The organism is Nonomuraea sp. NPDC048882 (assembly GCF_040649755.1).
GTDB lineage: Bacteria > Actinomycetota > Actinomycetes > Streptosporangiales > Streptosporangiaceae > Nonomuraea > Nonomuraea maheshkhaliensis.
The window spans coordinates 385200-439883 of the sequence record NZ_JBEZGB010000005.1 but is presented as its reverse complement, the minus strand read 5'-3'; the positions used below and the strand labels follow the sequence as shown (position 1 = coordinate 439883).

Sequence of the window (54684 nt, the reverse complement as noted above, 5' to 3'; positions counted from 1 at the left end):
CAGAACTTCGGGGCCGCCGAACGCGTCGAGCCGGACCGCCCTGCTCCTGCCCGCCGGCTGTTGCGTGCTCTGTTCCTGCATGTACGTCTGTCTCCTTGGAGGGAACGCCCGCCAAAACGGACTATGCTCCGTTTCTATAGATGACCTTAACATAACCGGAGCGTGATCCGTTTTGGCCGACGAGGAGATGCGTGCCCCACGGGCGGACGCAGCCCGCAACCGCGACCAGTTGCTCGCGGTGGCGACCCGCGCGTTCATGTCGGCCGACGCCGAGCCGTCGATGCGCGCGATCGCCCGCGAGGCCGGGGTCGGCATCGCCACGCTCTACCGGCACTTCCCGACCCGCGAGTCGCTGGTCGACGCGGTCTACCGGGACCAGGTCGTACGGCTGACGACCGGCGCCCGCGAGCTGCTCGACCGGCTGCCCCCGGCCGCGGCGATGCGGCGCTGGATGGACCTGTTCGGGGACTGGATCGCCACCAAGAACGGCATGCTCGACACGCTGCTCGCGATGATCGAGGCGGGCGAGATCGCCCACGCGCAGACTCGGGACGAGCTGCTGGCGGCCATCACCACGATCCTCGACGCCGGTCGCGCGGCGGGCGACCTCCGCTCCGACGTCACCGCCGAAGACATCGCCGCCTCGCTCATCGGCATCTTCACGGTGGCGCCTCGGCGCGAGCACGAAGCCAAGGCCGGTCGCCTGCTGGACCTCCTGATGGACGGCCTCCGCCCCACCGCCCGGCCGGCGTGAGCCCGAGATCGGGGCGGCCAGTGCGGTGACCACTGATGATCGGTTGACGTTTGTAGCCTGACCTGTGATGTGCGCTCCCGCAGCCTGAACCCGATTCGCCGCGCGAGATGAAGGGCGCTCAACCAGCGGTGCCGACGCGTATGAAGGAAGATCTAGAAGTGGACCGGGCGCGACGAGCGTTGTCTCGTTGTAGGGACGAGGCGCACTCGGTGGATGAGGAGTCGCGGTGACCGAGCGGACCGAGCGGACCGATTGGGCTGGTCTCCGTGATCGACGACTGTCCGAGCCCGGAACGGCTGAGGCGTACGATGCGGCTCGTCTCGCCTTTGAACTCGATCGGGCAGTGCGGCAGATGCGGCTCAACGAGCTGGAGGAGGCGGCGGCCGATCTGCGCGATCCGGCGCTGGTGCTCGCCCGCTCGGTCACGGATACGGGGGAGCGGGTCTCGTTCGACGAGGTGCTTGCCGCTTTCGGGCAGACGCGAGAGTCGCTGTCAGCAATCCCGGACGATGAGTGAACCGTGTCCGACGTCGCCTTCACGGCCCTGCGGTCGAATAGGGAAGTACAGTTAATAGAACTGTACTTCTCTATCGGAGGCAGTCGATGGACAAGCCAGTCGAGATCTTCGACCGTGAGTACGAGTGGTCAGCGCTGAGCAGGTTCATCACCGACCCGCAGCCCGGCGCCACCTTGGGCGTGGTCTCCGGACGCCGACGTCAGGGGAAGACCTTCCTGCTCGATGCCGCGTGCCGGGCAGCCGGAGGGTTCTACTTCGGCGCGACCGAGGCCGCTGATGCCGAGTCGCTTCGTCGCATCAGTGCCGCGCTCACCGAATATTCACGCCCCGCGACCCCTCATCACTTCGCCCATTGGTCCGAAGCCATCGACGCACTCCTCGCGCTCGGCTCCGAGCGGCCGCTGCCCGTGGTGATCGACGAATTTCCGTACCTGGCCAAAGCCAACCCCGAGCTACCGTCACTGCTTCAGGAGGCTTTCAGGCCATTGCGCGATCAGCGAACCGCCTCCAGGACGAGACTTCTGCTCTGCGGTTCCGCCCTGTCCTTCATGGGCAAGCTGCTGGCGGGCAATGCGCCGCTGCGCGGTCGGTCCGGTCTGGAACTGGTCGTTCGCCCGCTCGATCATCGCCTGGCCGCCGAGTTCTGGGAGATCGCCGATCCGCGTCTGGCTTTCATGGTCAATTCGATCGTCGGTGGTACGCCCGCTTACAGGCGTGAGTTCGCCCGCGGCGACTCCCCGGCGGACCTGGCGGATTTCGATGACTGGGTCGTCCGTACGGTCCTCAATCCAGAGACGCCTCTCTTTCGCGAGGCGCGTTATCTCCTTGCTGAGGAACCGGACCTCCGCGACACCACTCTGTACCTGTCCGTCCTGGGAGCGGTGGCCGATGGGAACACCACTCGCGGTGGCATGGCCGGTTATCTCGAACGCAAGGCGACGGATATCGCACACCCGATCAATGTCCTCGAAGACGCTGGGCTGCTCCACAGAGACGCCGATGTCTTCCGGGAGAACCGCCCGACTTACCGCATCGCGGAACCGCTGATCGCCTTCTACCACGCGATCATGCGGCCCGTCTGGGACCAGTTGGAACGGCCCGGCAGCGCGAATCGAGTCTGGCAAGCCAGCCGCCGCCGTTTCGTCAGCAATGTCCTCGGCCCTCACTTCGAACAGGTCTGCCGCGACTGGGCCTTGCATCACGCCGAACCCGATCTCCTTGGCGGACTGCCCGCCCGCGTGGGGCACGGCGGCGGCATCGTCATCCGAGCTCCGCCTCGTCGACCTGCCCGCCCTTTACGGTCAGAACTGAAGCGGCCACCCGGCCGGCCGTGTTCTCAGTCGGTGCGGCAGCAGGGGTCGCTCTGGTTGTGCTCGGGGGTGGCCGTCGGGGGAGTGCAGCAGGTGTCTCCGTGCCAGGCTGCGCGGCCTTCCTTGACGGCTACGGCGGCGATGGCCAGGGCCGCGACGGGGTCGGCCCAGGACCAGCCGAAGAGGCTGTTGAGGGCGAGGCCGGCGAGCAGGACGCCCGACAGGTACGTGCACAGGAGGGTTTGCTCGGAGTCGGCGACTGTGGAGGCGGAGCCGAGTTCGCGGCCCGCGCGCCGTTGGGCGTACGAGAGGCGCAGGACAGCGGTTTTGGGTTGGGCGTCTTCGTACCTGTTGATGCTGCTTGCGCATCTGGTGAGTCTCGCCCTGGACACTGCGCTTCGGTCCTCTGCGGTCAGCGTAAGGGCGGCGGTACGCGACCCGGCCGTGACCGAAGCTGCAAGCGATTGCGCTTGCGTTTATTTCGTTTGTTGCGGATACTGCGAAGAGGGGGTGACGTCATGACGGACGTGCAGGCCAAGCGAGTTCAGCCCGGGAGCATCGACGCCGAGGTCGCCGGTCGCGCAGTGCGCCGGATCAAGGACTACCTGATGCGGTACCCCGAGCAGTCGACCGTTCGAGTCGCCGGTGAGCACGGGGGTGAGGATCCGCTGATCCTGCCTCGCGAAGCCGTGAGTCTGCTTGCTTTCATCCTCGCCCAAGCAGCAGAAGGACGAGGAGTCACGGTCATTCCGTCGCACGCTGAGCTGACGACGCAGCAAGCGGCGGACATGCTGAACGTCTCACGCCCCTACGTGATCAAGCTTCTGGAGACGGGCGAGATCCCCTTCCGGTTGATCGGCAAGCATCGACGAATCAAGTACGAGGATCTCCAGGAATACAAGCGCCGCGATGACGCCAAACGCCGGAGCTCAGCCGATCAGCTCGCTGCGCTGGGGCAAGAGCTGGGCATCTGAGCAATGACATTCGTAGCGGTCTACGACGCGAACGTGCTCTATGGCAACGCCCTGCGCGACCTGCTCATCCGCCTCGCCATGACCGGGCGGGTGCAAGCCAAGTGGACCAACCGGATCCTGGACGAGATGCAGCGCAACCTTGCCGCCAACCGGCCCGACATTCCTGTGGAGAAGCTCGGCAAGCTCCGCTGCCTGATGAACTCCGCGGTCCGAGACTGCCTCGTCGAAGGGTACGAGCCGCTGATAGAAGGGTTGAAGCTTTTCGACCCGGATGACCGCCATGTGCTGGCTGCGGCGATCAAGGTGGGTGCGGAGACCATCGTCACCTCGAATCTCAAGGACTTTCCTGCTGACTACTTGGCTCCATGGGATATCAACGCAAAGTCGCCGGACGATTTCGTACTGGATCAGATCGACCTGGACGGACGAGTTGTCTGGGCTTGTGTGCAGCAGATCGCGGACTCACGGAGCAGTCCGCCGGAGACCGTTGATGATGTGCTCGACGCTTTGGAGGCGGCCGGCCTCGTTGAGGCGGTCGCTGCTCTTAGAGCCGGCTGAAACCCTGCCGAACTGATTCCGAGTCGACCTGCCCCTCTTCTACCGTCAGAACTGAAGCGACCCATCCAGCAGGCCGTGTTCTCAGTCGGTGCGGCAGCAGGGGTCGCTCTGGTTGTGCTCGGGGGTGGCCGTCGGGGGAGTGCAGCAGGTGTCTCCGTGCCAGGCTGCGCGGCCTTCCTTGACGGCTACGGCGGCGATGGCCAGGGCCGCGACGGGGTCGGCCCAGGACCAGCCGAAGAGGCTGTTGAGGGCGAGGCCGGCGAGCAGGACGCCCGACAGGTACGTGCACAGGAGGGTCTGCTTGGAGTCGGCGACCGCCGAGGCGGAGCCGAGTTCGCGGCCTGCGCGCCGTTGGGCGTACGAGAGGAACGGCATGATGCCGAGGCTGAGTGCGGCCAGGAGCAGGCCGGGGGTGGAGTGCTCGGCTGTCCCGGTGCCCAGCAGGGCGCGTAGGGCGTCGAAGGTGACATAGGCCGCCAGGGCGAAGAAGGACAGGGCGATGACCCGTAGCGCTGCCCTCTCGCGGCGCTCGTGGTCAGTGGCGGAGAACTGCCAGGCCACGGCGGCGGCGGAGGCGACTTCGACGATGGAGTCCAGTCCGAAGCCGATGAGAGCGGCTGAGGAGGCGACGGTTCCTGCGGTGATGGCGACGGCGGCCTCGATCACGTTGTAGGCGATGGTCGCGGCGACGAGGAGGCGGATTCGGCGGCGCAGGATGGTGCGGCGGGCAGGGGCCGGGCCCAGGGGGAGGGCGGTCATCAGGGTCTCTCGCCGGCCGTGATCGGGCGCAAGATGATGGTATGTCCGGTGGCCGACAGCAGGTGCTCGGCGGAGGCGAGGAGGTCCATCAGCTCTGGGCGGGTCAGGGAGTAGAACGACTGACGTCCTTCGGCCCGGTAGTCGACCAGCCCGCAGTCGCGCAGGCAGGCCAGGTGCTTGGAGACGGTTGACTGGGCCAGGCCGAGTTCGGCGGTGAGGTCTACGACGCGTGCCTCTCCGTGGGTCAGGCGTTGGACGATGCGTAGCCGGGTCTCGTCGGACAGGGAGTGGAACAGGGCTGCGGCTGGGGAGATGCCGGCGGCTATGTTGGCGGACACGCAGCGGCCGGCGTCCTTATTGATCGTCATATGGCGATGTTAGTCCAATTTGGGGATTTATCGCCAGTGGGTGATGGATGCTGTTGTGTTCAAGCGTTTGGGTCGAGTCCTAGCGCTCGGGTCGAGTGGTGGCGGCTGCGTAGGGGGTGGAGTCCGGTGGGTTCGGGTGGAGCATGATCTGATCACCAACGTTGCCGGGCCGGCCGACGTAGCTTTCCGTCGGTGGTCAGGAGTGCCATCTCGCCGTCCGGCGTGTAGGCGGCCGAGGTGGTGCCCGGGTGTCTGGCGAGTGTACGGCCGTGCAGGCTGCCGTTCTCCGTTGGCACGCTCCACGAGTTCTCGGGCTTGGGGCGGGACCAGATCTCGGCGATCATGGGGTCGACGTCACGGAGCCGGCCGATTTCTGCCACTCGCAGCAGGCGGCAGTCATCGTCGCCGCCCCACCCGTTGGCGAACAGGAGAAACTGTCGGTAACTCGGCGGCAGCTGCACGCCCAGCCGTTCTTCCAGCTCACGGACCTCCGCTTCGGCAGCCGGAGGAAACGGCTCGCCGAGTGGAGAGACCGCCGGGTGATCGGGACCTCCGGTCGCCGGATATCGCGCCGGGAAGCGTTCCGGCCAAGCGTAGTGGGCGCACATTTGGAGAGAAGATACAGCCTTCAGCCGCTTGCTTCGACTGGGCGGGCAGGCGTGGCACAACTCATAGCCGACCTGAGCAACCAAGAAAGCCCGTCAAGCGAAGTCCCCCGCATGGATTCCCGTGCGTGTCTTACTCTCCTGCATCATCAGCACTTTCCCGGCCGTATGATCTGACAGTCAGAGATCAGCTCGCGTCACCATCGAGCCGCAGCGGGAACACTAAAGGATGACCGGCTAATCCGTTTCCGCAATGACACGCTCGATCAGCTCTCGTGACGCTTCTGGGGTCAGCGCCGTCTCTCGCAACGTCTCGAACGCCGAGTTGTAGTTGACGATCTCCGGATCGCGGCCCGTGACGGTGAGTGCGCCGCCACGTGAGTTCTCCAGATACAGGACGGGACCGAGTGCACCCTCGAATTCCAGTACGACGAAGTTACCGGTCATGCCGAAGTGTGCGCCGACCTCGAAAGGGATCACTTGGACCGTCAAGTAGGGGCGGGAGGACTGAAGCTCCAAAAGATGCTTCAGCTGATTGGGCATGATCTTGGGATCGATGCTCCGGCCCACGCGACGGCGGATGACGCCCTCGTCGAGAACGAACGCCTGCTCCGGTGAGGGGTCTCGTTCGAGCAGCTTCTCCTGGCGCAACATGCGTACGGTGACCAGCATGTCAGCCCGCTCTTCGCTCACATATTGGCGGGTCAGCGCCTTCGCGTAGTCCTCGGTCTGCAGCAGCGCCGGCATCACCGCGAGGCCGAAGTGCTTGGTCCTGGAGGCGCCGTACTCGTATCCGAGAAAGGCGAGATAGGCGGGGTCGCTGGAAAGCTCTCTGCTGTACGAACTCCACCAGCCGCGTTCTCGGGCGCCCCTGGCCAGCTCGATGAGGCGGGCCGTGAATGGATCTTCGTCCGCGATGCCGTACCGGAGCAGCAGGGCCTGCAGGTCTGTGGTGGAGATGCCGACGCTGTCCCCTCGATGCGGATCAGCTTGGACGGCGACCAACCCAGCGCACGGGCGACTGTTTCTTGTTTCAGGTTCTTCTCTTGGCGCAGGCGCACCAGCTCTGAAGCTAAGAGGGCTCGATGGACAACCGGCCCTTGATCAGCGCACATCTTTACTTAACTCTCCGCATACAGCGAGGTCTACAAGTGTGCTACCTGCAACCGATGGGAGTCTTCGGTCCCCGGTCGGAATCACGCTCCCCAAAATGCCCATCAGCCCGTCAGTGAAACGGCGCGTTCTAAGTCCATCCCTCCATCGTCGTCAATCAATCGGGGGCAGGCGACGACCGCTGCTCACATTCTCACCTCGGCATCCTGGCCGTTTACTCAGCTGCCTTTGCTGCCGTCGGTACGGATGTCGACTGACCCTGGGTTACGGGGTGGTGGGGGTGGTCGCGGCGGTGGGGCTGGCCGTCCTATCGCGTCTGGGCTGTCCTGGTTTCAGGGTGGGGTGTCGGTGGTGTGGCGGGGGTGCAGGGGATCTCCAGGACGGTGGCGTGGGTGCCGTCGGCGTCGATGAGGTGTTCCTCGACGGTGGGGCCGGTGATGGTGAGGTGGTGGCGGTGTAGCCAGGCGAAGAGGTCCTGGCCGGCGCGGATCACGCTCGTTGCGGGAGGGACGACGGCTCGTACGACCGTGCGGCGCGGCAGGGTGAGGTGTTCGGTGGCGTCGTCCGTGGTCAGGGCGGCGGTGAAGGTGCCGGTCGGGGGTCCTTGGAGCCAGGTCAGCAGGGTTGCCGGGGGTGGTGGGCAGAGGGCTGACAGGGCTGTGGGGTGGTCGAGGGTCATGCGGTGGACGCGTAGACGGCGCGGGGCTACCTGGCTCTGTTGGGGCAGGATCGACATCGGTGTGGTGAGGTGGTCTTCGGCGTGTGCCGCGGTCGCGGTGAGGGCTGCGATGTCGTGGTGGAGGGTCGCGAGGGTCTCCTTCAGGGCCTGGTTCAGGTCCTGATCGGGGGCGTCCAGGAGGTCGGCGATTCGGCGTAGGGGGAGGCCGAGGTGTTGGAGGCCGCGGATGCGTTCGAGGCGGGACAACTCGTTCACGCCGTACCAGCGGTAGCCGGTTGCTCGGTCGGTCGCGGCGGGGAGCAGGAGGCCGAGCTTGTCGTAGTGGCGCAGGGTTCGTTCGGATACGCCGACCATGCGGGCCAGTTGGCCGATCCGCCACATGATTGCCTCTCCTGGTGGGTTGACCTTGTCGTCGCGTCAGGGTTTTAGCGTCCGGTTCATGACCGAATCGAATCCTCGGCGCCGGCTCGCCGGTGTGCTGCTGTTGACCTCGCTGGTTGCCATGGTCGCCGGTGCCGCCCTCGTGGTGCCATCGGGGTTGACCCTGAATCCGTACGACTCAAGTGCCGTGTTGGTTGCGGTACGCGGGCATGTCGGGCTGCATTTGGGGGAATTGGCCTTTGATGTCGTGGGGTGGTTGGGGTTGGCTGCGGCTGGGCTGGTGTTGGCTGGAGTGGCCCAGGTTGAGTTGGTGTCCGGTGTTCGGGCTGCTCGCGCGTGGAGGTCGTGTCTGGGGTGGTTGGGCGGCGGGTTGCTGGCTGGGGCGGGGCTGGCGGGGGTGTTGCATGACGCGGGGAATCTGGCGGTCACGCAACTGGCTGGTCGGCCGGCGGCACCGGCTGTCGGGACCGTGGCCATGGCCGTGCTGCTCGTCGCGAAGTGGATGGTCAATCTGGCGGGGCTGCTGTGGGTGGCGGCCACCTTCGCCGGGGCCGCCGGGTTGCCGATGCCGGGGTGGCAGCGGGTCGCCGGGGTGGTTGCTGCGTTCTCCGGGCTGGCGGCCGTCGTTCTGCCGTGGACGACTGGGACGGAGGGTCCAACTGCGGGGCTGGAGCAGCTGGGGTATGCGCTCCATCTGCCGGTCATGGTTTGGTACGCCGTTCTGGGAGGGCGGTATGTCCGGTGAAGTCGCTGTGGGTGGGTGCTATGTCCGGTGAAGTCGCTCTGGGTGGGTCGTACCTCCGGTGGTGCTGTCCAGCGTGGCCGCTGGTGCCGGTCGGTGTCGTGGTCGGATAAGCGATGGGCCTGGCCCCGGTGGGCGGTTATTCTCCTCGCCATGATCTTGCGGCCTGAGCGGCTGGAGCGTGGGCATCCGTTCCGGCAGTGGAAGACGTGGCGGATGCCGGGCGCCTCCCTGACCCTCACCGGCTACTCGCGCGCCAACGACAAGACCTTCTTCCACGTGCCGGAGCTGAAGCTGGCCCTCGACGCGGGGCTGGCCGAAGGCCGGCAGGTCGATACGGTGCTGCTGACGCACGCGCATCTCGACCACTCCAAGGACCTCGACTTCCTGGCCACGCGGGCGACCGGGGTCGACATGTACGTGCCCGAGCAGGTGCTGCCGTACGTACGGGACTATCTGCGCGCCACGACCGAGCTCAACCAGGCCGCCGCCTTCGAGCCGGCCCGGGCGGCGGGGGCGCGGGTGCACGGTGTGCGGCCCGGTGCGGAGTTCCGCTTCGGCCGGAACGGGTCGCACACGGTACGGGTGCTGGAGACCGAGCACAAGGTGCCCAGCGTCGGGTACGGCGTCGCCGAGAACCGGCGGGCCCTCCTGCCGGAGATCGAGGCGTTGAAGGAGAGGCTGGATCCGGGCGCGTTCGGCCGGGAGGTCGCGGGCAGGAGGAAGCGGGGAGAGGCGGTCGATCGGGAGGTTCGGCGGCCGTTGTTCGCCTATCTCGGCGACACGCACGCGAGTGCGCTCGGACGTGGCGGGTGGCTGTCCGAATATCCGGCGATCATCACGGAGTGCACCTATCTGGACGACGCCGAGCTCGATCGGGCGCGGCGCGTGGGGCACACGGTGTGGAGCGAGCTCAAGCCGTACGTCATCGCGCATCCGGACAATCTCTTCGTGCTGACCCATTTCAGCTTGCGTCACTCGGACCGGGAGGTGCTCGACTTCTTCGAGCGGGAGGGTGTCGCGAATGTGATGGTCTGGGCGCACGGCGAAGGCTATCTGCCCGAGCAGCACCAGCGCTGACCCGCCCCCGTGCGGGCGAAGGTCCGTCTCCGTGGGCAAAGAGGCCACCTGCGCCCGCCGCTCGTGGTTCCATGATCACCCATGAAGACAGCCGCAACGACCGTACGCCGGCGAGGGGTCAAGCTGCTGCTCGCGCTCCTCCCGGTCGTCGTCCTCCTGTCCGCCACGGGTCTCTACCAGCTGATGAACGCCCGAAGTTTCCAGCTCGCGGGAGAGCTGACCGACCGCGTGGAGACGAACGAGAAGGTCGTCGCCCTGACCTTCGACGACGGGCCCGACGAGCACACGCGTGAGATCATCGACCTGCTCGCCGAGCAGCGGGTGCACGCGACGTTCTTCGTCGTCGGCTCTCAGGTCGAGGCCCATCCCCGGCTGACGAAGGCGCTGGTGGACGCGGGGCACCAGCTCGCCAACCACACCTACAGCCACCGGCGCATGGTCTTCGTCTCGAAGTCCACCGTGGCCGACGAGATCGAACGTACCGACCGGGTCATCCGCGCGGCCGGGCAGCAGGGCGAGATCGTGTTCCGCCCGCCGACCGGCAAGAAGCTGCTGAGCCTGCCGCTCTACCTGTCCGAGCACCAGCGGCACACGGTCATGTGGGACATCGAGCCGGACTCGGGCACCACCCCCACGGCGGCCGAGATCGTCACGACCGTGCGCGACGAGGTCAGGCCGGGATCGATCATCCTGCTGCATCCCTGGTACGCCGGCGGCGCCCCCACCCGTGAGTCCATCGTGGGGCTGGTCACCGAGCTGCGCGAGCAGGGATACAGGTTCGTCACCGTCTCCGAACTGCTCGCCCTGCGACAGCGCTGACCCGCCGTTCATGACACCCGTCAAGGCCGCCGCCGACGGGAAAATTCAGCGTGTTCCGGCGTTGAATCCGTTTTTCTTACGGGTGGCCAGGTGGACATGGCGATTCGTACAGCCGATATTGGAGAGAAAACGGAGGTGCTTGAATGCGCGCACGCCTGGACCACCTCGTCTGCTGGGTCTCCGATCAGCTCTTATCCCTGCAGTTCTACGAGCAGGTGGTCGGGCTCCCCGGAGTCAGGGCCGACCAGTTCCGCCATGGGACGGCGCCTTTTCCGAGCGTGCGGATCTCGCCCGACACCATTCTCGACCTGATGTCCTATGACGCCATGCGCGGCGTGGACGAGGGAACCGGTGTACGGGGCAGCGCCGGGCATCCGTTGAACCATTTCTGCCTGGCCGTGAACGAAGAGGACTTCGACGCGCTCCAGGTACGGCTGAAGCGGCACGACGTGGAGGTCACCGGAACCAGAACCAATTCCTTCGGCGCCCGCGGAATCGCACCGGAGACTATTTACTTTCCTGATCCCGATGGGAACGTGATCGAGGTCCGATACTACGAGTGAGCCGGGCACGGACGACCCGGCGGACCATCGGGCCCATGTCCTCAAGGGCCGTCACCAGCACCGCCAGCTCCTCAAGCGCGTCCAGGGCCTGGGCGGCGCCGTCGGTGTCGACGCCCTCGTACAGCTCCAGCCCGACGAACGCCGCCGCCGTCGCCTTGGCCAGGCCCGACACGTCCGCGAACTCGGCCAGTGGCGAGGTCGCCAGCACCCTGCCGAGCGCCTGCTCCACCTCGCCGATCCACAGGTTCAGCCCGCCGACCACCGCCGGGGCGAGCTTGCTGTCGGTCTGGCTGCCGGCCAGCAGCTGGGCCAGCGCCGCGACGCTGCCCTCGGCGCGCTCCTCCTCGTGGATCGCGCGGCCGAGGTCGAGCAGCTCGCGCAGGGTCGTCACGGCGGCGAAGCGGTCGCGGTAGAGGACCATGCGCTGCTCGCAGCCGCGTTCGACGGCGGCGGCGAGCAGCTGGTCGACGCTGCCGAAGTGGTAGAAGACGAGGGCCTGGTTGACGCCGGCCGCGGTGGCGATCGTACGGGCGGAGACGCCGGCCATCCCCTGCTTCTTGAGCGTTTCGAGCGCCGCGTCGAGCAGCTTGGTACGTGTGTCGGCCACCAGGTTCCCCGGGCTTGTCGGGACGGGTCAGCGACGGGCGTCCTCCCGTCTCGGCCTAACGCTAGCGGGCACGCCGTGCTCGGCGACGTCCACGTACGCGGCGGTGAAGGTGCCCCAGTAGCCGAAGATCCGGCCGAGCAGGGGGTTGGAGACGGTCACCGCGATCCTGAAGCGCTCGATCCGTTCGTCGTAGTGCTCGGTGACGACGGCGGTGCCGGTGGCGGCGGACGGGATGTGGACGGCGAGCGGGCCCTCCAGCAGGCGCTGGCGGCCGGAGCGGATGATCAGGCCGCCGCGGTCGTCCACGGTGAGCGAGAGCGGGGCCGCGATGTGCTGGTGACTGCCCAGGTAGTCGAGCACCTGCGCCCGGGTCTCGTCGTAGATCATCGTGGCGTCGAAGCGGCTGTGCGGGAAGGTGCGGACGAAGGTCACGGTCTCGCGTCCGTACGAGTCGGCGTACGGATAGTTCTCGATCCGGAACGGGAGATCGTGGCCGGTCTCCGCCACCAGGATGTTGCGGCGGCGGCCGAGGGCCAGGAACGGCTGGACGACGAGGCCGGCGTTCCAGACGCGGTGCATGACGCCGGTGCCGACGCAGGCCTCGCCGCTGTCCAGGCCTACCCGGAAGCGGCGCTGGAGCTGGGGGTGGAGGCGGGAGAAGTCGGGGCCGAGCGCGCGTTCGAAGATCGAGGGCATGGTGTGGTCGCTCCGTTTCCTTGCGGGGGGCGGCGTAGGCAGCGGCGGGCCGCCGGTGTGGTGGGGAGGGGCGGGATGGCGAGGGCGAGCGCGGCTGCCGCCAGGGCGGCGAGGGGCGGCAGTACGCAGGCGGCCAGTGCGACGGCGGCCGTGCGCAGGGTGGCCTCGGCGAGGGCTTGGCGCAGGAGGCGTTCGGGGGTTCTGCCGGTCTCCAGCCACAGGCGCAGCCGGTCGAACGACCAGGCCGTGGCCCACCACATCAGGCGGGCGGGCAGGACGTTCGGGCGGTAGCGGTAGCCGGTGAGGAAACGGACACCGCCGTCGGGGGCGGGGAGGTAGCGCCAGTAGCCGGAGCCCGAGCGGATGGGCGAGAGCGGGTGCGCCGAGCCGAACCGGAGCGCGGAGGTGCGGCCGCCGGCGCGGTTTTCGGTACGGGTCCCGGTGGTGATTCCAGCGCTGTTTCCGGTGGTGCCTTTTGTGTGGTGGCGGCTCTGGGTGGCGACGGCCGTGCCGGAGACGCCGAGTGTCGTGTAGCGCAGCCGGCCGCCCGGCAGGGCCTGGATCCGGCCGAAGCGCAGGTCCCAGCGCTGGTGCTGGGACAGGTCCTGGGTGGCCTGCCACACCTCCTCCAGGTCGGCCTTGATCAGGGTCTCGACGTACACGCGCATGCTGACACCGCCGGGAAGTTGAGCGGACGCTTAAGGCAGAGTACGGCGATTTGAGCAGTCGCTCAAGTGGCTTCGAAGTGTCGGTCGCTTCTGGTACACAGGCGGCATGGGTGTGAGCGTCGATGAGTTCCTGGAGTTGCTGAAAGAGCTGCCCGAGGTCAAGCAGGGCCACGGCGGCGAGTGGGTCGCGTTCAAGGTGCACGGCAAGGGGTTCGGCTACCTGTGGGAGGCCACCGAGACCGTCGGGCTCAAGGCGACGATCGAGGAGCAGATCGCGCTCGTCAGTGAGCGGCCCGAGGTGTTCGAGGTGCAGTTCACGGCGGGGCGGTTCGGCTGGGTGGTGGTGCATCTCGATCGGATCGACGCCGACGAGCTGTTCGAGCTCATGGCCGAGGCCTGGTGCCTGACCGCGCCCACGCCGCTCGTCGAGGAGTTCGAGGCGACCCACCCGATCGGGCAGAAGGTGCAAGCGCCGTAATCTCGGACAACGTGACTTCTGTGAACGTACGGCCGCGTCCCTGGTTCGACGGTGACGCGCCGGTCCGGCTACGACCCTGGTCCGAGGCGGACGCGCCCGTCGTGCTGCGTGCCTTCCGGGCCCCCGATCTGCGGCCGCAGGCGCCGCTGCCCGTGCTCACCCTCCAGGACGCCGCGGGCTGGATCGCCGCCTGGTCCGGTGTCGGCCACGCCTTCGCGGTGACGGTGGGGGAGCAGGTCGTCGGCAACGTCGCGGTGGACCGGATCGACGGCAACGACAACGGCTGGGTGTCCTACTGGGTGGTGCCCGAGGCCAGGGGGAAAGGGGTCGCGGCGGCGGCCACCGAGTTACTGGCCCGGTGGGCGTTCGAGGAGCGCGGGCTGTATCGGCTGGAGCTGGGCCACCGGACGAACAATCCGGCCTCCTGCCGGGTGGCCACCAAGGCGGGCTTCCTGCCCGAGGGGATCGAGCGGAGCAAGATCTGTTACGACGGCATCCGTTACGACGTCGAACGGCACGCCCGCCTCGTCACGGATTGATCGACAACCGGGACGTGCGGGGAGGGCGTGGCCTGGTCAGGGTGGGTGGGGCTGAACTACCCTTTGCGAAATGGACAGCGCGAGTCTGGCCGCGGCCGGGCTGCTGGCGGCACTGGGGCGGGCGTCGGAGATTCTCGCGGACTTACGCCACCCCTTCGCCAGGAGTGAGCGCTTCACCCTTTTCCTCCCGCCGGCCGGCGTCCGCGTCGGCACCGTCTTCACCCTGCCCGACGGCCGCGAGGTGCGCTTCGAGGTGTCCATCGTGACCGCCGGCGACGTCTTCCACGTGGACGGCGGCATCGACGCGGAGGGTGAGCCGCTGTTGGAGCTGCCGCGCAAGAGTGTGGAGACGATCCAGGACGGGCTGGCGGTGTTCGACGACTACGCGGGGGAGGTGACGGCTCCGGCGGCGCGGGTGATCGACGGACTGCTCGAAGAATTGTCGGACAACTAGACGAACGGTGTCTGGTTGTCTGACAATGGGTACATGAGGAATGGACCGCTCGCCGTCGTCGGCGCCTCCGTGCTCTGGGGCACGGCGGGCACGGCCGGCCTGCTCGTCAGCGCCGACTCCGTGGCCCTGGCCGCCGCGCGGCTGGTGATCGGCGGCGTGGCGCTCGCCCTGCTGGCCGGGGCCGGGCTGCGCCGCACGCTCAGCCCTGGGCTGCTGCTCGGCGCGGTGGCGGTGGCCGCCTACCAGCTCTGCTTCTTCGCCGCCGTGAGCCGTACCGGGGTCGCGATCGGGACCGTCGTCGCGATCGGCAGCGGGCCGGTGTTCACCGGGCTGCTGTCGTGGCTGCTGCACGGCCGCCGCCCGAGCGGGCGCTGGACCGCGGCCACCACCGCCGCCGTCTGCGGCTGCGCGGCACTGATCATCGGCGGCGACATCCAGGCGGGAACGCAGGTGGTGTCGGGGATTCTGTTCGCGTTGTTGGGTGGGCTGCTCTACGCGTTCTACGCGGTCACGGCGGCGCGGGCGATCGGCCAGGGCGGTGAGTCCAACGCGGTGATGGGGGTCATGTTCGGCGGAGCCGCGCTGATCATGCTGCCGGTGCTGGTGATCAGCGGCACCGGCTGGATCGCCTCGCCCGGCGCCCTGGCCGCCGTGCTCTACCTCGGGCTCGGGACCACCGCCCTGTCCTACTTCCTGTACGGCCGCGGCCTGCGCACCACCCCCGTGGCCACGGCCGCCACGCTGGCCCTGGCCGAGCCGGCCGTCGCCGCGCTGCTCGGCCTGGTGGTGCTGGGTGAGCGGCTGACTCTGGTGTCGATCGCCGGGCTTGTCCTGCTGGGTCTTAGTTTGGTGGCTGTGGCCGTACCGGAACGTACACCGGAAATGCAGCTAGAGTCGCAGCCGTGACCTTGCCCCTCAGACCCGTCTCCACCGTGGGAGCGCTCGCCGACGCCCTGCGCGGCAGGGTGTTGTCCGGCGAGATCGCGCCCGGCACCGCGCTGCCCGAGCAGGAGATCGCCGCGGCCTACCGCGTGGCCAGACCGACCGTCCGCGAGGCCCTGGCGGTCCTGGTCAATGAGGGGGTGCTGCGGCGCGAGCGCAACCGCAGCGCTCATGTCCCCGAGGTGACGCTTTCGGACCTCGAAGATCTCATGTACGTGCGCCGCCCCCTGGAGGACCTGATGGCGCAGGCCCTGGCCGGCCGGACGGTGGCGGGGGCGCAGGCCGCGCTCGACCGGATGGCCGCGCTGCCCGCCGACGCGCCCTGGTCGGAGATGGTGGGCGAGCACATGGCGCTGCACCAGGCGCTCATCGAGGCGGTCGGCAGCCCGCGGCTGGAGCGGCTCTACGGCGCGCTGGCCGTCGAGACCAGGCTCGGGCTGGTCCGGCTGCGTGCCGTCTACAAGGACAGGGACGTGCTCGTCCGCGAGCACCGCGAGTTGCTGGAGGCCATCGCGAACGGGCCCGAGGAGGCCGCGCGGGCGGCGGTGGCGGCCCATCTCAGCCACTCCTGGGGCGGCGAGGAGCGTCTCCCGGGCCCCGCGTGAGCGCCAATGAGCGCGAACCCTTGCGGTACTGCCCCGTAACTCGCAAGAATCGCGGCCATGCACGGCAATCCGATGCCGGACTCCTACGTGTATGTCACGGAAGAGGGCGTCACTCGTCACTACGCGGACGGTAGCGTCGAAGCCCTCGCCTGGGAGGACGTGGTGGAGGTCCGTGTCGTCACCGAAGCCGGGGAAGACGTCCTCTACATCCTGCTCGACCGCGACGGCGAGGGCTGCGTCGTGCCGCGCTCGGCCACGGACGCCACGTTCCTGGCCCGCCTGCGTTATCTGCCCGATTTCGACCTCGATCGGCTGACGGTGGCGAGCGACTCCGCGCACGACGGGGTCGTGGTCGTCTGGCGCAGCCCGGACCCGCCGTCGGCGCTTCCCGATCTGGAGTACGACTAGCCTCATCCGGAGGACGACGAGCCGTGATCCCGCGTACGCCTAGCCGTTTCGCATAACGGTAACCTCCCGAAATCTCCTGGCAAAACTCGCATTCCACCTGCGTACTGCTGCCACTGATGGATCGTTCCGTCAAGCCCTTCGCCCACCCATCAATCGTCCGATTGTGGACATTTGATGGTATTTCCCGGGTCGGAATCGATCTTTACTCTTTAGTGGGGGCCGCCGCCCTTGTTGTTCGTGGGAGCTGTCAACCCATGAGGCTCAAGGAACGTCCGGTTATCGCGGTGCACAGAGTTGTCAGGATGGTGTTATGAGGGTGGGGACTGGGGAGTCCGCCGTCGTGCTCCTCGAGGCCGTACCGCGCCGCGCGTCGAGCATCTGGACGCGTGCGTACCTACGGCTCCTGTTATCCGGGGACACGATGTGCGCGCTGTTCGCCTGCGTGTGCGTGCTGGGTGTGCGGCTGATCGCCGGCGCCTACATTCCCGCGGCCGAGTTCGTGCTGGGCTTCGGCCTCGTCGTCGCCTGGCCGCTCGCGCTCATGATGGGCGGCGCGTACCGCCAGCGCGCCAACGGCGAGGGAACGGAGGAGTTCAAGGCGGTGTTCAACGGCGGCGTCGGGCTGATGGCCGCCGTCGCGATCATGGCCTACGCCACGCAGACGGTGATCGCGCGAAGCTTCGTGATGGCCATGTTGCCGCTCGCGCTGCTGGCCACGCTCTACTACCGCTATCGCATGCGCAAACGGCTCCACCGAAGGAGAGCGGTGGGCGAATACATGCGCCAGGTGATCGCGGTCGGGCACCGGGAGTCGATCCTCGACCTGGTGATGCAGTTCAGGCGCCAGCCTTATCACGGAATGCGGGTGGTGGGAGCCTGCCTTCCTGAGAACGCGATGGACGTGGACCTGGACGGCATTCCGGTGCTGGGGTCGTTCGGCGACGTGGCGAGCGTGGTGGAGCGGGAACGGGCCGACGCGGTGGCCGTGCTGGCCTGCCCCGAGCTCGACGGGGCCGCGCTGCGCCGGCTGGCCTGGAGCCTGGAGACGGCGCGCACGGATCTGTTCGTGGCCCCGGCCCTGCTCGACGTGGCCGGGCCGCGCATCAGCATCAGGCCGGTCGCGGGGATGCCGCTGCTGCACGTGGAGCATCCCGAGTTCAACGGCATGCGGCAGTTCGTGAAGGCCGTGTTCGACCGGCTGGTCGCGGGGATCGCGCTGCTGGTCCTGGCGCTGCCGCTGCTGGTGCTGGCGCTGGTGATCCGGCTGACCAGCCCTGGGGGAGCCCTGTTCTACCAGGTACGGGTCGGCAAAGACGGCAAAGAGTTCCGTGTCGTGAAATTTCGTACGATGGTGGTGGATGCCGAAAGGCTCAAAGGCGGCCTCCTCGACGACAACGAGTTCGACGGCGTGCTGTTCAAAATTCGGAACGATCCAAGGATCACTCGGGTAGGCGCATTCCTGCGGAAATACTCCCTCGACGAGCTGCCCCAGCTGCTCAACGTCCTGCGCGGCGAGATGTCCCTCGTCGGCCCCCGCCCCCCGCTGCCCGAAGAGGTGGGCAAATACGGCGCCGACGTCCGCCGCCGCCTCGTCGTCAAGCCGGGCATGACCGGGTTGTGGCAGGTCAGCGGACGCTCCGACCTGACCTGGGAGGAGTCCGTCCGCCTCGATCTGCGTTACGTGGAGAACTGGTCGCTCATCCTCGACCTGCAGATCCTCTGGAAGACCTGGTCCGTCGTCACCCGTGGAGAAGGGGCGTACTAGCGGTGAAAGCACTCGTGCTCGCCGGGGGGTCGGGCACACGGCTACGACCCATCACGCACACCTCGGCCAAGCAACTGGTCCCGGTCGCCAACAAACCGGTCCTGTTCTACGGCCTTGAGGCCATCGCCGCGGCCGGGATCACGGAGCTGGGCCTGGTGGTGGGCGACACCCACGCCGAGATCGAGGCGGCGGTGGGCGACGGCTCGGCGTTCGGGCTGCAGGCCACCTACCTGCGCCAGCAGGCGCCGCTCGGGCTGGCCCACGCCGTGCTGATCGCCCGCGACTACCTGGGCGACGAGGACTTCGTCATGTACCTGGGCGACAACTTCATCGTGGGCGGCATCAACGACTTGGTGGAGCGGTTCGCCAGGGAACGGCCGGCGGCTCAGATCATGCTCACCAAGGTCGCCGACCCGCGGCAGTTCGGGGTCGCCGAGCTGGACGCGGAGGGGCGCGTGGCCGGTCTGGAGGAGAAGCCCGCCCGGCCCAAGAGCGATCTGGCGCTGGTCGGCGTCTACCTGTTCGGCCCGGCCGTCCACAAGGCGGTGGCCGAACTCAAGCCGTCGTGGCGGGGCGAGCTGGAGATCACCGACGCGATCCAGTGGCTGATCGAGGCCGGGCTGCGCGTCGAGTCCTCGATCATCTCCGGCTACTGGAAGGACACCGGCAACGTCGCCGACATGCTGGAGGTCAACCGGCTGGTGCTCGAATCGGTCGAGCCCCTGGTCCAGGGCCGGGTGGACGCGGTCAGCGAGCTCATCGGCCGGGTCGCGATCGAGCCGGGCGCCGTGGTCGAGCGCTCCCGCGTCGTGGGCCCGGCCATCGTCGGCGCCGGCGCCAGGATCCAGGACAGCTACGTCGGCCCGTACACCTCGATCGGGGCCTCCTGCGCCATCACCGGCAGCGAGATCGAGTACTCGATCGTGCTGCCCAGAGCCTCCATCGCCGGGGTCGGCCGGATCGAGTCGTCGCTGATCGGACACGACGTCGAGATCACGTCGGCTCCCAACACGCCCAAAGCCCACCGTCTCGTACTGGGCGATCACAGCCAGGTACAGATCAGTTCTTGACATCCGCCCCTCCTGAAGGAGGGGGATTCCCACGGTCGCCCATGGGCCTTCCTGCTTCACCGCCGGTCGCCCGCCCGAGAGGGGTCTCGTTGAGGTCTTACACCGGCTCCACAGGCGTTTCAGCTCTCCGCCAGCCCGGCGGCGAGCACGTTCCTGGCCGCGTTGACGTCCCGGTCGTGGACCGTGCCGCAGGCGCACTGCCACATCCGGACGTTCAGCGGCATCTTCTCTCGCACGGCGCCGCAGGCCGAGCACAGCCTGGAGGAGGGGAACCAGCGGTTCACCGTCACCAGCGTGCGCCCGTACCAGCGCGCTTTGTACTCCAGCATCGACCGCAACTGTCGCCAGGCCGCGTCCGAGATGGCGCGGGCCAGCGAGTGATTGCGAACCATGGTGCGGACGGTCAGGTCTTCCACGGCGATCGCTTGGTTCTCGCGAACAAGCCGTGTGGTGACCTTGTGCAGGTGGTCTGTCCTGCGGTCGGCGATGCGGGCGTACACCTTGGCCACCTTGAGCCGGGCCTTGGCCCGGTTGGCGCTGCCTTTCTCCTTGCGGGCCAGCGCCCGCTGGGCTTTGGCCAGCTTGCGCCGGTCGCGGCGCTCGTGCCGGGGGTTGACGATCTTCTCGCCGGTGGACAGGGTGGCCAGCACCGTGATGCCCGCGTCCACGCCCATCGCCCGCTCTGCCGGAGCGAGCGGGGCGATCGTCTCCTCCACCAGGATCGACACGAACCAGCGCCCCGCAGAGTCCTTCGACACCGTCACCGTGGACGGCTGTGCGCCTTCCGGCAGCGGACGCGACCACACGATCTCCAAAGGCGCGTCCATCTTCGCCAGCGTCAACTCACCGTCGCGCCAGCGGAACGCCGAGCGGGTGTACTCCGCCGACGCCCGCGACTTCTTGCGGGACTTGAACGTCGGGTACTTGGCGCGTTTGGCGAAGAAGTTCGCAAACCCCGCCTGCAGATGCCGCAACGCCTGCTGAAGAGGGACCGACGACACCTCGCACAGAAAGGCGAACTCGCCACTGCGCTTCCACTCGGTGAGCATCGCCGACGACTCGGCGTAGGAGACCCGCCTGCCTTCCTGAGTGTAGGCGCGGGTGCGCTCTTCGAGGGCTTTGTTGTAGACGAGGCGGACGCAGCCGAACGTCCGGGCCAGCTTCGAGGCTTGCTCGGGGGTCGGGTAGAAGCGGTATCTGTAAGCCCGCTTCACGATCTGCGCCACGTCGCCCATCGTATCGAACGATCAAGGGGAATTCGCGTGCTTGTTCGATATGGCGGTTCGGCTGGCGGCGAATCGCCTGTTCCTGCCCTGCTCCGCAGCGGTCCGGTTCCTCCTCCGCCTGAAGGCGGGGGTTTCCTCGGAGGTTTCTGATGACAAGAATTCTGGTGACGGGTGGTGCGGGATTCATCGGCTCCCACTTCGTCCGGAGCCTCCGCGACACGACCCCCGCCGACGCGAACGTGGACGTCACCGTTCTGGACAAGCTGACGTACGCGGGCAACCGGGCCAACCTCGACGGGGTCGAGCACACGTTCGTGCACGGTGACATCTGCGACGCCGAGCTGCTCGCCCGCGTCGTCCCCGGGCACGACCTGGTGGTCAACTTCGCCGCGGAGTCCCATGTGGACCGCTCGATCGAGGGCGCCGCGCCGTTCATGCGCACCAACGCGCTCGGCACCCAGACCCTGCTCCAAGCCTGTCTGGAGGCGGAGGTGCCGAAGGTGGTGCAGGTGTCGACGGACGAGGTGTACGGGTCGATCGACATCGGCTCGTGGGACGAGGCCGCGCCGGTGCGGCCGCGCTCGCCGTACGCGGCCTCGAAGGCGGGCGGCGACCTGATCGCGCGCGCCTACGCGGTCACGTACGGGATGAACGTCTCGATCACCCGCTGCGGCAACAACTACGGGCCCAGGCAGTACCCCGAGAAGGTCATCCCGCTGTTCATCACGAACCTGCTCCGGGGCAGGAAGGTGCCGCTGTACGGGGACGGCGGCAACGTACGGGACTGGATCCAGGTCCGCGACCACTGCGCGGGCATCCGCCTGGTCGCAGAGCGGGGCGAACCCGGCGAGGTCTACCACATCGCCGGCACGGCGGAGCTGACCAACAAGGAGCTCACGACGCGCCTGCTCGAAGCCTGCGGTCGGGACTGGGACATGGTCGAGTACGTCGCCGACCGCAAGGGCCACGACCGCCGCTACTCCCTGGACGACAGCAAGCTGCGCGCCCTCGGCTACCGGCCGCAGGTCCCGTTCGAGCAGGGGTTGAAGGACACCGTCCGCTGGTACGCGGAGCACCGCGACTGGTGGGCGCGATGATCGCTCTTTTATGCCTGGAGGCGGCATGAGGTGGCTCATCACGGGGGCGGGCGGCATGCTCGCGAGCGACGTCCTCGACCGGACCGCGCTGACCGGCGATCCGGTGCTCGCGCTCGGCCGGGACGAGCTGGACGTCCGCGACCGGCGGGCGGTGCGCGACTTCGTCTGCGCCTACCGGCCGAGGGTCGTGCTCAACTGCGCCGGCTGGACAGCGGTGGACGACGCCGAGGCGAACGAGGCCGACGCGCTGGCGGTCAACGGGACCGCCGTGCGCTGGCTGGCCGAGGCGTGCGACCTCGTGGGGGCGAGGCTCGTCCAGGTGTCCACCGACTACGTCTTCGACGGTGCCGCCGCGCTGCCGTACCGGGAGGACGCGCGGACCGGGCCGGTGAACGCGTACGGCAGGAGCAAGCTGGCGGGCGAGGAGGCGGCGCTGGAGCACGGGCACTACGTGGTGCGCACGGAGTGGCTGTACGGCGCGCGCGGTGTCAGCTTCGTCCGCACGATGATCCGCCTGGCCGGGGAGCGGCCGAGTGTGGACGTGGTGGACGACCAGCGCGGGCAGCCGACGTGGAGCGCCGACCTGGCCGACTATCTCGTCCGGCTGGCGCAGTCGGATCTGCCGCCCGGCGTCTACCACGGTACGAGCTCGGGGGAGACGACCTGGTGCGGGTTCGCCAAGGAGATCTTCGCGCTGCTCGGTGAGGATCCGGGACGGGTGCGCCCGGTGCCGTCGTCGGCGCTGTCGCGGGCGGCGGTGCGGCCGGCGAACAGCGTGCTGGCCCACACCCGGTGGCAGCCGATCAGGCACTGGCGCGAGGCCCTGCACGCGGCCTGGCCGGTGCTGGCGACGAGCCGTCAGCGGAGCGTGGCGTGAGACGCGACAAGAGCCACGAGCCCCGTGCGAATCACGAGCCCCGTGCGAACCGCGAGCCGTCAGCGCAGGGTCGCGTAGAACTCGGCGCAGGCGCGGTGGTCGGGCAGCAGCCCGCCGGCCAGCGCCTCCTCCAGGGTGGGCGCCTTGGCGTCCTTCTCCGACAGCACCGGCTCGACATCGGCCGGCCAGCCGATCGACAGGGCCGGATCGAGCGGATGGACCCCGTGCTCGCGAGCCGGCGCGTACGGCTCGGAGCACAGGTACGCGACCGTGGCGCTCGGGCTGAGCACCATGAACGCGTGTCCCAGGCCCTCGCCGATGAGGACCGCGGTGCGCGACTCGTCGTCGAGCGTCACGGCCTCCCACCGGCCGAACGTGGGCGAGCCCACACGCAGGTCCACGACGACGTCCATGACGCTGCCGGACAGGCACATCACGTATTTGGCCTGACCAGGGGGCACGTCGGCGAAGTGCACGCCGCGCAGCACGCCGTGGGCGGAGACCGAGCAGTTGACCTGGGCCAGGTCGAACCGCCGCGGCAGGTCGGCGGCGCGGAAGGCCTCGAAGAACGCGCCGCGGGGGTCGGTGTGGACGCGCGGCGTGTGGCGCCAGGCGCCATCGATGCCGAGGGGATCCATGGTCCGACAGTAACGAGAGCACCGGCCCCGGCGAAATATCAATCTCTTGGAGCGTGCGAATGATGACTTGCCGGTTATGCGGCTCGGCGGAGCTCGCCAGTGTGGTGGACCTCGGGGCGACACCTCCCTGCGAGCGCATCCTCACCGCCGAGCAGCTCGAAGAGCCAGAGCCGACCTATCCGCTGCACCTGCGCGTGTGCACGTCGTGCTGGCTAACGCAGATCCCGCCGCTGATCACCCCCGAGGACACCTTCACCGACTACGCCTACTTCTCCTCCTACTCCGCCTCCTGGGTCGAGCACGCCCGCGCCTTCGTGGCCGAGCTGGACCTGCGGCCGGACGCGTTCGTGGTCGAGGTGGCCAGCAACGACGGCTACCTGCTGCGGCACGTGGTGGACCGGGGCGTGCGCTGTCTCGGCATCGAGCCGTCGGTGAACGTGGGCCAGGCGGCCAGGGAGCGCGGCGTGCCGACGGTGACGGCGTTCCTGACCCCGGAGAGCGCCAGTGCCGTCGTACGGGAGCACGGCACCGCCGACCACGTGGTGGCCAACAACGTCTACGCGCACATCCCCGACGTGATCGGCTTCACGAAGGGCCTGCGCACGCTGGTCGCCGACGACGGCGTGGTCTCGATCGAGGTGCAGCACCTGCTCACGCTGATGCGGCTGAACCAGTACGACACGATCTACCACGAGCACTTCCAGTACTACACGGTCGCCTCCGCCCGGCGCGCACTGGCGAGTGGCGGGCTGACGCTGGTGGACGTGGAGCTGCTGACCACGCACGGCGGCTCGATCCGGCTGTGGGCCCGGCCCTCGGGCACGCCCTCGCAGCGGGTGGCCGACGTGCTGGCGATGGAGAAGGCGGCGGGGCTGCACGACCTCTCGGGCTACATCGACTTCACCGAGCGGGTGGCCAAGGTCCGGCGCGACCTGCTGACGTTCCTGGTCAACGCCGCCGAGGAGGGCAGCACGGTGGTCGGGTACGGGGCGCCGGGCAAGGGCAACACGCTGCTCAACCACTGCGGGGTCCGGCCCGATCTGCTGGCGTACACGGTGGATCGCAATCCGTACAAGCACGGCAAGTTCACCCCCGGGGCGCGCATCCCGATCTTCCCGCCCGAGCGCATCGCGGCCGATCGGCCCGACTACGTCCTCGTCCTGCCGTGGAACCTGCGGGACGAGCTGATCGAGCAGCTGTCCTACATCCGTGACTGGGGCGGCCGGCTGGTCTTCCCCATCCCCACACTGGAGGTCGTGTGAAGGTCGTCCTCTTCTGCGGCGGGTACGGCACGCGCATGCGTACGGGCGGCTCCGGCGACGTGCCGAAGCCCATGCAGCTCGTCGGCCCGAGGCCGCTGATCTGGCATGTCATGCGCTATTACGCGCACTTCGGTCACAAGGAGTTCGTGCTCTGCCTCGGCTACGGCGCCGAGCAGATCAAGAACTTCTTCCTGCGGTACGAGGAGACCGCCTCCAACGACTTCGTCCTGCGCCGCGGCGACGTCGAGCTGCTGGGCAACGACATCTCCGACTGGACGATCTCCTTCATCCACACGGGGATCGAGTCGTCGATCGGGGAGCGGCTGCGCCGGGTGCGCGAGCACCTGGAGGGCGAGGAGATGTTCCTGGCCAACTACGCCGACGTGCTCACGGACGCGCCGCTGCCGGAGATCATCGGCAGGTTCGCCGCGTCGGGGGCGGGCGGCACGCTCATGGCGGTGCCGCCGCCGGGCACCTTCCACTGCGTGGAGGTGGGGGAGAACGGGATGGTCGGGCAGATCACCGCGGTCACCGAAATGCCCTTATGGGTAAACGGCGGATATTTCGTCTTACGTCAGGAAATCTTCGACCACATCCCCGAGAACGGCGACCTGCTCGTGGACGGCTGCAAGGAGCTGGCCAAGCGCGGCCGCCTGATGGCCTACCCCTACCGTGGCTACTGGCGGCCCACCGACACCGTCAACCAGCGCATGGAGCTGGACCGGGCCTACATCCGCGGCGAGCGGCCCTGGGCACTGTGGGAGCGGGCGTGAACCGGCTCTTCCCGTCCGGCCTGCGCCGGATCGCCCTGCTGGCCGCCCACTGCGACGATCTCGCCATCGGCGCGGGCGGCACGCTCCTCGTCATGTGCACCGCGCACCCGGGCATCAAGGTCGACGCGCTGATCCTGTCGGGGGGCGGGACCGTACGCGAGGAGGAGGAACGCAACGCGCTGGCCGCCTTCTGCCCAGGCGCCGACCTGCGTGTCGAGGTGGGCAAGCTGCCCGACGGACGGCTGCCCGCCCACTGGGACGACGCCAAGGCCGCGGTCGAGGGGATGCGGCTGCGTACCGAGCCGGACCTGATCCTGGCCCCCCACGCGGGCGACGCGCACCAGGACCATCGCGGGCTGGCCCAGCTCGTGCCCACCGCCTTCCGCGACCACCTCACGCTCGGGTACGAGATCCTCAAATGGGACGGCGACCTCGGCCGGCCCAACGCCTACCAGCCGCTCGACCTGGCCCTGGCCGAGCGCAAGGTCAACCTGCTGTGGGAGCACTACCCCTCGCAGCGGCACCGCCCCTGGTTCGACAGGGAGGCCTTCCTCGGACTGGCCAGAATCCGCGGCATCGAGTGTCACGCACGCCATGCGGAGGCGTTCTACCTGCACAAACTCGCCCTAGATCTAGCTGGAGGCTGATCGGCATGCGTGTGTTACTCACGGGGCACCAGGGCTACCTCGGCACCGTCATGGCGCCGGCGCTGGCCCGGGCCGGCCACGAGGTGGTGGGCCTCGACTCCGGGCTCTTCGCCGAGTGCGTGCTCGGCCCGCTGCCCGACGACCCGCCGGGCCACCGGGTGGACCTGCGCGACGTACCGGCCGGGCTGCTCACCGGCTTCGACGCCGTGATCCACCTGGCCGCGCTCTCGAACGACCCGCTGGGCGCGCTCGCGCCCGAGCTGACCTACGACATCAACCACCACGCCTCGGTCCGCCTGGCCAGGCTGGCCCGCGACGCGGGCGTGCGCCGCTTCCTGTACGCCTCCACCTGCTCGGTGTACGGCGCCTCGGGCGGCGACGACCTGCTCGGCGAGGACGCTCCGCTGCGCCCGGTCACCCCGTACGCGGAGTCGAAGGTCCGCGTCGAGGACGAGCTGGTCGAGCTGGCCGACGCCGACTTCACGCCGGTGTTCCTGCGCAACGCGACCGCGTTCGGCTTCTCCCCGAGGCTGCGCGCCGACATCGTGCTGAACAACCTGGTCGGCCACGCCCATCTGACCGGGCAGGTCCGCGTGTTGTCGGACGGCACTCCGTGGCGGCCCCTCGTGCACGTGGCCGACATCGCCGACGCCTTCGTGGCCGCGCTCACCGCGCCGCGCCAAGCCGTGCACGCGAGGGCGTTCAACGTGGGCGGCGAGCAGAACAACCTGACCGTCGCCGAGATCGCCGAGCATGTCGTGGAGGCGGTGCCCGGCTCCGAGCTGCTGGTCACGGGTGAGACGGGAGCCGACCCGCGCTCGTACCGGGTCGACTTCTCCCGCATCCGTGCGGCGCTGCCGGAGCTGCACGCCCGCTGGACGGTGAAGGCGGGCGCCGTCGAGCTGGCCGACGCCTACCGGTGCCACGGGCTGACGGTCACGGACTTCCGCCAGCGCTTCACCAGGCTGGCCTGGCTGGCCGACCGGCGCGCGGCCGGCACGGTCTCCGAGGAGCTGCGGACGTGACGGGCGAGGAGATGCACGCCCTGGTGGAGCGGCTCTACCCGCTGTGCCGCTCCATCACGGGCGACGGCGTGCGCGCCACGCTCGGCATCGTCGGCGAGCACCTGGAGCTGAAGGTGCACGAGGTGCCCACCGGCACCCAGGTGCTCGACTGGACCGTGCCCAGGGAGTGGAACATCCGCGACGCCTACGTCAAGGATCCGTCAGGGGCCAGGGTGGTGGACTTCCGGCGGTCGAACCTGCACGTGGTGGGCTACAGCGTGCCCGTCTCGGCCGTCATGACGCTGGACGAGCTGCGCCCCCACCTGTACACGCTGCCCGAGCAGCCGGGCCTGGTGCCGTACCGGACCTCGTACTACGCCGAGACGTGGGGGTTCTGCCTGAGCCAGGAGACGCTCGACGGGATGGGCCCGGGGCCGTACGAGGTGGTGATCGACTCGACGCTGGCCGACGGGCACCTGACGTACGCCGAGCACGTCGTACGGGGACGCACCGACGAGGAGGTGCTGATCTCCTGCCACGTCTGCCATCCGTCGCTGGCCAACGACAACCTGGCCGGCATCGCCGTGGCCGTCGCGCTCGCGGGCCGGCTGCGTGAGCCCCGTTACACCTACCGGTTCCTGTTCGCCCCCGGCACGATCGGCGCCATCACCTGGCTGGCGCGCAACCGGGAGCGCACCGGGCGCGTTCGTCATGGGCTCACGCTGGCCTGCGCGGGGGATCCGGGGGCGCTGACGTACAAGCGCAGCCGGCGCGGGGACGCGCCGATCGACCGGGTGCTGGCGGCCGTGCTGCGCGACAGGCCGCACACGATCGTCGGCTTCTCGCCGTACGGGTACGACGAGCGGCAGTTCTGCTCGCCCGGCTTCAACCTGCCCGTGGGCAGCCTGACCAGGACGCCGTACGCGGGCTACCCCGAGTACCACACCTCCGGAGACGACGTGGGCTTCGTCTCGCCCCAGGCCATGGCCGACACCCTGGACGCGCTCTGGTCGGCGGTGGAGGTGCTGGAACGTGACGGCCGCTACCAGAACCTGAGCCCGTACGGGGAGCCGCAGCTGGGCCGGCGCGGCCTGTACGGCTCACTCGGCGGCAGAAGTGACACGAAACAGGCGCAACTGGCGATGTTATGGGTGCTGAACCTGTCGGACGGCGACCACGGGCTGCTGGACATCGCGGAGCGGTCGGGCCTGCCCTTCCAGGCGGTCGCCGAGGCGGCGGGCGCGCTGGAGGGCGCGGGCCTGCTCAAGCGGGTGGGAGAGAGCGCATGAACCTGCGGGTGGGGGACCTCGTCGAGGTGCGGAGCGAGGCGGAGATCCTGGCCACGCTGGACGAGCGGGGCGAGCTGGAGAGCCTGCCGTTCATGCCGGAGATGCTGGCCTTCTGCGGGCGGCGGATGACCGTGCACAAGGTGGCGCACAAGCTCTGCGACACGATCAGCCGCAGCGGCATGCGGCGGATGGAACGCGCCGTGCACCTCACCGGGGCGCGCTGCGACGGCGGCGGGCACGGCGGCTGCCAGACCGCCTGCTCGCTCTACTGGAAGGAGGCCTGGCTCAAACGGGTCGAACTCGGCACGCCACAGGCCCCGGCCGTGCCCGAGGAGCGCCTGCTGAAGCTGGTCGAGGCCAACACCCGCAAGGGCGCGGACGCCTACTCCTGCCAGGCCACCGAGCTGCTCCGCGCCGCGCCCACCTGCCTGCCCTTCCGCGACCTCGGCCAGTACGTCACCGACGTGCGCAGCGGCAACGCGGGCGTGCTCGCGACCGTTCGCACGTTCCTCGTCGGGCTGTTCAACCGCTTCCAGGACGTCAGCAAGAAGGTGCTGCCGCGCCGCCTGTGGATCAGGGGCGGGCTGCGCTGGGGCTTCGTCCAGGGCCGCGCCGGCCGGGTCACCCCGACGGGCAGCCTGGACCTGCGGCCGGGCGAGCTGGTCAGGATCAAGTCCAAGGACGAGATCCTCGACACGCTCAACGACGACCTGCTCAACCGCGGCCTCGGGTTCGAGGAGGAGATGGCCCGCTACTGCGGCAGGACGGCACGCGTACGCGCCAGGGTCGAGCGCTGCCTGGACGAGAAGACCGGGCGCATGCTGACCATGAAGGGCCCCTGCATCATCCTCGACGACCTGGTCTGCGAGGGCGTCTACAACGCCAACTGCCCGCGCGAGTTCGTCCCGTTCTGGCGGGAGATCTGGCTGGAACGGGTGCCGGTCGGCGGGGAAGCCCCGTGAGCGAGGTCGGCGACATAGGCCGCAAGGCCGGGCGCGGCCTGCGCTGGAGCCTGCTCGGCAACCTGGTGATGAAGGCGGGCTCGTTCGTGATGAGCCTGGTCCTGGCCAGGCTGCTGGTGCCCGAGGACTTCGGCGTGTTCGCCATCGCCCTGGCCGCCACCCAGTTCGTCATCTACATCAACGACGCCGGGGTGATCGCGGCGACCGTGCAGTGGCGCGGCCGGCTGGAGGAGGTCGCGCCGACTGCCACCGTGGCCGCCATCGCGTCCAGCCTGGCCCTCTACGCCCTGTTCTGGGTGATCGCGCCGTTCTACGCGCGGCTGGCCGGCAGCGAGGACGCCACGTGGGTGATCCGCGTCCTCATGGCCACCAACGTCGTCTACGGGCTGACCGCGGTCCGCAGCGCCGCGCTCATGCGCAGGTTCGAGCAGGACAAACTGGCCTGGGCGAACCTGGCCGGCTTCGTCGTCAACGCCGGCGTCTCCATCACGCTGGCCGCGAACGGCGCCGGGGCCTACAGCTTCGCCTGGGGGCAGCTCAGCGGCGGGGTGCTCACCGGGCTGCTCGTGGTCGTGCTGGCCCGGGTCAAGATCGAGCTCGGCTTCGACCGCGCGCTGGCGGCCCGGCTGCTGCGGTTCGGGCTGCCGCTCTGCGTCAGCCTGGGCATCGAGGGGCTGCTGCTCAACATGGACGCGGTCATCGTCGGCGACGTGCTCGGGCCGGTGATGCTGGGCTTCTACCTGCTCGCGTTCAACATCTCCAGCTGGGTGCCCGGCCTCATCGGCACCGCCATCCGCTACGTCGCGCTGCCCAGCTTCGCGCGCCTGGCCGAGGAGGGCGAGGAGTCGATGCGGGAGGGCGTACGGCAGGCCGTGCCGCTGCTGGCCGGGATGGTGCTGCCGATCGCCGTGCTGATGGGCACGCTCGCGCCCGCGGTCGTGGAGTTCCTGTACGGCACGCCGTGGCTGCCCGCCGCCCAGGTGCTGCGCTTCCTGGCCATCGTGATGGCCGTGCGCATGCTGACCCTGCTCATCACCGACATCCTGGCCGCGCTCGGCCGGACGAAGTCGACGATGTGGGTCAACCTGTGCTGGGCCGCCGCGCTGCTGCCCGCCCTGCTGGCCGGCGCCAGGCTCGACGGCATCGAGGGCGCGGCCGTGGCGCACGCCGCCGTCGCGGTGCTGGTGGCGCTGCCGCTGCTCGCCGTGGCCCTGCGGCGCTCGGGCGTGCCCGCGCGGCTGTTCGGCGCCGGGCTGGCCCGGCCGCTGCTCGGCGCGGCGCTGGCCGGCGGCGTCATGACGGGGCTGGCCACGGTGATCGACGGCCCCTTCTTCGAGCTGTGCGTGGCCGGCGGGGCGGGGCTGCTGCTGTTCGTGCTCGTCGTGGTGCCGCGCGCCGTGCTGAAGCGACTCGTACGCCAAGGGAGGGTCCATGCGCGACTCTGAGCTCGTCTCGATCGCCCTGCCGGTCAGGAACGGGGCCGGACGCCTCGAAGGCGTGGTCCGCTCGGTGCTGGCCCAGGATCATCAGCACATCGAGCTGGTCATCTCCGACAACGCCTCCACCGACGCCACCGAGGAGCTCTGCCGCGACCTGGCCGCCGGCGACGAGCGGATCGTCTACCACCGGCACCCGCGCAACGTCGGCCTGCTCGGCAACTTCACCCACGCCGCCAGGATCTCGCGCGGCGCGTTCATCCGCTGGATCGGCGACGACGACCGGCTGGAGCCCTCCTGCGTCTCGCGTGCCCTGGCCGCCTTCACCGCCGACGAACGCCTCATCCTCGTCACCAACCAGGTGGCCTACACCCGCGACGGCGGCCAGGTCACCACCACTCCCTACCCGGGTCCGGGGGAGGGCGCGGCGGCGGGCGCCGGGCTGGGCTCCGACGACCCGGTCGAGCGGTTCGCCGAGATGCTCAGGCTGCTCAACGAGAGCCCGTTCCTCATCGACCCGCTCTACGGGCTGCTGCGGCGCGGGCCCGCGACCGAGATCCCCCGGCGCAACATGCTGCGCGAGGACGAGGTCTACGCGGCCAAGCTGGCGCTGGCCGGGCCATGGGCGCACGTCCCCGAGGTGCTCTCGCACCGCAACTGGCGGACGGAACGGATCACCCGCCTGGCCGGCCGCCTCGACGTGCCGTCCTGGCAGTCCCATCTGGCCAACACGCTCCAGTGCAGGGAACTGCTGCGCTGGCTGCACCAGGCCGAGCTCACCGACGCGCAGCGCCGCCGGGCCCGTACTGAGGTGCTGCGCATGTTCGCACGACGCCAGCGGCGCACCATCGCGCACAGGAGCCGCAAGCTCCTCTCCATGGTCCGATTTGTGTAACACGTCCGATGAACAGAGCGATTTCCCATGGAACGAGAAGTGACGGGGGCGGAAAAGTGCGCTTCTGGAGGACCGTCCTTGGACTGGCCCGGAAGAAGTTCGTGGGGCCGCCTGTCGTCATCGCGGCCGTGGGACTCGCCCTGGCCGCCTACTTCCTGATGCCGAGCCGGTACGTCTCCACCGCCTCCATGGTGCTCACCGTGCCCGCCACCGGCGGCACGCTGGAGACCGAGCCGCAGAACCGCCCGGGCCTGACCAACCCGCTGCTGCAGTTCAACGACGCCCTGCGCACGACCGCGGGCATCCTCATCCTGGCCACCAACACGCCCGACGTGTACGCCGAGATCGGCGCGCCGGAGAACGGGCCCACCGCCGTGATCATCAACGACGGGCGGACCAACCCCGACCTGCTCGGCATCAGCACCAACGGGCCGTTCGTCTACGTCGAGGTCGAGAGCGACTCGCCCGCCACCGTGCGGGAGGTCATGCGCAAGGCCCAGTTGCGGGTACGGCTGGAGCTGGCCAAGCGGCAGACCGCGCTCGATGCGCCGATCAGCACGCACATCGCGATCATGGACGTGATGCCGCCCTCCACGCCCAAGGCGGCCATCGGCGACCGGCTGACCGTCGCGGCCTTCGGCGGCGCGTTCGGGGTGGTCGGCGGGATGGGGCTGGCCTACGCCGTCCAGCGCGTCCGCTCCGCGCGGCGGGCCGGCGCGGACGTCGCACCCGAGCCCGCACCCGAGCCCTCACCTTCGGAGGAACCGGCGGAGGCTTCGCAGGGCGTCTGGGCCGAGGTCGTCGCCGAGCAGCCGGTGGCGGAGGGCGCCGCGGCGGTCAACGGCTCCAGGTCGCGTCTGCCCATGATGTCCGGCTTCCCGCTGACGGTGGACGAGCTGGCCGAGGAGACCACCGGCCCGATCCAGGTCATCAAGACCGACGCGGAACCGGTCGAGACCGAGTCGGCCGCTTTCCCGCCGACCGAGCCCGCCCCTGACGAGGTGGAGCCGGTTCAGGCGAGCGCCGCCCCTGACGAGCCCGAGAAGGACGAGCCCGAAGAGGACAGGCCCAAGGAGGACGGGCCCGAAGAGGACAAGCCGGACGAGGACGGGCCGAAGAAGGGTCAGCTCGACTCGACGACCTGAGCGCACCGCGCGATGGCGGCCGCCCTGGCCTCCGCCGGCGTGTGCGACTTGGCCGAGATCATCATCCCCACCGCCTCCTGCGGCAGCCGGTCGGCGAAGGCCACGGCCTGCGCCACGTCCCACGGCTCGTGGTTGTAGCTCAGGTGGCAGATCGTGGTGTTGATCGGCGGGTCGGCCTTCAGCACCTCGTCCACGAAGACGCCGTACAGGATGAACTCGGAGACGTGCAGCTGGGAATTGAACGCGTCGAGCCAGTCGCGGCCGGTCACCTGGGTGATGCGCCGCTGCATGGCCCGCACGATCTCCGGGTCCCAGAACGTCAGCGCCGTCACGTAGTCGGGCAGCGGCGGGGGCGGCGGGGACGGCAGGCCGAGCAGCTCGCGGGCGACCCGGTGCCAGATGACGTGCCGCTCCATCTCGGCCGTGACGCCGTTCTCCAGCCGGTACAGGCACAGCCGCCCGTCCACGGTGAAGGACGCGGCGCTGGTCGGGCGGACGAGTACGGCGTCGGAGTCGACGATGAGCATGGCGTCGGCGTCGATCAATCCGGCGGAGGCGATCTTGACCGTCTGCTGCATCACCCAGCCGCGCAGCGGAGGCCAGGGGCGGCGGTAGTTGACGTACAGGTCGGCGCCGGGCAGCCGCAGGTATCGGCGGGGCAGCAGCTCCGAGCGGATCCACACGTGGCAACGCGGGCCTTCGAAGCGGGCGAAGGCCGCACGGTCGCTCGGCGGGACGAAGACGTGGTGGATGGTGTCCTCGGAGGTGAACTCCAGGACGGAACGGTGCAACTCGGCGAACAGCTCGGCGTCCAGGGCGTAGGACGGGGTGATGACCGCCAGCTTGCTCACGGATGACTCCCATCGGGTCCGGTGATCTGGGAGCATCGCTCGATCGCCGCCGATCTGACCGCCATGGGCGTGCCCGACTTGGCCGAGATCATCATGCCCACCGCGTCGGGCGGCAGCCGGTCGGCGAACGCGATGGCTCCGGCGTGGTCCAGAGGGGTGCGATCCCACCGGCTGTGGCAGATCGCGGTGCTGACCGGAGGCGCGGCCCGCAGCACCTCGTCCACGAACACGCCGTAGACGATGAACTCCGAGACCTGGAGGTAGGAGGTGAAGGCGGCCAGCCAGTCACGCCCGGTCGTCTCGGTGATGCGCTCCCGCATGGCGCGCACGACGGCCGGATCCCAGCACGCCAGCGAGCTGACGTAGTCGGGCAGCGGCAGTGGCGCGGGCCCCGGCACGCCCAGCAGCTCGCGGGCCACCCGGTGCCAGGTGACGTGGTCGGTCATGAGCTCGTGCACGCCGCCGTCCACCCGGAACATGCTCACCTGGCCGTCCTGGATGAACAGATCGGGCGTCGCCTCGCGTACCAGCACCACGTCCGAGTCGGCGACCAGCACGACCTTGGCGTCGAGCTGCGCCGTGACCGCCATCTTCACCGCCTGCTGGGCCACCCAGCCGCGCAACGGCGGCCAGGGGCGTACGGGATCGATCCACACGCCGGTGAACGGGACGTGCGCGAGGCGGCGCGGCAGGATCTCGGCGTACGTCCAGATTCGGCACCGAGGGCCCGAGAAGCGGGCGAAGAGCCGCCGGTCGGACGGCGGCACGATCACGTGGTGGACGGTGTCGTCCGAGGTGTGGTCGAGGACCGAACGGTGCAGGTGGGCGAAGAGTCCGGCGTCGGGAGCGTACGTGGGCGTGACGACGGCCAGTGCGCTCATCGGATACCTCCGAGGAGACCCCCGCCTTCAGGCGGGGAGGAACCGGACCCCTGCGGAGCAGGACAGGGGCAGCCGATTCGCCGTAAGGCGAACCGGCGTATCGAACAAACGCACGAGTATTTCTTGATCGTTCGGTATGATGTGGGGCGTGGCGCAGATCGTGAAGCGGGCCTACAAGTGCCGCTTCTATCCGACTCCCGAGCAAGCCTCCGAGCTTGCCCGGACGTTCGGCTGCGTCCGCCTCGTGTACAACAAAGCCCTGGAGGAGCGCACGCGCGCCTACACCCTGCAAGGCAAGCGCGTTTCCTACGGGGAGTCATCGGCGATGCTCACGGAGTGGAAGCGCAGCGGCGAGTTCGGCTTCCTGTCGGAGGTGTCGTCTGTGCCGTCGCAGCAGACGCCTGTGGAGCTGGTGTCAGACCTCAACGAGAGTCCTTCTCGGGCGGGCAACCGGCGGTGAAGCAGGAAGCCTCACGGGCGACCGTGGGAATCCCCTCGTTGACGAGGGGGAGGATGTCAAGAAAGGTGATCTCCGTCCCGCCGAGTTGAAGATGTCCCCTTGTATCCATATCGGTGACCCATAGCTGGTGTTACAGCGTTTGTGTAACGCTCCACCCCGGTTTGGCCGACATGCATGAGGCGGGATTCACAGGGAGGACGCGTGGATTTCTGGGGGACTCTGCTCGTCCTGGCGCGTCGCTGGTACGTGGCCGTCCCCGCCTTCCTCGCGGCCGTCGGCGCCGCCTTCTACGCCTACTCCACGGTCCCGGTCACCTACACCACGACCGCGGTCCTCGTGCTCACCGCGCCGAACAGCGGCGGCACCCTCCCGTCCGATCCCGATCAGCCCCTTCCCCAGGTCAACCCGCTGCTCAACTTCGACCACGGGCTCGACGTGGCCGCCTCCATCCTGATCAGCGTCATGAGCACGCCGGACATGGTGGCGGAGATGGGGGTCACCAGCGGGGGGCCGACCACGTACGCGGTGACCAACGGCACCAACAACCTGGAGTCGCTGGCCACGGGGCCGCTGGTGTTCGTGGAGGGGGAGAGCCTGGCGCCGCAGGAGGCCACGGCGATCGTGCGCAAGGCCGTCACACGGATCAGGCAGGAGCTGAACGCCCGGCAGCGGCAGGTGCAGGCGCCCGTGGGGACGTACATCACGGTCAGCGAGGCCGTGCCGCCGACCAGGCCCGCGCCGCAGCAGGGCAGGAAGCTGCGCTCGGCGGCGGCGGCGCTCGGGCTGGGGGTGATCGCCTCGCTGTGTGCCTCGTTCGCGGCGGAGAGCCTGGCGGCGCCGCTCGGCGCCCGCCTCGCCGGACGCCGCCTGCTCCGGGGCCGCCTGCTCCGGGGCCGCCTGCTCCGGGGCCACCGGCGCGACGCCGGCGAGACGCCTTCGGCTGAGACGCCTCAGACCGGGACGCCTGCTGAGATGCCGGACCCGGCCGAAGCCGGGAAGACGGGGGCGTGACCGATGGCCGCCCCCGCAGACGTCCGCGCGCCCGCGCCCGGGACCGCCCGGCGTCCCGGTGGGCCGCCGCTGCCGGGGCGGGCCGACGGCGCGACCGTGGCCGCCGTGTTCGCCGCCGTGCTGCTGATCGTGCCGGCCCGGCTCGTGCTCAAGGGCCTGCCCCTGTCGCTCACCCCGGCCAACGTGGTGAGCCTGGGCGCGGCGGTGCTCTGGCTGTGCGCGCAGCTCACGCTCACGCTGGGGGCGGCCAAGGGCCGCAACCCCGTGCGTACCGCCCTGTTCGCCTACTTCACCTCGATGGTGGCCACCTACGGGTTGTCCACCTGGGGGTACATGGACTCCGACGAGCTCAACCTGAGCGATCACTCCTTCGTCCTGGTGATCGCCACGGTGGGCCTGGCGCTGACGGTCTGCGACGGCGTGCGCGGCAGGCACCGGCTGGACCTCGTGCTCAGGACGCTGGTGGTCTGCGGAGCGGTGATCTCGGTGATCGCGGCCCTGCAGTTCCTGCTCTCGATCGACCTGACCAGGTTCCTTGAGCTGCCGATCCTGCGCTACAGCAGCGAGGGCGACTCGTTCGTGCTGGAACGGGCCGACCTGCGCCGGGTGGCCGCGACCACCGGCCATCCGATCGAGTTCGGCGTCACCTGCGCCATCCTGCTGCCGCTGGCCGCCCACTACGCCACCCGGGCCCGGCTGCGGGCCGAGCCGGCGCTGCGGTGGTGGGTGTGCACGGCGCTGATCGGGCTCGGCCTGATGTTCTCGGTGTCGCGCTCGGCCATGCTGAGCCTGCTCGCCGTGGGCGTGGTGCTGTTCGCGGGGTGGTCGTGGCGGCGGCGGCTGGCCACGCTGCTGGTGGCGGCCGGGTTCCTGGTGGTGATCAGGGTGGCCGTGCCGGGCCTGCTCGGGGCCATCACGGGGCTGTTCACCGACCTCGGCAACGACGAGAGCATCCAGTACAGGACGCACGACTACGCCGTGGCCGCCCAGCAGATCGGCCGGCACTTCTGGTTCGGCCGGGGCCTGGGCACCTGGTACGCCCCCAAACACCAGATCTTCGACAACCAGTACATCCTGTCCATGGTCGAGACGGGCCTGTTCGGCACCGTCACCTTCGCCGCGCTGTTCGTGGTGGCCTGTTACGCGGCGCTGCGGGCCAGGCACCTCAGCGCCGACCCGGGCGACCGCGACCTGTGCCTGACGGTCGCCGCCTGCCTGGTCGTGCCGCTGGTGGGCTCGCTCACCTTCGACCTGCTGTCGTTCGCGACCGTGACGGGCCTGGCGTTCATCCTGGTCGGCGCGGCCGGCGCCCTGCTACGGGCGGCCAGAGCGGATCAGCACTCGGCTCAGCAGGCGGATCGGCAGGCGGATCAGCTCTCTCCCGCGCAGGCCAGCGGGCCGACGATCGAGGTGACCCGATAGTTCTCGTCGATGGTGACCAGCTCGTTGCCGGCCCACTCCGTCCGCCCGCACTCGGAGTCGGTCGGCCCGTACACCCAGGACTTGTCCACCAGCTTGTTGCCGCGCACCACCTGCCTGCCGCGGGCGTTGCGCACCTGGAGGCTGTAGGTGCCGCCCATGATGAGGTTGTCGGTGACGGTCACGTCCTCCGACTTCTCGTCCACCAGGAAGATCGGCGCCGTGATGTGCTCGGCCTCGCGCTGGTCGACGGTGTTGTGGTGGAACAGCAGGCCCTTGCCGCCGTTGTAGGCCTGGATGCCGTCGGAGTGGTCGCCGGACCGCGAGCAGAGCTTGACGAAGGAGTCGCGGATCTCCACGTCGTCGCCGGAGACGCGGAAGCCGTCGCTGTGGCCCTGCACCAGCACTCGGGTGGCTTTGTACTTGTCGTAGCCGATCGCGGGCAGCGGCTCGCACTTGGCCGTGGTGCCCACCGTGGAGTCGGCGATCGTGAACCGGAACGACTCGGGCCCGTCGGCGTTGATCACGTCGCCGTCGACGACGCTGTTGGTGATCGTCACGTCGTTCGCGTGGATCAGCAGGTGCCCGGGAATGTGCACGCCGTCCAGCACGGTGCCGTCGGTCTGCACGCGGTAGGCGACGTTCTCCGTGTTGAGCTCGACCTCTTTCAGCTTGACGCCCTTGGGCGCGCCGGTGCAGGCGGGCGTGGGGTGGTCGGGGCAGGAGGAGCCGTCCGGCCGGACGATCACGGGGGAGGGCGCCGGGGTCGGCGTCGCGGCCGGGGCCGCGTCGCAGCCGGCCGGGGCCAGCGCCGCGGCGAGGAGCAGGAGATGACGTGCGCGCATGGCCGCCTCTCAGGCGCCGAGCCGGGGCAGCAGCTCGGCCCAGGAGCCCGCGTCCAGGTCGCGCGGGCTGACCTCGGCCGGGGGAAGGGGCCAGGCTATCCGCAGGTCCGGATCGTCGTACCGGACCGCGAGGTCCTCGCTCGGATCGTGCTCCCTGTCGATGCGGTAGCAGGTGTCGGCGGGCTCGGTCAGCGCCTGGAAGCCGTGCAGCAGACCGGGGGGCACGTACAGGGTCAGGAAGTCCTCGTCGTCCAGGCGCACCGCCATGCTCCGGCCGAACGTGGGCGAGTGCGGCCTGGCGTCCACCAGCACGTCGTGCACCGCGCCCCTGGCACAGCGGACGAGCTTGGCCTCCCCTCTGCCGGAGCGCCCGTGCAGGCCGCGGATCGTGCCCAGGCGCGACCTGGACTGGCTGTCCTGGATGAACGCGCACGCGTCCAGCCCCGCCGCGGCGGCCGTGGCGGCGTCGAACGTCCTGGTGAACAGGCCGCGGCTGTCGCGGTGCGGCGACGGCCTGAACAGCCGCACCCCGTTGAGCTCGCCCTGCTCCACTTTCATGCTTCGTCCTTCCGGGAGGGGGTCTGATGAAGGCGTCGGTGAGCGTCGTGATCCCGGCGCACAACGAGGAGACGGTCATCGGGGCGGGGCTCGACGCGCTGCTCGCGGGGGCGGCGCCGGGGGAGTTCGACGTCGTGGTGGTGGCCAACGCCTGCTCCGACCGTACGGCGGCGGTGGCGGCGCGGCCCGGCGTGCGGGTGCTGGAGACGCCCGTGCCCGGCAAGGTCCACGCGCTGCACCTGGGCGACGCCGCGTGCCGGGCCTTCCCCCGGGTCTACCTGGACGCCGACGTACGGATCGACGCGGCCTCCGTACGGGCCCTGGCCGAGGCGGTGGCCCGGCCGGGCGTGCTGGCCTGCGCGCCCGTGCCCGAGTGGGACCTGAGCGGCGCCGGGCCCGTGGTGCGGCGGGTGCACCGGGTGCACGACCGGCTCGTCGCGCCGTCGCGGGCGCTGGCCGGCGTGGGCGTGTACGTGCTCGGCGAGCGCGGCCACGAGCGCGCCTTCCCCCTGCCCGACGTGATCTCCGACGACGGCTGGGTGGACGGTTGCTTCACCGGCGCCGAGCGCGCCGTGGTCGCCGAGGCCCGGTCTCTGGTACGCCCTCCGCGTACGGTCCGCGCCCACTTGCGCCGGCGGATCAGGGTGCGCAGGGGCAACCGCGAGCTGGCCGCGCTGGGCCGGCCGGGCCGGGCGCTGCGGTTGTCCGCGCTCGGAGCGCTGCTGGCCGGGCGCCAGGTCAGCCCGCTGGACGCCGCCTGCTACCTGGCGGTGCTGGCCGTGGATCGGCTGCTCGCCAGGCTCCGCGGCGGCGCCACGGGCTGGGGCACCGACGCGGGCAGCCGTCATCGCGACCCCGCCGGCGACCCCACAGCGGACTCGTAGGCGTCGACCTCGTAGGTGGCGGCCGTCATCGCGCACCCTTGCGCGGTGCCACGGCGGCCTCGTATGCGGCCAGGAGCGCGGTCTTCGAGTGGTCCCAGGACAGCGGCCCGGCCACCCGTTCCCGGCCGATCTCGCCCATCCGCCGCCGCTCCTCCGGGTCGTCGAGCAGCCGGGAGATCAGCTTGGCGAACTCCGACTCGTCGTTGGCGGGCGCGTACAGCGCCGCCTCGCCCGCCGACACGCGGGCCTCGCGTAACTCGAAGGAGACGATGGGCCTGGACATGGCCATGTACTCCATGACCTTGTTCATCGTCGAGACGTCGTTGAGCGGGTTGAGCGGATCGGGCGACAGGCACACGTCGGCGGTGGACAGGTAACGCATCAGGTCCTCGTCCGGGATGCGTCCCGTGAACTCGACGCAGTCGTCCAGACCCAGCTCGCGGGCCAGCCCGACCATCGCGTCGAACGTGTCGCCGCCGCCGACGAACACCGCGTGCCAGTCGGCGCGCCCGTGCTCGTCCCGCAGCCTGGCCAGGCTGCGCAGCGCGTAGTCCACACCGTCCTGCGGGCCCATCACGCCGAGGTAGCACAGCAGGTACGGCTTCCCGCGCCGTACGGACGCGTCCGGCGGCACCTGGTGGAACCGCTCCACCACGGGCGCGCTGCGCACCACGAACACCTCCTCAGGACGCTTGCCACCCCGGGAGAGCGCGACCTGCCGGTAGCTCTCGTTGGTCGCGATCACCACGTGCGCCGCCCGGTACGTCATCCGCTCCATCCACGACACCGCGCGGAAGAGCAGGTCCCGGCCCCGGCCGAAGCGCGACAGGTACAGCTCGGGCACCAGGTCGTGCTGGTCGAAGACGTACCGGGTGCCCCTGCGCCGCATGGCCAGCGCGACCAGGAAGAACAGGTCCGGCGGGTTGCACCCGTGCACGACGTCGAACCGGCCGAGCCGCCGGGCCAGGCGGAAGGTGTGCCAGAGGGCGGAGCCGTACTCGCGCAGGAAGCCCGCCGGGCCGCCGGTGGCGGCGCGCAGCGGGTAGCGGTGGATGTGGACGCCGTCGATGACGGCCTCCACCTCGGTGTCCTGTTTGGCCCCCTTGGGGCAGATGACGTGCACCTCCCAGCCGGCCTGGCGCAGCGCGGTGCTCTCCTGCCAGACACGCCGGTCGAGTGGTACGGAAAGGTTCTCGACGAGGATGAGCGCTCTACCACCCAATGCCTGTGTAGTCCTTTCTGCCCCGTTGGGTTTCCGCGTCCGGGATGCGGACGAGGTCCACGATCGTGCGGTCGCCGGCCTGGTCCAGGGCGGCGAGCACCCGCTCGTCCAGGCACCCGACGACGCACACCTCGGCGTGGTCGAGCACCTCCTCGGCCGAGTCGCCGAGCAGGTCGCCCAGGTGCGGCAGCCGTTCGGCGATGTAGGCGCGGTTGGCGCCGACCAGCCGTGACAGGGTCACGTTGGCGTCGTAGATGCGCAGGTCGTAGCCCTTACCGAGGAGCCGTTCCGCCAGCTCCACGAGCGGGCTCTCGCGCAGGTCGTCCGTGCCGGGCTTGAACGACAGGCCGAACATGCCGATCCGGCGCCGGCCCGAGGCGGTGATCAGCTCGAAGGCGCGCTGCAGGTGCGCCTCGTTGGCGGGCAGCACGTGCGACAGCAGCGGGATCGACACGTCGGCCTTCCTGGCCGCGTAGACCAGCCCGCGCAGGTCCTTGGGCAGGCAGGAGCCGCCGAAGGCGAATCCTGGGCGCAGGTAGGCGGGGCTGATGTTGAGCTTGCGGTCGGCCAGGAAGACGTCCATGACCTGGTGGGAGTCCAGGCCGAGGGCCTGGCAGATGGCGCCCATCTCGTTGGCGAAGCCGATCTTGACCGCATGAAACGCGTTGTCCGCATATTTCGTCATTTCGGCTACGGGGATGGAGACCCGGAAGACGTCGCCGGGCAGGCCCTCGTACAAGGAGGCCACCACGTTCCCCGTCCGCTCGTCCGACTCGCCGATCACCGTCTTCGGCGGCGCGAAGAAGTCGCGCACGCTGGTGCCCTCGCGCAGGAACTCGGGGTTGACCGCCACCCCGAAACCGGTGCCCGCGCGCAGGCCCGACGCCAGCTCCAGGATGGGCACCAGCAGCTCCGCGCAGGTGCCGGGCAGCATGGTCGAGCGGAAGACGACGACGTGTCCCGGCCGCAGCGCCCGGCCGATCTGCTCGGCCACCCGCTCCAGGAAGGTCGTGGACAGGCTGCCGTTGGGCGCCGACGGCGTGCCCACGCAGACCAGCGACAGCTCGGTGGCCGCGACCGCCTCGGCCGCGTCCGTGGTGGCGCGCAGCGCGCCGCGAGCGGTCGTCTCGGCGATCAGCTCGCCGATGCGCTCCTCGACGATGGGCGCGTGCCCGCCGTTGATGAGGTCGACCTTGGCCGGATTGACGTCCACGCCCACGACCTGATGTCCCATGGAGGCCAGGCAGGCGGCCGAGACGCACCCCACGTAGCCGAGCCCGAAGACACTGATCCGCATAGCCGCCCTCCGTTGGACCGTCTACCGTGGACCGCCTATGTGGAGGGCAAAGCGCGATTTCCCCCGCCTCCAAGGGATATGTCGGGTATGCCCTTTGGAACGTTACCGATTTCTTCCGGCGCGGAGGGATCGCACGACCGCCCTGGCCCTGGTGCCGGCGGCGGCCGCCCACCGGCGGGCCGGATTCCTGGTCACGATGCCCTGGCAGACCACGCTCTCGCCGGTCCTGGCCCGCCGTTTGTACTCGTCCTCGCCCCGCCCGAGGTCGATCCTGGCGATCCCGAGCGACGGAGCGGCCGCGACCAGTTCGCGCAGCAGGATCCAGCCGGGGGACAGCTTGGCGAACGCGGGGTCGTAGACGGGGAACCACCAGTGCAGCACGCCGCCCGACCTGAGGCCGAAGTGGGCCGCGAGCAGGTGCGGCCCGGCGCGCAGGGTGGACAGCACGCCGCCGAAGCCTGGATCGCGGGTGCCGAGCAGGGCTTCGAGCAGCTTGATCCGGCCGGGCTCTGCGAAGTAGTCCTGGGCGCCGGTGGCGGCGTACTGGGCCCGCTTGAGCTCGATCACCCGCGCCAGCGCCCCGGCGTCCACCGCGTCGGCCTCGAACCTGACCGCGCCCAGATCCCGCTCGGCCCTGGCGGCCCGGCGCCGCGCCTGCCCCATGTTGTCCTTGCCGCTCTTCGAGGCCCGGCCCAGATATCCGGTCAGCCCGCCGGTGACGTCCAGGTAGGGCGACGGCCGGCGCGAGAGCACCCACCGCTCGAAGCCGGGGGCGTCCGGCACCAGATGGTCGAAGGCGTAGCCGCCCGCGCCGTTCCCGAGCAGGTCGAGCGGCCGGAAGGCGGCGCCGGCGGCCAGGATCGGCCCCTGGAAGTCCGCACCCGGCCAGCCGGCCGGGCGCAGCAGCCGGCCTTCGCGGTGGTGCGGCACGAACACGTCGTTCCCCACGGCCACGTGCACGGTGTGCCCCGAGGCGTGCACGGCCGCGGAGAAGCCGGGATGGAAGTACGGGCTGTCCAGCGCCGGGTTCGCGGACCGTACCGCCTCCCAGGCGTCCAGCTCGGCCGCGGTCAGCTCGTCGAACGCCTTGACCCGCAGGCCGCTCACTGCGGCAGCGCCGTCATGCGCCGCGAGGGCCGCAGCAGCGCCACCACGCTGGCCCTGGACGTACGCCGCCCCGCGAGGGCCCGCACCGCCTCACCCGCCAGCACGGCCACGTAGTACGCCATCCCGCGCACGGGCCCGTGCCGCCGCCGGAACAGCCGTACCTTGTTGACGACCAGCAGCGACGCCAGCACCGGATCGATCCCTGAGGCGCCGCCGATGTGCTCGATCGCCGAGGCGGGCTCGTACCAGGTGGCCCAGCCCAGGTCCGCGGCGCGCAGGCAGTAGTCCGTCTCCTCGCTGTAGAGCAGGAACGACTCGTCCCACGCCCCCACCTCGCGGATCATCCGCGGCGAGAGCATCAGCGCCGCCCCCGTCGCCCAGGCGAACGCGCCCGGCCTGGCGTAGTCGCGCGGGTCGGTCACCAGCTCGCCCACGGTGCCCATGCGCCCGGCCAGCGCCCCGCCGACCACCGCCTCGGCCACGGCCCGGCCCACCGTGGGCATCCGGCGCAGCGAGGGCTGCAGCGTGCCGTCCGGATTGACCATGTACGGCACCACGATGCCCAGGCCCGGCCGCTCCAGGCAGTCCAGCAGGGGAGCGACGGCTCCAGGACGCAGCCGGCAGTCGGGGTTGAGCACGTAGACGCCGTCCAGCCGGTCGAGGTCGAGCGCGGCGATCCCGGCATTGATGGCCGCCGCGTATCCGGCGTTCCTGCCCACCTGCACCACCGTGACCGGAAGGTCCGCCCGCTCGGCCAGCGCCGTGGAGTCGTCCTTCGAGGCGTTGTCCGCCACCACGACCGCGGCCAGCTCCACCCCTGCCGCGCCGGACGGCAGCGAGTCGAGGCAGCCCTGGAGCACGTCCGCGCTGTTGTAGGTGACGATGACCACCGCGACCCTGCGCATCAGCGCACCCGCTTGTACAGCCGCATGCCGAGCTTGCCCGCCCGGCGGGCCGGCGACGGCCCGGAGAGCACTCCGTCGATCCACGCGGCGTCCAGGTCACGCCGCAGGCTGGTCCGCGGCTGCAGCCACGAGCCCGCTCTGGCCCTGCCGCCGTCGCTGGTGTAGGCGCGGGTCACCCCCGCGCGGCGTAAGCGGCGCAGCACCCGTCTGTCGTAGGAGCCGAACGGGATCGCCACCCTGGACACGGGCGTGCCGGTCAGCTCGCCGAGCACCTCGCAGGCCCGGGTCAGCTCCTCGCCCGCCTGGGCCGCGTCCAGCGTGCGCCAGTCGCGGTGCGCCCAGCCGTGCGAGCCCACTCGCATGCCCTTGCCGATCAGCTCGCGCACGCCGCCGGCGTCGAGCCGGCCCGGCTCGCCGAGCAGCCCGGCCAGGACGAAGAACTCCGCCTCCAGCCCGCGCTCCAGCAGCCGGGGAAGCGCGATCTCCACGTCGGAGGCGTTGCCGTCGTCGAACGTGAGGCGTACGTCGGGCCGTCCCGCCACCGCGTCGACCACCCGCTCGAACTGCTCGACCGACACCCACGTCTGGTCCTCGTCCCGGTCGAGCTCCCGGGTGGTGCCGCCGATGCCGTGCACGGTCAGATTGGTCACCGCACGCATCCCGCCCCCTGATCAGAGTGCCGCCGAGAGTGTTATCGCCGCCCGGGATGGACCGTTACAGGCGACTTGTGTGCCAATCGACCGTCCGTCTCAGGCCCTCCTCCAGGGAGGTGACCGGCCGCCAGCCGAGGACGCGGGCGGCCGGCTCGACGTCGGAGCGCTGCGCGCGGTCCAGCGGGCGGGCGGCCACCGCGCCGTACACGGGCCTGGCGGGCCCGCCGACGATCTTCGCCAGCAGCTCCGCGGTGTCGTGGATGGAGACCGGCTCGGGCGTGCCGATGTCGAGCACGTGCCCGGCCGCGTCGCCGTTCGCGCCCGCGCGGACGAACGCCTCCACCACGTCGTCCACGTACACCCAGGTGATCAGCCTGGTCCCTGAGGTCAGCTCGGGCGCCTGCCCGCGCAGCAGCGACCGCGTCACGTACGGCACCAGCCTGGCCAGGTTCGGCTCGCCGGGGCCGTAGACCATGGCCACCCGCAGCACCGACACCGGCAGCCCCCACAGCGCGTGGTACATGCGCGCGTACCCGGTCGCCGCCGCCTTGGCCGCCGCGTACGGCGAGCCGGGCGCCTGCCCGTCACGCGGCTCCTCCACGGACCCGGCCAGCACCACGCTGCGCACCGGCGTGCCGGTCAGCGCGGTCAGCAGGTTCACCGTGGCGCCCAGGTTGCCCGCCAGGGTGGGCGCCACGGTGGCCGGGTCGCGCACGCCGGTGACCTCGCCGGCCAGGTGGAAGACCACCTCGGGCTCGACCCGCGCGACCAGCTCCGCGACGGCTTCGGCGTCGGTCAGGTCCACCACGTGCCGGCCTTCCGCTTCGGGTGGGCGGCGGCTCACCGTGTGCGTCCGCGCGCCCAGCTCCGTCAGGCGCCGGACGAGGTGAGAGCCGATGAACCCGGTCGCGCCCGTTACCAGGGCCCGCGTTCCGTGCCAGGCGGACATGCGGCCTCCGCGGCTGATTCAGTCGTGTTGTTCCGGTGACGGTATGGGATCGCCGGAATCGTGCCAGGCGTTTCCCGACCCCTCCTGGAGCTTCGCGCGCGTGCTGAGCAGGATCGGGCAGTCGTGCGTGGAGCCGCGGCCGAACCGGTTGCCGGTGACCCGCTGCCCGGTCAGCGGCCGGCCCAGCGGCGTGTGGTCGATGTTGACCACGCAGGCGCCGCCGTCGAGGTAGTTGCCCTCCACCCGCAGCTCGTCCGCGGAGGACTGCACGGCCGCGTTCGGGTCCTCGGTGGTGGAGACGTCGATCGTGTTGTGCCGCAGCGTGACACCGCGCTGCTCGGCGAACGCCTGCACGCCGTCGTTGTGCGTGGGCTCACCGCCCTGGTCGGGATCGCTGGCGAACCAGCTCAGGTCGTGGATGTAGGAGTCCTGGACCAGGGTGCCGGTGTGGGCCTTGATCCCGTCCACCGTGCCGCGGAACTCGCTGCGGAAGATCTTCGTGTGCGCCGCCCAGATGCCGTCGATCGACGGCGAGGGGTGGGAGGGGTAGAACTCGGAGTCCTCGATCACGGTGTCGCGGGCGTGCTCGCTGTCGAGCAGCGGGCGGGTCTCCTCGGTGGGGCCGCCGCGGAAGACGCACTTCCTGAACGTGACGCCGCGCGCGGTCACGGTGACGAACCCGTAGAAGACCTTGCCCTCGACGATCTCGCCGTCCTTGGCGAAGAGCTGGTCGCCGGTGACGTCGGTGAGTGTGGTGCCCGGCGGGACGCCGGTCGAGGCGGCGTCGGGGAAACCGGCGGGGGCCGTCGCCGGAGGGCTGACCGCCTGGTCCGCGGCCTGTCCGCGGCCAGTGGCCTGTCCCGCCTGGTCTGTGGCCTTTTCGGCCGGTTCGGCCGTCTGGTCGGCCTGCTTGGCAGGGCCGGCCGAGCCGATCGGCTCAGCCAGTTCACCTGCGACGGCCACGACCAGTGCCAGGGCGGCGACCGCGGCTACAACGTACGACCACGTCCTCGCCACCCCGGCATCGTCGCGAAAAATCAGCCGATGCGCCAGGTGTCGCCACCCAGCAGCAGCTCTCCCAGGTCGCCGGGCCCCTTCTGGGCCACGGCCTCTTCCAGCTGCTCGGCCATGAGCACGTCATACGCCGGCCGGTCGACCTGGCGGAAGATGCCGATCGGCACGTGCTCGAAGGCCGGCTCGTCGAGCCTGCTGAGCGCGAACGCCACCGACGGGTCGGGGTTGTGCGCGTCGTGCACGAGGATCTCGTCCTCGCTCACGCCGTCGCGGGCCACGACCTCGATGCCGCCGTTCGCACTCCGTACGACCGCCTTGGAAGCGCTCGTGATCGGCTGCCCGTGCTCCAGCCGCAACGTGATGTCGTCACGGACCTCGGGGTCCTTGAGCTGCTCGAAGGCGTTGTCGTTGAAGATGTTGCAGTTCTGGTAGATCTCGACCAGCGACGTGCCGCGGTGCTCGGTCGCCTCGCGCAGCACCGACTGCAGGTGCTTGCGGTCGGAGTCGATGGTCCTGGCCACGAACGACGCCTCGGCGCCGATGGCCAGCGAGATCGGGTTGAACGGCTTGTCCAGCGAGCCCATCGGGGTCGACTTGGTGATCTTGCCGACCTCGGAGGTGGGGGAGTACTGGCCCTTCGTCAGGCCGTAGATCCTGTTGTTGAACAGCAGGATGTTCAGGTTGACGTTGCGCCGCAGCGCGTGGATCAGGTGGTTGCCGCCGATGGACAGCGCGTCGCCGTCACCGGTGATCACCCACACGCTCAGGTCGGGCCTGCTGGCCGCGAGCCCGGTCGCGATGGCCGGAGCCCGGCCGTGGATGGAGTGGAAACCGTAGGTGTTGAGGTAGTACGGGAAACGTGAGGAGCAGCCGATGCCCGAGACGAACACGATGTTCTCGCGCTTGAGCCCCAGGTCGGGCAGGAAGCTCTGCACCGCGGCCAGGATCGCGTAGTCACCGCAGCCCGGGCACCAGCGCACCTCCTGGTCGGACTTGAAGTCCTTCATGCCCTGCTTCACGTCGGTCTTCGGGATGAGCGACAGGCCCTTCCCATTAACCAGCTCAGTCACTGTCGATCACGTCCTGGATGACTCCGGCCAGCTCCTCGGCCTTGAACGGGAGCCCGCGCACACGGTTGTAGCTGATCACGTCGACGAGGAAGCGCGCCCGCAGCAGCAGCGCCAGCTGGCCGAGGTTGATCTCGGGCAGCAGCACCTTGTCATAGCGCTTGAGCACGTCGCCGGTGTTGGCGGGCAGCGGGTTGAGGTGACGCAGGTGGGTCTGCGCGACCTTGCCACCGCTCCTCCTGATGCGCCGCACGGCCGCGGCGATGGGCCCGTACGTGGAACCCCAGCCGATGACCAGCACCTTCGCGTCACCGTCGGCGTCGTCGACCACCAGGTCGGGCACGTCGATGCCGGCGATCTTGGCGGCCCTGGTGCGGACCATCAGGTCGTGGTTGTCCGGGTCGTAGGAGATGTTGCCGGTGCCGTCGGCCTTCTCGATGCCGCCGATGCGGTGTTCGAGCCCGGGGGTGCCGGGGATGGCCCACGGGCGGGCGAGGGTCTCGGTGTCACGCTTGAAGGGCAGGAACTCGCCGTCGGCGCCGTTGGGCTCGGTGGTGAACTCCTGCGAAATGTCCGGCAAGTCGGAAATTTCCGGTAGGCGCCACGGCTCGGAGCCGTTGGCCAGGTAGCCGTCCGAGAGCAACATGACCGGAGTGCGATATTTGACGGCGATCCTGGCCGCCTCGACGGCCGCGTCGAAGCAGTCGCTCGGCGACATCGGCGCCACGACCGGCACGGGCGACTCGCCGTTGCGCCCGAACAGCGCCATCAGCAGGTCGGTCTGCTCGGTCTTGGTCGGCATGCCGGTGCTCGGACCGGCCCGCTGCACGTCCACGACGATCAACGGAAGCTCGGTGGTGACCGCCAGGCCGACGGTCTCCGCCTTCAGCGCAACGCCGGGGCCGCTCGTCGTGGTGACGCCCAGCGCCCCGCCGAACGCCGCGCCCAGCGCCGCGCCGACGCCCGCGATCTCGTCCTCCGCCTGGAAGGTGCGGATGCCGAACCGCTTGTGCTTGCTCAGCTCGTGCAGGATGTCGCTGGCCGGGGTGATCGGGTAGGACCCGAGGAACAGCGGCAGCTTCGACTGCACGCTCGCGGCGATCAATCCGTAGGCGAGCGCCTGGTTGCCGGAGATGTTGCGATAGACACCCGGCGCCAGTTGCGCGGGCTTGACCTCGTAGGAGACCGAGAACGACTCGGTCGTCTCGCCATAGTTCCAGCCGGCCTGGAAGGCCGCGATGTTGGCCTTGGCGAGGTCGGGCTTCTTGGCGAACTTCTGCTCAAGGAACTTGACGGTCTGCTCGGTCGGCCGGTGGTAGAGCCAGGACAGCAGGCCGAGGGCGAACATGTTCTTCGACCGCTCGGCGTCCTTCTTGGACAGGTCGAAGTCTTCGAGCGCCTTGACCGTCAGCGAGGTCAGCGGCACCGCGTGCACCCGCCACTCGCTCAGCGACTCGTCCTCCAGCGGGCTGGTGGCGTAGCCGACCTTCTGCAGGTTGCGCTTGGTGAACTCATCGGTGTTGGCGATGATGTCCGCGCCCCTGGGCAGGTCGCCCAGATTGGCCTTGAGGGCGGCCGGGTTCATGGCCACGAGCACGTTCGGCGCGTCGCCGGGCGTGAGGATGTCGTGGTCGGCGAAGTGGAGCTGGAAGCTCGACACGCCGGGCAGGGTGCCTGCGGGCGCGCGGATCTCCGCCGGGAAGTTGGGCAGCGTCGACAGGTCGTTGCCGAACTCCGCCGTGCCCGCGGTGAAGCGGTCGCCGGTGAGCTGCATGCCGTCGCCGGAGTCTCCAGCGAACCTGATGATCACGCGATCGAGTTGCTGGACCTGCTTAGTCACAGCTCAATCCTCCTCGACACGCCGATGCGCGGTTGCCTGGGCGCGTTCTCTGTATCCATGCTAGATCCTCGGAAGGTCACGCGTTTGCCAGCCGCGTTGAGCGGGTAAACGCGGTGGACGTCAGTCAGGGTGAGGTGGGAGAGCGACGACACAGCCCGGACGCGAGCCTGCAGAGGTCTACATGCAGGCGGGCGAACAGGACGGTTCGGGTCACGAGCGCCAACTATACGTCCCCCCACTACGTGCGTTACGTCAGGGGCTGCTTACCTGGCAGCTCGTTTCCTGACCCGTACAGGCGTCCGGCCTGCATCCCCGCAGAGCCGTACAACTCGGGAACGGTGACGAAGCTGTAACCCTTCCCGCGCAACCTTTTGAGGATGTCCGGAACCGCCGCAACGGTTTCCCGATGAATGTCGTGCATAAGAATGATCGCACCTGGATGCGCCGCACGCACGGCCAGGTCCGCTATGTCGCCAGATTCGCCGGCCCGTCCCCCGATTTGGTCCTTCGTGTCGACGTCCCAATTGACCAGGGCCAGCCCCATCTCGCGGGCGACGTCACGCAGCCGCTCGCTCACCGCCCCGTACGGCGGCCGCACCAGCGTGGGCGTCTGCCCGATGGCGGCCGACACCGCGCTGTTGGTCTTCGTGAGCGAGTCGGCGATCTTGCTGCTGGCCTGCTTCGACAGGTCCCTGTGCGCCCAGCTGTGGTTGCCGACCAGGTGGCCTTCCGCGCTCATCCGGCGCACCAGCGCCGGCTGCGCCATCGCGTTGCTCCCGACAAGGAAGAACGTCGCCCGCGCCCGCTCCCGCTTGAGCGCGTCGAGCAGCTTCCCCGTGTACGGTCCAGGCCCGTCGTCGAACGTCAGCGCCACGCACTTGACCCGCGCGCAGTCCACGCTGCCTGCCCTGCTGCTGACCGCGTCGGGGCTGGTCGTGGGCGCGAACCGGGGCGGACCGCCGTGCGCCGCGCTCTCCGCGCGCACGCCCTCCTGCGCCCGCCGGCCCAGATCCGACAGCAGCGGCGCCGCCCGCCAGGCGGGCACCGCCACGGCCAGCCGGCCGAGCGAGCAGGGGCCGAGCTGGCAGTCGTCGAACTCGACGACGAGGTCTCCGCTCCGGTTGAAGGCCATCGAGTCGAACGCGTCCCCGCCGGGCCGCAGGTCGTCCTGCTCGATCTGCGGCTTGCGTTCCTTGAACTGCTCCTTGACCAGCGCCGTCAGCGTCCTGAGCGCCGCCTTGCCCGACAGCAGCCCGGTCGAGTCGACCGCCTTGCCGGCGCCCGGGTCGAACCAGTAGGTGCGGGTGGAGTTGCCCCATCTCGCGCCCAGATACTCACCGGTGCGCAGCCGGACCGCGACGGCCTGGGGCGAGGCGGCGGCGAGCTGCCAGTCCACGTTCAGCTCGGGGCGGGGCGTCAGGTGCTCGTCGCCCCGGGTGCGGTCGTGGAACTCCTTCATCTGCCGCTCGGCCTGGGCGCGCAGGGCCTTGGTGAGCGCGGGGGCGCCGGGCAGTTCGGGGTAGTTGATGTGCACGTATCTGCTGTCGGCCGAGTCGCCTTCGGTCAGCGTCCTGGTGGACAGGCCGACGATGCCGGCGGGGTCGACGAAGTCGATCATCGTCGGCTCTGCCGGGACCATGACGTCCTTCCCGTCGCCGGCGGCGGCCAGGCCGCAGCCGGAGGCTGAGAGGGTCAGCAGAGCGATTCCCATACAGAACCGCGATTTGTGCATGCTTGTCAGGGTATGGCGCTGATCTTACCTTTTACTCCGATTTTGTGGGATAGGTCCAGAGGCTTTGACCGGTGCGGGTACCTCTCCTCGGGTTACCATCGCGTTCATGGACGGCTACTTCGGCTCGTACGCGCTGGTCGCCGCACTGCTCGCCATCGGCGTCGCCATCGTGGCCGGCGCCCTCTTCGCCAACCGCCTCCTGCGCCCCAACCGCCCGACCCCGGAGAAGCTCACCACGTACGAGTGCGGGGTCGACCCCGTCGGGGAGGGATGGGCGCAGTCGCAGGTGCGCTACTACGTCTTCACGTACCTGTACGTCGTCTTCGCCGTGGACGCCGTCTTCCTGTTCCCCTGGGCCACCGTCTTCGACGCGCCCGGTTACGGGCTGACGACGCTGGTGGAGATGTTCGTGTTTTTGGGGTTCATCGCGCTGGGCATCGTGTACGCCTGGCGCAAACGCGTCTTGACCTGGACCTGAACGCGCCGCCGTCCCGCAGCGCACGAGACTCTCGGCGCGCTGAGACCCTCGGCGCACTGAGGTCTTCAGCGCACTGCGGCTCGCCCCCGCCAGCCCGCCGGATCCGCCCCAATGGTTCGCCCCATCCCCGGCCCGCCGGCTCCACGCCAGCGTCTCTCCTACCTCCGGTCTGCTGGCTCCGCCCCGACGTCTCGCCCGCCTTCGATCCGCCGGATCAGCCCCGACGTCTCGACCCGCCGGATCAGCCCCGACGTCTCGACCCGCCACCGGACGACCCGGCGCCCCCAGCCCTGCGATCCGTATCCCGACGCCTGGATTCTCACCGAACGGCGCCGCCGCTCCACCCTTCAACCGTCCAGCCCGCCCGACAGCTCGGTTACCCACCACTCCCGGCGGCACCACCCACCCCGGACCACCCGACCCACCCCGGACCGCACCGCACCGCCTCGCACCGTGCACTGCTAGGACGCGCAGGCTGGGCCGCCGCCGAACCCCCTTTGGGATCATTCCTTTGCCTGACCAGCGATCCGCGCAAGAATGGGCGGCATGGCAGCAACGGATCTCCCGATGCCCACCGTGGGCCCGATCTCCCGGTTGGCGCCCAAACCGATGCGGTTCGTGCTCAATTGGGGCCGCCGTTATTCACTCTGGGTGTTCAACTTCGGGCTGGCCTGCTGCGCCATCGAGTTCATCGCGACCTCCACCAGCCGCCACGACTTCATCCGCTTCGGCGTGATCCCGTTCGCGAACGGCCCCAGACAGGCCGACCTCATGATCGTCTCAGGCACGGTCACCGACAAGATGGCCCCGGCCGTCAAGCGCCTCTACGAGCAGATGCCCGACCCGAAGTACGTGATCTCGTTCGGGGCCTGCTCCAACACCGGCGGCCCGTACTGGGACTCCTACTGCGTCACCAACGGCGTGGACCAGATCATCCCCGTCGACGTGTACGTCCCCGGCTGCCCACCCAGGCCGGAAGCGCTCCTGTACGGCATCATGAAGCTCCAGGAGAAGATCGCCGGCGAGAAGCTCAGCGACCGCTACGTCTGGTCCCGCCCCCACGGCGACTCCCCGGAAGCGGACCAGTCATGACCGGCACGCCCCCGAACGGCCAGAACGACCCCCACGTGACCCCGCACGGGCAGGGCGACTCCACCACAACCCCGAGCGGCCAGGACGATCCCCGCAACACCCCGACCAGGCAGGACAACTCCGACCCCGCCCAGTCCGACACCGAAACAGCTGAGGCCGAAACAGCTGAGGCCGAAACAGCTGAGGCCGAAACAGCCCAAGGCGCAGTGACAGCCCGGATCTCGGCCCACTTCGGCGACCGCGTCGACATCTCGGAGTCGTACGGCGACACCACCGCCGATGTAGCCCCCGCCGACTGGATCGCCCTCCTCACCTACGCCCGCGACAACCTCGGCCACATCTTCTTCGACTGGCTGACCGGCGTCGACGACCCACCGGACGCCTTCCTCGTCGTGGCCCACGTCTACAACCCGGAGTCGGGCAGCCGCCTGCTCCTGCGCACCCGCGTACCCAAGGACCGCCCCCACCTCCCCACCGCCGTAGGCGTCTACCGGGGCGCGAACTGGCACGAGCGCGAGACGTACGAGATGTTCGGCGTGATCTTCGACGACCACCCCTACCTCGTGCCCCTCCTCCTGCCCGACGGCTTCGAAGGCCACCCGCTCCGCAAGGATTTCATCCTGGCCGCCCGCGTGGCCAAGCCCTGGCCGGGCGCGAAGGAACCAGGCGAATCAGGACACGGCTCCCCGAGCCGCCGCAAGACGCTTCCGCCAGGAGTACCCGCCGACTGGGGGCCGCCCGATGCTTGAAGTGGTGCTGAGCTTCGTCGTCATCCTGATCGTGTTCCTGGTGCTGCCCCTCATCATCGGGCAGACGGAGCACAAGGTCATGGCCCATATGCAGTCCCGCCTCGGCCCTATGTACGCGGGCGGTTTCCATGGCTGGGCGCAGCTCATCGCCGACGGGGTGAAGTTCGCGCAGAAGGAGGACATCATCCCGGCCGCGGCCGACCGCCGCATCTTCATGATCGCCCCAGGCGTGGCGCTCGTCCCGTACCTGGTCGTCCTGATCGTCATCCCCATCGACCGCGACCGCGTGGCCGTCGACCTCGACCTCGGCCTCTTCTTCGTCCTCGCCGTCATGGGCATCGGCGTCCTCGGCTCGATCATGGCGGGCTGGGCGTCGGCCAACAAATACTCGGTCCTCGGCGGCATGCGCTCGGCGGCCCAGCTCATGTCGTACGAACTGCCCCTCGTCCTCGCGGCCTCATCGGTGGCCATGGCGGCGGGCACCCTGTCGCTCCCCTCGATCGTCGAGGCGTGGCAGTGGTGGTGGCTGCCCTGGCAGGCCATCGGCGGCGTCGTCTTCTTCCTGGCAGGCCTGGCCGAACTCCGCCGCCCCCCGTTCGACATGCCGATCGCCGAGTCCGAGATCATCATGGGCCCGATGACCGAGTACACGGGCATGCGCTTCGCGCTCTTCATGCTCTCCGAGTACGCAGGCATCGTCGTCCTGTCGTTCCTGACCACCGTCCTGTTCCTGGGCGGCTGGCAGGGCCCGTTCCTGCCCGGGTGGCTGTGGACGCTGCTGAAGGTCTTCCTGCTGGCCTTCGTCGTGATCTGGCTCCGCGTCACCTACCCGCGACTGCGCGAGGACCAGCTCCAGAAACTGGCCTGGGCCGTCCTCGTCCCCCTGGCCCTCGTCCAACTCGCCTTGACCGGCATCATCAAGGTCCTCATCTAACCCCCACCCACAAACCCGAAGCCCCTCGGCA

60 protein-coding genes and 4 pseudogenes (1 of these 64 cut by a window edge) are annotated in these 54684 nt (G+C 69.6%); 35 read left to right on the top strand and 29 right to left on the bottom strand.

Annotated features, from left to right (window positions below):
- On the bottom strand, positions 1 to 81 hold the beginning of the coding sequence (locus AB0C27_RS20870; protein ID WP_357846273.1) for an NADP-dependent oxidoreductase. Its footprint begins 876 nt before the window's first position; 81 of the gene's 957 nt are visible here — the first part of the coding sequence; it begins with the start codon at positions 79 to 81; the stop codon falls past the left edge of the window.
- A gap of 106 nt (positions 82 to 187) precedes the next feature.
- Between AB0C27_RS20870 and AB0C27_RS20865 the strand changes: the two genes are divergently transcribed.
- Both AB0C27_RS20865 and AB0C27_RS20860 read left to right on the top strand, forming a co-directional pair.
- Positions 188 to 754 (top strand): helix-turn-helix domain-containing protein, encoded by a 567-nt coding sequence (locus AB0C27_RS20865; protein ID WP_357846271.1) that lies wholly within the window; start codon positions 188 to 190, stop codon positions 752 to 754.
- A gap of 226 nt (positions 755 to 980) precedes the next feature.
- On the top strand, positions 981 to 1271 hold the full coding sequence (locus tag AB0C27_RS20860) for a hypothetical protein (RefSeq protein ID WP_357846269.1): 291 nt from the start codon (positions 981 to 983) through the stop codon (positions 1269 to 1271).
- 458 nt (positions 1272 to 1729) lie between these two features.
- On the opposite strand, the gene AB0C27_RS20855 is transcribed toward AB0C27_RS20860, so the two are convergent.
- A complete protein-coding gene (locus AB0C27_RS20855; RefSeq protein WP_357846267.1) occupies positions 1730 to 2518 on the bottom strand; it encodes a hypothetical protein in 789 nt (262 codons plus the stop codon).
- An 89-nt stretch (positions 2519 to 2607) separates the two neighbouring features.
- Positions 2608 to 2892, bottom strand: a pseudogene (locus AB0C27_RS20850) (cobalt transporter); the annotation flags it as partial.
- Between the two features lie 207 nt (positions 2893 to 3099).
- On the opposite strand from AB0C27_RS20850, the gene AB0C27_RS20845 reads away from it, so the two are divergent.
- Both AB0C27_RS20845 and AB0C27_RS20840 read left to right on the top strand, forming a co-directional pair.
- Entirely contained in the window at positions 3100 to 3555 is a 456-nt protein-coding gene (locus tag AB0C27_RS20845) for a helix-turn-helix domain-containing protein (RefSeq protein WP_357846265.1), read from the top strand.
- A gap of 3 nt (positions 3556 to 3558) precedes the next feature.
- Positions 3559 to 4113, top strand: a complete 555-nt coding sequence (locus AB0C27_RS20840) for a PIN domain-containing protein (protein ID WP_357846263.1) — start codon at positions 3559 to 3561, stop codon at positions 4111 to 4113.
- An 81-nt stretch (positions 4114 to 4194) separates the two neighbouring features.
- Here the strand turns inward: AB0C27_RS20840 and AB0C27_RS20835 are convergent, their stop codons facing one another.
- The 6 genes and pseudogenes from AB0C27_RS20835 to AB0C27_RS20810 form a co-directional block, all read right to left on the bottom strand.
- Positions 4195 to 4872 carry a cation transporter gene (locus tag AB0C27_RS20835; protein ID WP_357846261.1) on the bottom strand — a complete coding sequence of 226 codons (678 nt, stop codon included), beginning with the start codon at positions 4870 to 4872 and terminating at the stop codon, positions 4195 to 4197.
- Positions 4872 to 5240 carry a metalloregulator ArsR/SmtB family transcription factor gene (locus AB0C27_RS20830; protein WP_357846259.1) on the bottom strand — a complete coding sequence of 123 codons (369 nt, stop codon included), beginning with the start codon at positions 5238 to 5240 and terminating at the stop codon, positions 4872 to 4874. Before AB0C27_RS20830 ends, AB0C27_RS20835 begins: the two co-directional genes overlap by 1 nt.
- Positions 5241 to 5392: 152 nt before the next feature.
- Positions 5393 to 5848, bottom strand: a complete 456-nt coding sequence (locus AB0C27_RS20825) for an SMI1/KNR4 family protein (protein WP_357846257.1) — start codon at positions 5846 to 5848, stop codon at positions 5393 to 5395.
- Between the two features lie 234 nt (positions 5849 to 6082).
- Positions 6083 to 6850, bottom strand: a complete 768-nt coding sequence (locus tag AB0C27_RS20820; protein ID WP_357846255.1) for a DUF5753 domain-containing protein — start codon at positions 6848 to 6850, stop codon at positions 6083 to 6085.
- 8 nt (positions 6851 to 6858) lie between these two features.
- Positions 6859 to 6960, bottom strand: a pseudogene (locus tag AB0C27_RS20815) (XRE family transcriptional regulator); the annotation flags it as partial.
- Positions 6961 to 7265: 305 nt separating this feature from the next.
- Positions 7266 to 8018, bottom strand: a complete 753-nt coding sequence (locus AB0C27_RS20810) for a MerR family transcriptional regulator (RefSeq protein ID WP_357846253.1) — start codon at positions 8016 to 8018, stop codon at positions 7266 to 7268.
- 58 nt (positions 8019 to 8076) lie between these two features.
- On the opposite strand from AB0C27_RS20810, the gene AB0C27_RS20805 reads away from it, so the two are divergent.
- The 4 genes from AB0C27_RS20805 (at position 8077) to AB0C27_RS20790 (ending at position 11222) form a co-directional block, all read left to right on the top strand.
- Positions 8077 to 8763, top strand: coding sequence for a hypothetical protein (locus AB0C27_RS20805; RefSeq protein ID WP_357846251.1), 687 nt, complete (start codon positions 8077 to 8079; stop codon positions 8761 to 8763).
- A 150-nt stretch (positions 8764 to 8913) separates the two neighbouring features.
- Positions 8914 to 9840, top strand: a complete 927-nt coding sequence (locus AB0C27_RS20800; protein WP_357846249.1) for an MBL fold metallo-hydrolase — start codon at positions 8914 to 8916, stop codon at positions 9838 to 9840.
- A gap of 81 nt (positions 9841 to 9921) precedes the next feature.
- Positions 9922 to 10659: a polysaccharide deacetylase family protein gene (locus AB0C27_RS20795; protein ID WP_357846247.1), complete on the top strand. Its 738-nt coding sequence runs from the start codon at positions 9922 to 9924 to the stop codon at positions 10657 to 10659.
- A gap of 143 nt (positions 10660 to 10802) precedes the next feature.
- Positions 10803 to 11222, top strand: a complete 420-nt coding sequence (locus AB0C27_RS20790) for a VOC family protein (protein ID WP_346101004.1) — start codon at positions 10803 to 10805, stop codon at positions 11220 to 11222.
- Here AB0C27_RS20790 and AB0C27_RS20785 read toward each other — a convergent pair.
- The 3 genes from AB0C27_RS20785 to AB0C27_RS20775 are packed head-to-tail and all read right to left on the bottom strand — an operon-like array spanning position 11167 to position 13193.
- Positions 11167 to 11829, bottom strand: coding sequence for a TetR/AcrR family transcriptional regulator (locus AB0C27_RS20785; RefSeq protein WP_357846244.1), 663 nt, complete (start codon positions 11827 to 11829; stop codon positions 11167 to 11169). The two genes, AB0C27_RS20790 and AB0C27_RS20785, sit on opposite strands and share 56 nt — an antisense overlap.
- A gap of 27 nt (positions 11830 to 11856) precedes the next feature.
- Positions 11857 to 12525: a DUF4166 domain-containing protein gene (locus AB0C27_RS20780; protein WP_357846242.1), complete on the bottom strand. Its 669-nt coding sequence runs from the start codon at positions 12523 to 12525 to the stop codon at positions 11857 to 11859.
- Positions 12447 to 13193, bottom strand: coding sequence for a hypothetical protein (locus tag AB0C27_RS20775; protein WP_357846240.1), 747 nt, complete (start codon positions 13191 to 13193; stop codon positions 12447 to 12449). Before AB0C27_RS20775 ends, AB0C27_RS20780 begins: the two co-directional genes overlap by 79 nt.
- A 106-nt stretch (positions 13194 to 13299) precedes the next feature.
- Here AB0C27_RS20775 and AB0C27_RS20770 point away from each other — a divergent pair, with 106 nt between their 5' ends.
- The 8 genes from AB0C27_RS20770 to AB0C27_RS20735 all read left to right on the top strand — a co-directional run bounded on the left by AB0C27_RS20770 (position 13300) and on the right by AB0C27_RS20735 (position 19454).
- The gene (locus tag AB0C27_RS20770) at positions 13300 to 13671 is read left to right on the top strand and encodes an MmcQ/YjbR family DNA-binding protein (RefSeq protein WP_357846238.1); all 372 of its coding nucleotides are present in this window, start codon (positions 13300 to 13302) and stop codon (positions 13669 to 13671) included.
- Between the two features lie 11 nt (positions 13672 to 13682).
- Positions 13683 to 14210 carry a GNAT family N-acetyltransferase gene (locus AB0C27_RS20765; RefSeq protein ID WP_357846236.1) on the top strand — a complete coding sequence of 176 codons (528 nt, stop codon included), beginning with the start codon at positions 13683 to 13685 and terminating at the stop codon, positions 14208 to 14210.
- A gap of 70 nt (positions 14211 to 14280) precedes the next feature.
- Positions 14281 to 14664 (top strand): hypothetical protein, encoded by a 384-nt coding sequence (locus AB0C27_RS20760; protein ID WP_357846234.1) that lies wholly within the window; start codon positions 14281 to 14283, stop codon positions 14662 to 14664.
- A 33-nt stretch (positions 14665 to 14697) separates the two neighbouring features.
- Positions 14698 to 15570 (top strand): EamA family transporter, encoded by an 873-nt coding sequence (locus AB0C27_RS20755; protein ID WP_357846232.1) that lies wholly within the window; start codon positions 14698 to 14700, stop codon positions 15568 to 15570.
- Positions 15567 to 16211 carry a GntR family transcriptional regulator gene (locus AB0C27_RS20750; RefSeq protein ID WP_357846229.1) on the top strand — a complete coding sequence of 215 codons (645 nt, stop codon included), beginning with the start codon at positions 15567 to 15569 and terminating at the stop codon, positions 16209 to 16211. Before AB0C27_RS20755 ends, AB0C27_RS20750 begins: the two co-directional genes overlap by 4 nt.
- A 57-nt stretch (positions 16212 to 16268) precedes the next feature.
- Positions 16269 to 16619, top strand: a complete 351-nt coding sequence (locus AB0C27_RS20745; protein ID WP_106246263.1) for a hypothetical protein — start codon at positions 16269 to 16271, stop codon at positions 16617 to 16619.
- 310 nt (positions 16620 to 16929) lie between these two features.
- Positions 16930 to 18384: a sugar transferase gene (locus tag AB0C27_RS20740; protein ID WP_357846227.1), complete on the top strand. Its 1455-nt coding sequence runs from the start codon at positions 16930 to 16932 to the stop codon at positions 18382 to 18384.
- Positions 18385 to 18386: 2 nt separating this feature from the next.
- On the top strand, positions 18387 to 19454 hold the full coding sequence (locus tag AB0C27_RS20735) for a glucose-1-phosphate thymidylyltransferase (protein WP_357846225.1): 1068 nt from the start codon (positions 18387 to 18389) through the stop codon (positions 19452 to 19454).
- A gap of 15 nt (positions 19455 to 19469) precedes the next feature.
- Here the strand turns inward: AB0C27_RS20735 and AB0C27_RS20730 are convergent.
- Positions 19470 to 20680: pseudogene (locus tag AB0C27_RS20730) on the bottom strand (RNA-guided endonuclease TnpB family protein); the annotation flags it as partial.
- Between the two features lie 149 nt (positions 20681 to 20829).
- Between AB0C27_RS20730 and rfbB the strand changes: the two are divergent.
- A complete protein-coding gene (gene rfbB / locus AB0C27_RS20725) occupies positions 20830 to 21777 on the top strand; it encodes a dTDP-glucose 4,6-dehydratase (RefSeq protein ID WP_357846223.1) in 948 nt (315 codons plus the stop codon).
- A 25-nt stretch (positions 21778 to 21802) separates the two neighbouring features.
- A complete protein-coding gene (gene rfbD, locus AB0C27_RS20720) occupies positions 21803 to 22654 on the top strand; it encodes a dTDP-4-dehydrorhamnose reductase (RefSeq protein WP_357846221.1) in 852 nt (283 codons plus the stop codon).
- 59 nt (positions 22655 to 22713) lie between these two features.
- On the opposite strand, the gene rfbC is transcribed toward rfbD, so the two are convergent.
- The gene (rfbC, locus tag AB0C27_RS20715; RefSeq protein ID WP_357846219.1) at positions 22714 to 23292 is read right to left on the bottom strand and encodes a dTDP-4-dehydrorhamnose 3,5-epimerase; all 579 of its coding nucleotides are present in this window, start codon (positions 23290 to 23292) and stop codon (positions 22714 to 22716) included.
- Positions 23293 to 23354: 62 nt separating this feature from the next.
- Here rfbC and AB0C27_RS20710 point away from each other — a divergent pair, with 62 nt between their 5' ends.
- The 9 genes from AB0C27_RS20710 to AB0C27_RS20670 all read left to right on the top strand — a co-directional run bounded on the left by AB0C27_RS20710 (position 23355) and on the right by AB0C27_RS20670 (position 32705).
- Complete coding sequence (locus AB0C27_RS20710) at positions 23355 to 24554, top strand: class I SAM-dependent methyltransferase (RefSeq protein WP_357846217.1); 1200 nt, start codon at positions 23355 to 23357, stop codon at positions 24552 to 24554.
- A complete protein-coding gene (locus AB0C27_RS20705; RefSeq protein ID WP_357846215.1) occupies positions 24551 to 25327 on the top strand; it encodes a sugar phosphate nucleotidyltransferase in 777 nt (258 codons plus the stop codon). Before AB0C27_RS20710 ends, AB0C27_RS20705 begins: the two co-directional genes overlap by 4 nt.
- Entirely contained in the window at positions 25324 to 25974 is a 651-nt protein-coding gene (locus AB0C27_RS20700; RefSeq protein WP_346101020.1) for a PIG-L family deacetylase, read from the top strand. Before AB0C27_RS20705 ends, AB0C27_RS20700 begins: the two co-directional genes overlap by 4 nt.
- Positions 25975 to 25979: 5 nt before the next feature.
- Positions 25980 to 26999 (top strand): SDR family oxidoreductase, encoded by a 1020-nt coding sequence (locus tag AB0C27_RS20695; protein WP_357846212.1) that lies wholly within the window; start codon positions 25980 to 25982, stop codon positions 26997 to 26999.
- Entirely contained in the window at positions 26996 to 28267 is a 1272-nt protein-coding gene (locus AB0C27_RS20690) for a DUF4910 domain-containing protein (RefSeq protein WP_357846210.1), read from the top strand. Before AB0C27_RS20695 ends, AB0C27_RS20690 begins: the two co-directional genes overlap by 4 nt.
- On the top strand, positions 28264 to 29229 hold the full coding sequence (locus AB0C27_RS20685) for a hypothetical protein (protein ID WP_357846208.1): 966 nt from the start codon (positions 28264 to 28266) through the stop codon (positions 29227 to 29229). Before AB0C27_RS20690 ends, AB0C27_RS20685 begins: the two co-directional genes overlap by 4 nt.
- Positions 29226 to 30674 (top strand): oligosaccharide flippase family protein, encoded by a 1449-nt coding sequence (locus tag AB0C27_RS20680; protein WP_357846207.1) that lies wholly within the window; start codon positions 29226 to 29228, stop codon positions 30672 to 30674. The genes AB0C27_RS20685 and AB0C27_RS20680 overlap by 4 nt, the downstream gene beginning before the upstream one ends.
- A complete protein-coding gene (locus AB0C27_RS20675; protein WP_357846205.1) occupies positions 30661 to 31560 on the top strand; it encodes a glycosyltransferase family 2 protein in 900 nt (299 codons plus the stop codon). The genes AB0C27_RS20680 and AB0C27_RS20675 overlap by 14 nt, the downstream gene beginning before the upstream one ends.
- 101 nt (positions 31561 to 31661) lie before the next feature.
- On the top strand, positions 31662 to 32705 hold the full coding sequence (locus AB0C27_RS20670; RefSeq protein ID WP_357846203.1) for a hypothetical protein: 1044 nt from the start codon (positions 31662 to 31664) through the stop codon (positions 32703 to 32705).
- Here the strand turns inward: AB0C27_RS20670 and AB0C27_RS20665 are convergent.
- A complete protein-coding gene (locus AB0C27_RS20665) occupies positions 32684 to 33556 on the bottom strand; it encodes a DUF6492 family protein (RefSeq protein ID WP_357846201.1) in 873 nt (290 codons plus the stop codon). The genes AB0C27_RS20670 and AB0C27_RS20665 overlap by 22 nt on opposite strands.
- Positions 33553 to 34437 (bottom strand): DUF6492 family protein, encoded by an 885-nt coding sequence (locus AB0C27_RS20660; protein ID WP_357846199.1) that lies wholly within the window; start codon positions 34435 to 34437, stop codon positions 33553 to 33555. Before AB0C27_RS20660 ends, AB0C27_RS20665 begins: the two co-directional genes overlap by 4 nt.
- 148 nt (positions 34438 to 34585) lie before the next feature.
- On the opposite strand from AB0C27_RS20660, the pseudogene AB0C27_RS20655 reads away from it, so the two are divergent.
- The 3 genes and pseudogenes from AB0C27_RS20655 to AB0C27_RS20645 form a co-directional block, all read left to right on the top strand.
- Positions 34586 to 34834, top strand: a pseudogene (locus tag AB0C27_RS20655) (helix-turn-helix domain-containing protein); the annotation flags it as partial.
- Positions 34835 to 35098: 264 nt separating this feature from the next.
- The gene (locus AB0C27_RS20650; protein ID WP_357846197.1) at positions 35099 to 35908 is read left to right on the top strand and encodes a hypothetical protein; all 810 of its coding nucleotides are present in this window, start codon (positions 35099 to 35101) and stop codon (positions 35906 to 35908) included.
- A 3-nt stretch (positions 35909 to 35911) separates the two neighbouring features.
- A complete protein-coding gene (locus tag AB0C27_RS20645; protein WP_357846195.1) occupies positions 35912 to 37330 on the top strand; it encodes an O-antigen ligase family protein in 1419 nt (472 codons plus the stop codon).
- On the opposite strand, the gene AB0C27_RS20640 is transcribed toward AB0C27_RS20645, so the two are convergent.
- Both AB0C27_RS20640 and AB0C27_RS20635 read right to left on the bottom strand, forming a co-directional pair.
- The gene (locus tag AB0C27_RS20640; protein WP_357846193.1) at positions 37279 to 38172 is read right to left on the bottom strand and encodes a hypothetical protein; all 894 of its coding nucleotides are present in this window, start codon (positions 38170 to 38172) and stop codon (positions 37279 to 37281) included. The two genes, AB0C27_RS20645 and AB0C27_RS20640, sit on opposite strands and share 52 nt — an antisense overlap.
- A gap of 9 nt (positions 38173 to 38181) precedes the next feature.
- Positions 38182 to 38730: a dTDP-4-dehydrorhamnose 3,5-epimerase family protein gene (locus AB0C27_RS20635; RefSeq protein WP_357846191.1), complete on the bottom strand. Its 549-nt coding sequence runs from the start codon at positions 38728 to 38730 to the stop codon at positions 38182 to 38184.
- A 38-nt stretch (positions 38731 to 38768) separates the two neighbouring features.
- Here AB0C27_RS20635 and AB0C27_RS20630 point away from each other — a divergent pair, with 38 nt between their 5' ends.
- The gene (locus tag AB0C27_RS20630; protein WP_357846189.1) at positions 38769 to 39614 is read left to right on the top strand and encodes a glycosyltransferase; all 846 of its coding nucleotides are present in this window, start codon (positions 38769 to 38771) and stop codon (positions 39612 to 39614) included.
- A gap of 25 nt (positions 39615 to 39639) precedes the next feature.
- On the opposite strand, the gene AB0C27_RS20625 is transcribed toward AB0C27_RS20630, so the two are convergent.
- From AB0C27_RS20625 to AB0C27_RS20575, 11 genes are all read right to left on the bottom strand, one after another.
- A complete protein-coding gene (locus AB0C27_RS20625; RefSeq protein WP_357846187.1) occupies positions 39640 to 40836 on the bottom strand; it encodes a glycosyltransferase family 4 protein in 1197 nt (398 codons plus the stop codon).
- Complete coding sequence (locus AB0C27_RS20620) at positions 40826 to 42133, bottom strand: nucleotide sugar dehydrogenase (RefSeq protein ID WP_357846185.1); 1308 nt, start codon at positions 42131 to 42133, stop codon at positions 40826 to 40828. The genes AB0C27_RS20625 and AB0C27_RS20620 overlap by 11 nt, the downstream gene beginning before the upstream one ends.
- 102 nt (positions 42134 to 42235) lie before the next feature.
- The gene (locus AB0C27_RS20615) at positions 42236 to 43240 is read right to left on the bottom strand and encodes a GNAT family N-acetyltransferase (protein WP_357846183.1); all 1005 of its coding nucleotides are present in this window, start codon (positions 43238 to 43240) and stop codon (positions 42236 to 42238) included.
- A complete protein-coding gene (locus AB0C27_RS20610; RefSeq protein ID WP_357846181.1) occupies positions 43237 to 44145 on the bottom strand; it encodes a glycosyltransferase family 2 protein in 909 nt (302 codons plus the stop codon). Before AB0C27_RS20610 ends, AB0C27_RS20615 begins: the two co-directional genes overlap by 4 nt.
- On the bottom strand, positions 44145 to 44804 hold the full coding sequence (locus AB0C27_RS20605) for a polysaccharide deacetylase family protein (RefSeq protein ID WP_357846179.1): 660 nt from the start codon (positions 44802 to 44804) through the stop codon (positions 44145 to 44147). The genes AB0C27_RS20610 and AB0C27_RS20605 overlap by 1 nt, the downstream gene beginning before the upstream one ends.
- Positions 44805 to 44859: 55 nt before the next feature.
- Entirely contained in the window at positions 44860 to 45747 is an 888-nt protein-coding gene (locus AB0C27_RS20600; RefSeq protein WP_357846177.1) for an NAD-dependent epimerase/dehydratase family protein, read from the bottom strand.
- 18 nt (positions 45748 to 45765) lie between these two features.
- Complete coding sequence (locus AB0C27_RS20595; RefSeq protein WP_357846175.1) at positions 45766 to 46764, bottom strand: hypothetical protein; 999 nt, start codon at positions 46762 to 46764, stop codon at positions 45766 to 45768.
- 20 nt (positions 46765 to 46784) lie between these two features.
- On the bottom strand, positions 46785 to 47831 hold the full coding sequence (locus tag AB0C27_RS20590; RefSeq protein ID WP_346101041.1) for a 2-oxoacid:ferredoxin oxidoreductase subunit beta: 1047 nt from the start codon (positions 47829 to 47831) through the stop codon (positions 46785 to 46787).
- On the bottom strand, positions 47824 to 49668 hold the full coding sequence (locus AB0C27_RS20585) for a 2-oxoacid:acceptor oxidoreductase subunit alpha (protein ID WP_357846173.1): 1845 nt from the start codon (positions 49666 to 49668) through the stop codon (positions 47824 to 47826). The genes AB0C27_RS20590 and AB0C27_RS20585 overlap by 8 nt, the downstream gene beginning before the upstream one ends.
- Positions 49669 to 49792: 124 nt before the next feature.
- Positions 49793 to 49882, bottom strand: coding sequence for a putative leader peptide (locus tag AB0C27_RS20580; protein ID WP_311132193.1), 90 nt, complete (start codon positions 49880 to 49882; stop codon positions 49793 to 49795).
- Between the two features lie 33 nt (positions 49883 to 49915).
- Positions 49916 to 51379, bottom strand: a complete 1464-nt coding sequence (locus tag AB0C27_RS20575) for a polysaccharide deacetylase family protein (RefSeq protein ID WP_357846170.1) — start codon at positions 51377 to 51379, stop codon at positions 49916 to 49918.
- A 127-nt stretch (positions 51380 to 51506) separates the two neighbouring features.
- Here AB0C27_RS20575 and ndhC point away from each other — a divergent pair, with 127 nt between their 5' ends.
- The 4 genes from ndhC to nuoH all read left to right on the top strand — a co-directional run bounded on the left by ndhC (position 51507) and on the right by nuoH (position 54653).
- A complete protein-coding gene (ndhC, locus tag AB0C27_RS20570) occupies positions 51507 to 51878 on the top strand; it encodes an NADH-quinone oxidoreductase subunit A (RefSeq protein ID WP_346101044.1) in 372 nt (123 codons plus the stop codon).
- A gap of 609 nt (positions 51879 to 52487) precedes the next feature.
- Positions 52488 to 52970 carry an NADH-quinone oxidoreductase subunit B gene (locus tag AB0C27_RS20565; RefSeq protein ID WP_245956180.1) on the top strand — a complete coding sequence of 161 codons (483 nt, stop codon included), beginning with the start codon at positions 52488 to 52490 and terminating at the stop codon, positions 52968 to 52970.
- Positions 52967 to 53719, top strand: a complete 753-nt coding sequence (locus tag AB0C27_RS20560) for an NADH-quinone oxidoreductase subunit C (protein ID WP_357846168.1) — start codon at positions 52967 to 52969, stop codon at positions 53717 to 53719. Before AB0C27_RS20565 ends, AB0C27_RS20560 begins: the two co-directional genes overlap by 4 nt.
- The gene (nuoH, locus tag AB0C27_RS20555) at positions 53712 to 54653 is read left to right on the top strand and encodes an NADH-quinone oxidoreductase subunit NuoH (RefSeq protein WP_357846166.1); all 942 of its coding nucleotides are present in this window, start codon (positions 53712 to 53714) and stop codon (positions 54651 to 54653) included. The genes AB0C27_RS20560 and nuoH overlap by 8 nt, the downstream gene beginning before the upstream one ends.
- Positions 54654 to 54684: the final 31 nt, after the last annotated feature.

Bases quoted from the DNA above. Each gene is read 5' to 3' on its own strand.
- AB0C27_RS20755 (WP_357846232.1), top strand. From the start codon at position 14,698: ATGAGGAATGGACCGCTCGCCGTCGTCGGCGCCTCCGTGCTCTGGGGC.
- AB0C27_RS20635 (WP_357846191.1), bottom strand. From the start codon at position 38,730: ATGAAAGTGGAGCAGGGCGAGCTCAACGGGGTGCGGCTGTTCAGGCCG.
- AB0C27_RS20805 (WP_357846251.1), top strand. From the start codon at position 8,077: ATGACCGAATCGAATCCTCGGCGCCGGCTCGCCGGTGTGCTGCTGTTG.
- AB0C27_RS20610 (WP_357846181.1), bottom strand. From the start codon at position 44,145: ATGCGCAGGGTCGCGGTGGTCATCGTCACCTACAACAGCGCGGACGTG.
- AB0C27_RS20600 (WP_357846177.1), bottom strand. From the start codon at position 45,747: ATGTCCGCCTGGCACGGAACGCGGGCCCTGGTAACGGGCGCGACCGGG.
- AB0C27_RS20640 (WP_357846193.1), bottom strand. From the start codon at position 38,172: ATGCGCGCACGTCATCTCCTGCTCCTCGCCGCGGCGCTGGCCCCGGCC.
- rfbC (WP_357846219.1), bottom strand. From the start codon at position 23,292: ATGGATCCCCTCGGCATCGATGGCGCCTGGCGCCACACGCCGCGCGTC.
- AB0C27_RS20745 (WP_106246263.1), top strand. From the start codon at position 16,269: ATGCACGGCAATCCGATGCCGGACTCCTACGTGTATGTCACGGAAGAG.
- AB0C27_RS20835 (WP_357846261.1), bottom strand. From the start codon at position 4,872: ATGACCGCCCTCCCCCTGGGCCCGGCCCCTGCCCGCCGCACCATCCTG.
- AB0C27_RS20675 (WP_357846205.1), top strand. From the start codon at position 30,661: ATGCGCGACTCTGAGCTCGTCTCGATCGCCCTGCCGGTCAGGAACGGG.
- AB0C27_RS20830 (WP_357846259.1), bottom strand. From the start codon at position 5,240: ATGACGATCAATAAGGACGCCGGCCGCTGCGTGTCCGCCAACATAGCC.
- AB0C27_RS20710 (WP_357846217.1), top strand. From the start codon at position 23,355: ATGACTTGCCGGTTATGCGGCTCGGCGGAGCTCGCCAGTGTGGTGGAC.
- AB0C27_RS20565 (WP_245956180.1), top strand. From the start codon at position 52,488: ATGCGGTTCGTGCTCAATTGGGGCCGCCGTTATTCACTCTGGGTGTTC.
- AB0C27_RS20760 (WP_357846234.1), top strand. From the start codon at position 14,281: ATGGACAGCGCGAGTCTGGCCGCGGCCGGGCTGCTGGCGGCACTGGGG.
- rfbD (WP_357846221.1), top strand. From the start codon at position 21,803: ATGAGGTGGCTCATCACGGGGGCGGGCGGCATGCTCGCGAGCGACGTC.
- AB0C27_RS20840 (WP_357846263.1), top strand. From the start codon at position 3,559: ATGACATTCGTAGCGGTCTACGACGCGAACGTGCTCTATGGCAACGCC.
- AB0C27_RS20775 (WP_357846240.1), bottom strand. From the start codon at position 13,193: ATGCGCGTGTACGTCGAGACCCTGATCAAGGCCGACCTGGAGGAGGTG.
- AB0C27_RS20790 (WP_346101004.1), top strand. From the start codon at position 10,803: ATGCGCGCACGCCTGGACCACCTCGTCTGCTGGGTCTCCGATCAGCTC.
- AB0C27_RS20560 (WP_357846168.1), top strand. From the start codon at position 52,967: ATGACCGGCACGCCCCCGAACGGCCAGAACGACCCCCACGTGACCCCG.
- AB0C27_RS20685 (WP_357846208.1), top strand. From the start codon at position 28,264: ATGAACCTGCGGGTGGGGGACCTCGTCGAGGTGCGGAGCGAGGCGGAG.
- AB0C27_RS20780 (WP_357846242.1), bottom strand. From the start codon at position 12,525: ATGCCCTCGATCTTCGAACGCGCGCTCGGCCCCGACTTCTCCCGCCTC.
- AB0C27_RS20825 (WP_357846257.1), bottom strand. From the start codon at position 5,848: ATGTGCGCCCACTACGCTTGGCCGGAACGCTTCCCGGCGCGATATCCG.
- AB0C27_RS20800 (WP_357846249.1), top strand. From the start codon at position 8,914: ATGATCTTGCGGCCTGAGCGGCTGGAGCGTGGGCATCCGTTCCGGCAG.
- AB0C27_RS20845 (WP_357846265.1), top strand. From the start codon at position 3,100: ATGACGGACGTGCAGGCCAAGCGAGTTCAGCCCGGGAGCATCGACGCC.
- AB0C27_RS20605 (WP_357846179.1), bottom strand. From the start codon at position 44,804: ATGCGTGCGGTGACCAATCTGACCGTGCACGGCATCGGCGGCACCACC.
- AB0C27_RS20645 (WP_357846195.1), top strand. From the start codon at position 35,912: ATGGCCGCCCCCGCAGACGTCCGCGCGCCCGCGCCCGGGACCGCCCGG.
- AB0C27_RS20695 (WP_357846212.1), top strand. From the start codon at position 25,980: ATGCGTGTGTTACTCACGGGGCACCAGGGCTACCTCGGCACCGTCATG.
- rfbB (WP_357846223.1), top strand. From the start codon at position 20,830: ATGACAAGAATTCTGGTGACGGGTGGTGCGGGATTCATCGGCTCCCAC.
- AB0C27_RS20660 (WP_357846199.1), bottom strand. From the start codon at position 34,437: ATGAGCGCACTGGCCGTCGTCACGCCCACGTACGCTCCCGACGCCGGA.
- AB0C27_RS20620 (WP_357846185.1), bottom strand. From the start codon at position 42,133: ATGCGGATCAGTGTCTTCGGGCTCGGCTACGTGGGGTGCGTCTCGGCC.
- AB0C27_RS20795 (WP_357846247.1), top strand. From the start codon at position 9,922: ATGAAGACAGCCGCAACGACCGTACGCCGGCGAGGGGTCAAGCTGCTG.
- AB0C27_RS20770 (WP_357846238.1), top strand. From the start codon at position 13,300: ATGGGTGTGAGCGTCGATGAGTTCCTGGAGTTGCTGAAAGAGCTGCCC.
- nuoH (WP_357846166.1), top strand. From the start codon at position 53,712: ATGCTTGAAGTGGTGCTGAGCTTCGTCGTCATCCTGATCGTGTTCCTG.
- ndhC (WP_346101044.1), top strand. From the start codon at position 51,507: ATGGACGGCTACTTCGGCTCGTACGCGCTGGTCGCCGCACTGCTCGCC.
- AB0C27_RS20865 (WP_357846271.1), top strand. From the start codon at position 188: ATGCGTGCCCCACGGGCGGACGCAGCCCGCAACCGCGACCAGTTGCTC.
- AB0C27_RS20740 (WP_357846227.1), top strand. From the start codon at position 16,930: ATGAGGGTGGGGACTGGGGAGTCCGCCGTCGTGCTCCTCGAGGCCGTA.
- AB0C27_RS20575 (WP_357846170.1), bottom strand. From the start codon at position 51,379: ATGGGAATCGCTCTGCTGACCCTCTCAGCCTCCGGCTGCGGCCTGGCC.
- AB0C27_RS20810 (WP_357846253.1), bottom strand. From the start codon at position 8,018: ATGTGGCGGATCGGCCAACTGGCCCGCATGGTCGGCGTATCCGAACGA.